We start from the raw sequence: 47,338 nt of genomic DNA on the forward strand, positions 1-47,338 counted from the left end.
TCTGTAAATAATCTTTGCAATAATAAATATTATTTAATAATATTTATTAAAATTAAAGACAGAATAGAAAAATTTATTAAATAATTTTTCTATTCCACATATATATAGATCTTAATTATTTATCGTTAAGTGCTGCTATTCCTGGAAGTTCTTTTCCCTCTAAGAATTCAAGTGAAGCACCACCACCAGTTGAAATATGAGTCATTTTATCTCCAAAACCTAATTGGTTAACAGCAGCAGCACTATCTCCACCACCTATAACTGTTGTAGCATCAGCTTCAGCCATAGCCTTAGCAACAGCTATTGTTCCTTTAGCGAAGTTTTCAAACTCAAATACTCCCATTGGTCCATTCCAAATAACTGTTTTAGCTTCTTTAACAGCTGCAGCATATTCTCCTGCTGTTTTAGGTCCAATATCAAGACCCATGTATCCTTCTGGAATATTTGCATCATCAGTAGTTACAGGTTTAGTATCAGCACTGAATTCTGCTCCAACTACGTTATCTATTGGAAGTAATAATTTTACGCCCTTAGCTTTAGCCTTTTCAAGCATTTCTTTTGCATATTCTACTTTATCTTCTTCAACAAGTGATTTACCAATAGTATATCCTTGGCCTTTTAAGAATGTATAAGCCATTCCTCCACCAATGATTAGTGTATCAACTTTTTCAAGAAGATTGTTTATAACATTGATTTTATCTGAAACTTTAGCTCCACCAAGAATAGCTACGAATGGTCTTACTGGATTTTCTACTGCTTCTCCTAAGAATTTTAATTCTTTTTGTATTAAGTATCCGCATGCAGCAGTTTCAACGAATTGAGTTACACCAACTGTTGAGCAGTGAGCTCTATGAGCTGTACCAAAAGCATCATTTACATATACATCAGCAAGTGAAGCTAATTCTTTTGAAAAGTTTTCTTCGTTCTTTCCTTCTTCTTTTCTGTATCTTGTATTTTGAAGAAGAACAACTTCTCCCTCTTTTAAGTTTTCAACAGCTTTTTTAGCATTTTCTCCTACAACAGTATCATCTGCAGCAAAAACAACTTCCTTTCCAAGTAATTCAGAAAGTCTCTTTGCAACTGGAGCAAGAGTAAGCTTTGGATCTGGTCCTTTAGCTTTTCCAAGATGTGAGCAAAGGATAACCTTTCCACCTTTTTCTGTTAAATATTTTATAGTTGGAAGTGCACCATTAAGTCTGTTTTCATCAGTTATAACGCCATCTTTTAAAGGTACATTAAAATCACATCTTACTAATACTCTTTTACCCTTAACATCGATGTCTTCAATTGTCTTTTTATTATATGACATATCATTTCACCTCATAAAAATTATTTTAAAAAATGTTTTATTATATCTATTAGAATCTATATTTACATATTTAGTTTTAAAAAGGCCCAGCCTCATAGCCTTAACTACAAAACCAGACCTATTTACTATGTTCACATTTTAAAATTTCAATTATTAACTTTTAAGACTATTTTGCAATTTTAGCGAAATATTCTAAAGTTCTAACTAATTGTGAAGTGTATGACATTTCATTATCATACCAAGAAACAGTTTTAACTAATTGTGATCCATTAACATCTACAATTTTAGTTAAAGTTGCATCAAATAATGAACCATAAGATATTCCAACAACGTCAGCTGAAACTATTTCATCTTCAGTGTATCCGAAAGATTCATTTGCAGCTTCTTTCATAGCAGCATTGATTTCTTCAACTGTAACATTTTTCTTAAGAACTGAAATTAATTCAGTTACTGAACCAGTTGGAACTGGAACTCTTTGAGCATTTCCATCTAATTTACCTTTTAATTCTGGGATAACTTGAGCGATAGCTTTAGCAGCACCAGTTGAGTTAGGGATTATGCTGACAGCAGCAGCTCTAGCTCTTCTGAAATCACCTTTTCTGTGTGGGCCATCTAATGTGTTTTGGTCATTAGTGTAAGCATGGATTGTAGTCATGAATCCTTTTTCAATTCCGAATTTATCGTTTAATACTTTAGCCATTGGAGCTAAGCAGTTAGTTGTGCATGATGCACCTGATATAACTGTTTCAGTTCCATCAAGATCTTCGTTATTAACATTGAATACTATTGTCTTTAAGTCATTTCCAGCAGGAGCTGAGATAACAACTTTCTTAGCACCAGCTCTTACGTGAGCTTCAGCTTTTTCTTTCTTTGTGAAGAAACCAGTACATTCAAGAACAACGTCTATTCCTAGTTCTCCCCATGGTAATTTTTCAGGATCTGCTTCAGCGAAAACTTTAACTTCTTTACCGTTAACAACGAAAGCTCCTTCTTTAACTTCAATTTCACCATTGAATCTACCTTGTGATGAATCATATTTGAATAAGTGTGCTAACATTTTTGCATCAGTTAAGTCGTTGATTGCAACAACCTCTAAACCAGGTACTTCAAGAATTCTTCTTAATGCCAATCTTCCTATTCTTCCAAAACCGTTAATAGCTATTTTTGTCATTTTACTACCTCCAAAATAAAATATTCTAAATTATATGTAAATATATAATATTAGCAATTTATATATTAACAAAACATATTATTTACTAAGCACTATAAATAAATACTTTAATAAACAATTGTTTTACTAATTATCATAATTATCATTAGCCATGTTTAATATCTCCATTGCTGTACCCTCATCTGTAATGAGAATATTTTTTTCATTATTAAGCTGTACAGATGCTATAGCATCTGCTTTTGACTTTCCACCAGCTACGGCTATAAGATTTTCAAGTTTCCTAATGTCTTCTATTTTTAATCCTATTGAGGGAGTTGAATAAACTACTTCTCCTCTTCTATTAAAATAATAACCAAAGGCTTCTCCAACTGACCCTTTTTCTAATATAATGCTAGTTTCCTCTTGGCTTAAGCCTCTCCTTGTACTCATTTCATCAGCTCGACCAATTCCATAAATAACCACATTTGCATCATGTAATATATCTATAACATTCTTAATACTTTTTTCATTAAGAATTGTACTGAATGCCACATCACTTAAATTTTCTGGAACATTTAAAAGTTTATATGTAGCTCCTAATTTATTTGCTAAACTAGCAGCAAGCGTATTGGCTTCTGTTTCAACTTTTCTCTCCATAGCTCCCCTTGCTGGAACTACTATGGTATTTTTAAAATAAGGAATGTAGGATAAATTATCAATAACTTCTTTTATAGTAGTACCACCAGTAACTGCTATGATGGTATTATCCTTAAGTATTCCCCTTACATATTGTGCAGCAGTCCTTCCAAGTTCATTCATAACTGTATGATCTTCTTCTACATCTCCTGGCACAATTACAACCTTTTTAATTTTTAAGGCTTGTTTTAGAGCCTCTTCTATTTCACTTAAACCTTTAATTTCGTGTATAAAATCCTTCAGCTTATCTATTATCTCTTCGCCTTCTGAGGTGACTGTCATCCCGGGCGTACTTATATTGATTAAGTTTTGCTTTTTTAAAAAATTAATTTCTGTTCTGACTACTCTTTCTCCAATTTCGAGATGATTTGCCAAAATCCTTCTTCCAACTGGCTGATTATAATAAATTGCTCTAAGTATATTATACCTTTTCTCAAGTAACTCCATAAGCTCTGGAACAATTTTTTGCTGTAATTTTAAAATATCCTGCAATTAAACCACCCCTCTGGCCTACTGATGTCCCAGTAACTCAATTCATGTCCCAGTTATTATTATAGAATAAATAAACTCATTTTTAAATAGTATTTTCAAAAAAAGTCTAAATTATTTTGTTAAAAATCTGAAAATCTAAAATCTTTTTCTTTTGCTGGATGATTTTATCCCCAATTCATCCCTATATTTCGCTACAGTTCTTCTAGAAATACCCATACTTTCACTCTTCAATATATTACAAATATCCTGATCTGAAATTGGCTTTGACTTATCTTCTTTATCAATTATATCTTTTATATAATTTTTAATCTTAACTGTAGATAAGTCCTCCTCTTTATTATTACTAACAGATGTAGTAAATAAATCTTTAATTTTTATAATTCCCCTATCTGTATTTATATATTTTTCCTTAATAGCTCTACTAATAGTGGATTCATGCATATTTATTCTTTCAGAGATATCTTTTAAGGTCATTGGTTTTAAATAGCTGTCTTTATTTAAAAAATAATCCCTTTGTATATTAACAATTTGTTCAATAACTTTATATATGGTATTTCTCCTCATGTCTATACTCTTTATAAGAAATGTGGCTCCATTTATTTTTTCTTTAACATATTTCTTTGCATCTTCATCCTGAGAATCGTTCAAAATATTCTTATATAAATTATTAATGGAAAGTTTAGGTATAAAATTATCATTCATTATAATATATAATTTATCTTCAATTTGCTTTATATAAGCATCAGGTATAATATACTCAGTTTCATCCCCCGTATAAAAACCTCTTGAAGGCTTTGGCTCAAAGGCTTTTACCCTATCTCCATAAGCTTGAGCCTCTTGAATTGTAATATTTAAATCCTTAGCAATTTTATTGTATCTATTTTCAGCTATGTCTTCTAAATATTCATCTATTATATCCTGAAGATTCTTATCCAATATACCTCTTTTTTCAGCCTGTATTTTTAAACATTCTTTTAAATTTCTAGCGCCAACACCCACAGGTTCTAAGGATTGTACTATATCTAGGCTTTCATAGACATATTTTTTATCTGCTTTTAAAATCTCAGATAGTTCATCTATATTTTCCGTTAAATAACCTGAACTATTTATACATTCAATAATATAAAAACATATGGATTTAATGTAATCATTTTCAAGCAAGTCTATAATTTGGTCTTTTAAAAAATCCTTTAAGGATTTTTGCTCAGATATAAAATTAAATGGTGATACTTCCTCATTATCTCTTGAAATTTCTCCGCTATTGTAATTATCAGATTCTAAATATTGAGACAATTTATTATAATCAATTTCATCACTTTTTTCCTGCACCACATCTGAAGGCTCTATATCCACTACAGGATTTTCCTGTACTTCTTTATTAACATAATCTAAAAGTTCATAATTTGACATTTGCAAAAGCTTTACAGATAACTGCATCTGCTGGGTCATTACAAGCTTTTGCTGCTGTGTTAAATTTAAATTAAAATCTAAATTCATACCATCACCTAAATCTGAATTAATTATTTAGGCATCTGAAAATACATAGTTATTTTTTCATGATGCCTTATATTAAAATAATTATACCATACTTCATCAATTGCAAAATAAATTCATTTAATATTTTTCAATAAAAAATATTCCACAGGCCTGAGCTCCACAGTGTGCTCCAACCACACATCCCACTTCACATTCTATAAAATTATTATTATTACTTTCCAGATTTGCTCTCAAACTACCTCTTACTTCTTCTTCATCAATATGTAGTAATATAACTGTATCTTTTTCACTAAAACCTAACCTATCAGTGTACTCTAAAACAGTTTTCACTGCCTTTTTAGTTCCTCTCACTTTATTCATTACAGCCATTTCTCCATCCCTTACTTCAAGTATAAGCTTTATACCCAAGATGTTTCCTATGGCGCCTGCAGTCCGAGATAATCTTCCTCCCTTTACTAGGTTATCCAAACTATTAAATATGAGAGCACTCTTAACATGTGGAATAGCCTCTTCAATTTTTCCTTTTATTTCATAAAGGCTAAGACCTTCTTCTCTTAATCTACATGCCTTAAGAACAAGAACTCCAAGTCCTGATGTAACATTTAAAGTATCAATTACTACTATATCTTCCTTTTTGTCAAGCATGTCTCTGGCTATACAGGATGACTGATATGTTCCACTCATTTTTGAGGACATGTTTAAAAGCAGTATTTTATATCCTTCATTAAGATATTTTTCAAAACATTCAAAGTATCTTTGAGGATTCACCTGAGAAGTAGTTGGAAATATTGCTTCATTTTTCATAATTTCCAGCAGTTTGGATGTGGTTATATCTACACCATCTAAATAAGATTTTTCACCTATATTTACTATAAGAGGGAGTACCTCTATATCATACTTTTTTATTACGTCCTCATTCAAGTCCGCGGTGCTTACAGTTATAATTTTAATTTTTTCCATTAAAATTTCTCCCTATTTTATTAGTAATTTTAATACAAACAGCCACTATTAATTGCCGATCTCTTTATTTTCATATGACTTATTTCATATTAGGAAATCCAATTTGTCTGATTCCCTCATAAGCTACTATAGCCACTGTGTTAGAAAGATTAAGAGATCTTAAACTTGTTTTTACCATAGGAACTCTTATACATCTTTGTGGATCACTATCTCTTATTTCATCTGGAAGGCCACAGGATTCCCTTCCAAACACTATAAAATCTCCCTGTTTAAATTCTACATCATCATAGTAATTTTTACCTTTTGTGGTAGAAAAATAAAAAGTTGAGTTTTCATATTTTCTTCTTAATTCCTCAAAAGAATCATATAAATTCATGTCTAGTTCATCCCAATAATCAAGACCTGCCCTTTTTAGATGTTTTTCATCCAGTCTAAAGCCAAGAGGTTTTATTAAATGCAATTTACTATTTGTAAGCACACAAGTTCTTGCTATATTACCAGTATTCTGAGGTATTTCTGGTTGAAACAGAACTATATTTAAATTTTCCTTTTCTAAAATCATTTTATGTCCCCCGCTCTATTAAATGTACTTTAATCAATAATGAAGGAAAGTGCGAAACAACTCTTAACTCTCCACTGTCTTTTCACTCCGCCCTTTCTCACTATTACGAATTTAAATATATAAAATTTATATTAAACTATAATAAATCATTAGTAAAGTAAAGATTACGTTTCTGTATTTATCTTATATATTTTCTTAAAGTATAAACTTTTCTATTACCTTTGCCACTCCATTATTATTATTTGTCTCTGTTATATAATTTGCAATATTTTTTACCTTGTCAGTGGCATTACCCATAGCAACACCTAATCCTGCAAATTCTATCATTGACAAATCATTTTCGTTATCTCCGATACAAATAACCTCTTCTCTAGCAATGTTATAGAAATCTGCCAATACTTTAACTGCTCTTCCCTTTGCTACGCCCTCAATCATTATTTCTATATTATCACTATTAGAACTTACCACTTCATAATATCCAGCTTCCAATATTTCATCTCTTGCTTTAGCTAAACCTTCATAATTGTCACTGATGCAAATGCATTTTAAAATATCATCTCCCTGTTCTTCAATAACCTTATCTATGTCCTCTGTAGTAATTAATTTTATTTTATTTTTATCAGGTAAATTTTTATTCATTGCCGCATAGGTATTACCTTCATAGAATCCATTTTGTGTAATTACAGCATCATACTTATTATAATATATATTAAAATCATATTTACTAAGTATACTTTGCAATTTTTTACATTTATCCACTCCTATAGAGAGTTCATAAATAACTTTATCGCTATCCTTTTCCCTTATATAGGCACCGTTAGATGCTATAACTGGAGCCTTTACTCCAATAAGTTCAGCGTAATATCTAGCCGAAGCAAATAGTCTTCCTGTACATACCGCTATTTTCACACCTTTTTCACTAGCCTTTTTTAGAGTTCTTAAATTTTCATCACTCACTTCTTTTTTATCATCTAAAAGAGTTCCATCCATATCAATACAAATTAATTTATAATTCATTATCTCATCTCCCCATAGTAAAGTCTAAAAATAGAAATTATTTTGAAAAAAATTCTACTTTTATATTATACATTAATACTATAATTAATTCACTTAGCCAGCACACAAACTATATAAAAATAAGATATAGTAATAATTATTATAAAATAATTATAATCACTTGAAAAACTAACTAACAAAGTTTATACTATCATCAAGGAATATTAATGATCCCACACGTTATTTAAAATACAATTTTTATAATTTTCTTTACATAATCAATTATTATACTTATAGCAGGAGGTACTAATCATGAAGGACAAGAACTTAAAAATTGTTGTATCTGGAGATATTTGCATAAATCTACTACAATGGAAAACTAATAGCTGCGTTGGGAATCTAAACTGGCAGGCTTATCCTTATGTACATAGTGATTTAAAGCCAGGAGAAGCACTGCTGTTATCAAAGCTTATAGCTTCAGCAACAAATTTACCTATAATCTCTCCTGAAATCGACTATTCAAATGGATTTTTACCAGCTGAAATACTCCACTCCACTTCAGAACTAGGTCTTTTTTCTGTAAGTGGCAATAAAGCTGATAGAAACAAAGTTTATAGAATAAAAAATTTTTTGGGCTATACAGGTCCTTGTTCTGGAATACCCAGACTACTTCCAATAGTTAATGATGATGAAAATGCTGATTTAGTTATACTAGATGATGAGGATAATGGCTTTAATTCCAGTGAAGAATTCTGGCCTTTGGCCTTAAAATCACCAAATAAAAAGCCTGTAGTCATATATAAAATGAACAACCCTATAGGTTCTAACAGTCTTTGGAAGCATCTAGAAGAATTTCATATTGAAAATACTATAGTAGTAATAAATGCGGATGATTTACGTTCAAAGGGTGTAAATATAAGTAGAAGTCTTTCTTGGGAAAGAACAGCTCTAGATTTTATTTGGCAGCTTAATAATAATCCAAGTCTTTCTTTCCTTGCGAAATGTCATCACCTTATTGTGCCTTTTGGCCTTGAAGGTGCTATACATTATAGAAATGATGGAATCTCTGAATCTCGCTTATATTTTCTTACAAATGAGTTTGAAGGAGACTTTATTAAGGATAGTCAAGGAAGTATGTATGGGCTTTTATCCTGCTTTGTAGCGGGCCTTGCTCATAATATCGTTTTTGGAATATTAAATGATGAAGATTTAAGTGAATCCATAAGTGAAGGCATACGAGAAGGTATTGTATATTCTCAAAAATACTTTATTCATGGTTTTGGAAAATATCCTGAGTCCGAAGTCTGTCCAAGTTCTGATATATTTGCAGAAAGTGAAAATGACTTCATCTATAAAGAGCAAATACAGGACGTGGTAATACGTAACTCCAACAATCCAAACTGCCGAGCTTGTTGGTATATTATTAAAGATAAAAGTTCTATTAATTTAGCTGAAATTGCCTATGATGTAGTTAAAAATGGTGAAGAAAGTGCCCTAAAATTTATACCTATAGCACGATTCGGTAATTTAAAAACCGTTGATAGAACAGAAATTGAAAGTTATAGAAGTATTAAAAATCTTATGTTGGAATATATATCCACTAAAAATACCGTTCGTCCACTTTCCATCGCTGTATTTGGTACTCCTGGATCTGGAAAATCTTTCGGTGTAACAGAAGTAGCTTCCAGCATTGCTCCTGGATTAATTAAAAAAATAAACTTTAATCTATCTCAGCTGCAGACATTAGAAGATTTAATTAACGCCTTTCATAAAGTTAGAGATCTTTCTTTAGAAGGTAAATTGCCCCTTGTATTTTTTGATGAATTTGACTCTAGTTTTGGTACAAAGCTTGGGTGGTTAAAGTACTTCCTAGCCCCTATGCAGGATGGTGTATTTAGAGAAGGTGATTCTATTCATCCTATTGGAAAGGCTATCTTTGTGTTTGCCGGTGGAACAAGCAGTACCTTTGAACAGTTCTGTGGTGAAGAAATGGAAGATGAAAAAGAACAAAAATATTTTATGAGGGAATTTCAAAGCGCTAAAGGCCCAGACTTTATAAGTAGGTTAAGAGGCTATGTAAATATTCTGGGCCCTAATCAAACAGATGAAAATTGGGATCAGCTATTTATTGTCCGTAGAGCTATGCTATTGCGTTCATTAATAGAACGTAAAATGCCACATCTTATAAATGAAAAAGGAGAGGCCCAAATAGATAACGGTGTGCTTAGAGCTATGCTAAAAGTTGCAAGATATAAGCATGAATCACGTTCTATGGAGGCTATCATGGAAATGAGTATGCTTAATAATGCAAAAAAATGGGAGCAATCCTATTTACCTTCAAAAGAGCAGCTCAAACTCCACGTGGATGAGGAACAATTTTCAAGACATTTAATGCAAGATGCATTTTTCAGTGAAAAAATTGAAAAGCTAGCAATGGACATTTATGGAAAACATGAGATGCTAAAAACTAATAATGAAAATAAAACTTCTCCTAACTTATGGAATAATATTGATGATGATATAAGAAATTCCAGTATAGATCAAATAAAACACATACCTGATGCATTGCATCGAATTAATTATGATATAGTTTCTGTTAAAGAAAAAGTAAGTGCCATTAAGTTTACAGAAAAGGAATTAAATACTTTGGGTGCTTACGAGCATAAACGTTGGTGTCTTCAGAAAAAAGAAGCTGGTTGGGTCTATGGAAAAGAAAAAAGTTCCACTAGGAAGACGCATCCTTCTCTTGTAGCCTGGGAAATACTACCTGAAGATAGAAAAAGAAGAGTAATTGATACTGTTAAATTTTGGCCAGAAATATTGGCAGATGCAAATTTTAAAATAGAGAAATTAAAGTCTTTATGTTATTGTGAAGTTCATGGATTGTTAGATTAGGCATCTGAAAATAAATAATAAATCAAAGATAAATGAGCAGCTTTCAAAACGCTGCTCATTTTCTATTTAAAAATCTTTATCTAATATTAGGCATATTCAAATAAATAACTAGTCAGTATGCTAGCCTATTTTAAATCCTACTGCGTCAGCAGAACCCTCAGATAGCCCACTATCTTCGAAACCTGCTTCCTTGTTGGATTTAAAATATTCGTCGCATCTTTGACTTACTATTTATTTTCACATGCCTTAGTTAGCCTTCTTGTAAGCTATCTTTTTTAAGATAATAATTGTATTTTTTATTATTGCATAAATTGGCACTACTGCAAAAGCTGCAAAGGGCCCTGCAATAGAAACTGCTGCAATTACTAAAAATATATCCGTCAAGGGATGAATATTCATACTTTTTGACATTATAGCAGGAACAACTATTCTGCCCTTTAATGTCTGAACTATTATAAAAACAACTATAAGTTTTATCACCATAGATAATCCCATACTTAAGGCTATAATTACTGGAATTATCATAGATATTAAAAATCCAATAAAAGGTATAAAGGCAAGAACAAAGGTTATACTTGAAAGCAGCATTGCATTTGGCATTTTTATTATTATATAACCTATAAATATCATTATTGACAGCGATAGAGCAACCTTCGCCTGACCTGTAACATAATGACTTAGTACATCATCACAATTGTCACATATTCTGTCTGAAGTATCCCTATACTTTTCAGGTATAAAAGTTAATAGCTTTTCCTTAAATTTATGGCCATCTTTAAGCATATAAAAAACTATAACAATTATAAGTAGAACCATAGAAAAGGCATTCATAAAATAGCTTATAATTCGTTTGAAATTATATCCTATTCCCTGAATGTAACGCTTAACCATTAGTGTTGCCAAACTATATATTTCCTTTACATTTATAAAATTATTAACCCAATTTATAATTCCATCAATATTCTTCCTATCATTTATTATCTGCCAGAGTTCACTGCTAATTTGCCGGAACTGCTCATAGGCATAATTGCTGAAATAATAAAATACTCCACTTAAAACAAATGCAAAAATAATCAAAGTAAGAATACTTGATCTTCCATAGCCCAGTCCCTTTTTAATAAAAATATTATTTAAAGGTCTTATAATATAATATATAAGTATTGAAACAAATAATGGAATTAAAAAAGCTTTATCTACAACACATATAAATTTTCTTATAGAACCCATCTTCCCTAAAAAATTGAAGGCTAATAGTGTGAGGTTTATAATTATTAAATAATAAATTATATTTTTTTTCACGTTATCACTTCCTAAAGCTTTAGTAACTACTAAACTTATTTTTAACATAAAAAAAAAAATAATCCCTGCTTTATTAAATTAATATCTAAAAGAAACAACAGGTAGAAATGCTGATACACTGATTAATTATTTCTTTAGAGATCTCTTAAAGCAAAGATTATTTTTATCCAAGTTTTTTAGTTATACTATAAATATCATCAATAGCTTTTAATAATGTATCCACTTCATCTTGATCAAATACTTCCATTCTCTTTTTTAGTGCTTCAGTTATTTCAGCCTTTGAATCATTTAAGAAATTATAACCCCTTTCCGAAAGTCTAACATTAATTATCCTTCTGTCCTTTTCATTAGTCATTCTTTCAACTAATTCATTATCAATAAGTTTGTCTACCATAGGCGTTAATTGCTGCTTTGATATACACATTTTATTAGATAATTCTGACATAGTCAGTATTCCATCATTCTTCATAATAAATAAAGCATTATACTGTAATATGCTAAGACTAGGCTTTATTTCAAGCTCTAAAGGCCTTATAAGTCTTTTTTCTAATGTTGGGAGCAATAAAAGAAGCTTATCAACTACCTCTACTAGGTTATTTTCCACTGGCTATCACCTCACTATTACAATTATACTTCATATTTATATATAAATAAATCATATATATATTAGAAAATTATGGTATTGTAACAATTTAATTTATAGTTTATATATTAAAATTAAGTGAATAATTATATTAATCACGTTAGAATATACAATTGATAAAGTTTTAAATCATACAGGATTTCAAAATAAAATATATATTTGATTTTAAAATCCTATACAATTTTTCATCTAAAAAATACTGTTTGTACCCAGAGGTACAATAATCCAATAGTTAATATTACAGTTGCTGGTATAACTATTATAGAGAGTTTCAAATAGTCCATCCATGATATCTTTATCTTATTTTTCTTTAATATAAACATCCACATCAAGGATGCTAATGTTCCAATAGGAAGAATAAGAGACCCTACATCGCTGCCAATAATATTCACTAAATAAATCATTTGTAAATCCTTTAAACTTAGATTCATACTAGTTAAAGTAATTGTGACAACCATTAATGCTGGGTGATTATTAAACAAATTAGCTAGCAGCGAAGTAAGTCCACTCATCATAAAACTTGCTGCAAACAAGTTCTGTTTTATAATTGGCTCACAAAATCTGGCAAGAAAATCTGTTAATCCAATATTGTGAAGACCATATATAATAACATACATAGAGAATGCAAACACTAATATATCCCATGGAGTTTTTTTCAATACATCTCTCGGATTTATTCCTAAATAAATCCATCTCCACAATAACAAAATTGTTGAAGCCATTATAGCAACAAATTGGATTGGTATTCCAAAGTAAGATGCAGCAAATATTAAACATCGAATAGAAAACACAAATCCCAAAATTTTCAATATAAAACTTGTCCTTTTTCTCTCTGTATCAAAAGAAAGCCTCCCCAATTTTGCACCTTTCGCTTTAGTTTCCTTAACATTAGGTTGTCCGATTCCAGTATGCTCAGTATATTGAATAGGGCTTTTTAACACTTCATCCTCTAATCCAGCTATTTCTGTTGGGATTTTACTTGGTAATTTCTTCTTTAACAGAAAGAACATTAAAACTGACATAAAAATCAATCCAACTGTACAGGGTACAAACATCATAGCAGTGTGCATATATAAAGTCATATGAACAATGTTTAACGCAATCAAATTCGTGATATTGCTTACTCCTATTGGAGCACTTGAGGCAGTAGCAATTAATGCTCCACTTAATAGATAAGGTATTTGATCACGAGTTTTTAATTGCATTTTTCTCAGCAATAATATTAAAATAGGGGTAGTAATTAATATGCTTCCATCATTATTAAAAAGTAATGTCATTAAAAAGCAGAATATTTGGATATTCCAATATAGTCTATAACCAGACCCTTTTGATAAATGTGCTAACTTAATTGCAATAAATCTAAAAAACCCAATACTCTCCAAAACCACGGACATTACTATAGTTGCAATAATAGTAAGAGAAGCTCCGCCTATCTTATCATTAATATCCATAATATTTCCATAGGATACGCCGCCTACCAATATGACTGCAATGGCACCAATGGCAGCTGGATAGGCTTCTTTCATATCTTTTGGTCTTATAAAAATCACTATCATAGTCAGTAAAAATATACAAATCATAGTTACACTTATATATTGTTGTACTATAAACATCATCGATATACTGTTGAATGCTGCTATAGAATTTAACACAAATACCAACCTCCTATTAAAATTATCCACTATAGACTACATTCTTCTAATTTATATTATGCTGCAAGATTTATTTAGCTACTTCCATATGACTTAATTTGATAATATATTTATAGACAAAAAAGACCATCTTTAATGCATATCAATACATTTTAAGACGGTCTTATATTAATTTATCCGATGACTACCCACTCTAATACTCCCATTGCACTCTGTAAAATCGATTCACAGAAAATCGAAGATTTTTTCTACTTTTCTTCAAGTGGGAGTAAAGAGTGGCTACGTCCCTGGATAACGACTTCTAAGCATCAGTAGGAATAAAAACTCCACCTGATGCCAAGAATTCTGTTTATATATAATTTTTAATTCAACTATTTTTTTAATTATTCGATTTTTCGACTGCATATTTTTAAACTATTTACACAATAAGCTCTTAAAAATCTTTATATGCAATTGCTCATCCAAAATTATTCTTGCAAGTAAATCTTTAATACACTTGTTATGAAGTTTTTCAATATGCATTCTATATTGCTCTATTGCTCTGCATTCACCTTTTATGGCAAGTTTTATTCTATCTTTAGTACAATGTCCATAGGGTACACAATCACTACACCAGATTTCACAGCTGCCGCTGCGAAATTTAGGTTTAACCCCTAACTGACAGATAACATTTGCCAGCATACTAAGATGAGACATTTCTACCATAGCTATACATAAAAAAGCATCTGATACATATTTACTTCCGGCTAGTTCATGAGCATATATATATTGTGATATTGTAGTATATTCACTTGTACAGCATGATGCGTAATCATCTAAAAGTAATGCGGCATCATGTTTGTCTTTTTTACATATTTTTACGGAAGGATAAGGTAAATTCACTCTACAACATAAGCTATTACTGAAATCCACTAAGCACACCTCCTATCCTAATACTATAGTATTTAAGATAGATATTACATGTACTAAGTAATTTATACTAAATTTTTTTCAAGCCACTTCACTATATATTCTATAGGATGTTCATCATTTGAGGGGCAAGTGTATTTTACTATATCTAGTACCCTTCTATTGCCATTTGCAACACAAAATCCATACTCAGCCTGATAAAGTAATTCTATATCATTCATATTGTCCCCTACTGCAGCAGTCTTTCTCAAATCAATATTTAAAACTCTACACAGCTCCACTAAGCCATATCCCTTAGATGTGTTTTTAGGAATTATTTCTAAATAATTTTCTCCACTTCTTATTAAATTTACACTGCCAAAGGTATTTATAAAGCTTTCTTCAAGAATATCAAGTTGTTCTTCTTCTCCAAGTATTAATACTTTAGTCCAATTTTTTTCCCATATATCCTCTATATCATAGTATACCTCATATCCTTTTTTAGAAAATCTCTCTGTAAATCTACAAGGATTATAGATATATACATTTTCTTCACAATAGATTTCAAGTCCAAGCGAAGTGTCACTAAGCTTAACTTTTTTTATTACATCCTTTACTGATTCTTCTAAGCACAACTCATATATAGTTTGTTTCCTTCTGTAATCATGAAGTTTTGCTCCATTGTACAATATTATTGGAGCATTAACTGGCAGTTGATTTAGATATCTTCCCGCTGATTCCATAGTTCTACCTGTAGCAATTGTAAATATACCACCCCTATCTACAAATTTATTTATAGCATTAATATTTTCCTTTGATATTTCTGCTTTGCTGTTTATAAGCGTTCCGTCCATATCCGAAATCAATAAATATCCTTTGAATTTTGTATCCATAAATTCTCCATTTCCATTTAGTAATATCAATAAATAGCTAAATTAATTATTGTTTTGAGTATTCATTTTAAAATGTGCTTAATATATAATAACTGTTATACTAAAATTATATAGTAAATTAAAGTTATGGTGAATAAAAAACACTATCAAAATATATTGAAATCCAATAATTTGATAGTGCTAGTTTTTAAATATATCTATAATTATTTATATAAATTTACAATTATTACTAAAATAACATTAAAAGCCGCTAAAAAGACTCTTTAACTACTATTTTTTCTAAAGGTTTCCTAGCAACATCGTGCCTATTTGGGGACGCAGGTTCTCCTGCAGCATAACCGATACCTATTATATTTACCGCTTCTACATTATCTGGTATATTAAATTCTTCTCTTATTATTTTAGGATCGAAATAACATACCCATATCGTTCCAAGGCCCAATTCAGTAGCTTGAAGTACCATGTGGGTTGAAATTATTGAAACATCGGTTTCTGCAATATCCTTGTTATCAAAAGGTCTTTTCCAGCTTATATTATGATCTTCACAGACAATAATAGCTACTGGTGCTCCATAGACATTTGCACCCTTTTTAAGCTTTGCAAGTCCTTCTTCCTTTGTTATTACAATAAGTTTTTGAGGCTGTGTATTAGCTCCTGTTGGAGCAACTCTGCCTGCTTCAAGTATTTTTTCAAGCTTTTCTTCCTCAACCTTCTTATTTTCGTATTTACGTACCGAATAACGAGTTTTAGCTAATTGTAAAAAATCCATTTTAATCATCTCCTTAATATATATTTAATGCACTTTTTATACTATAATCATACCATTCGTGAACTCGTTTCAGCAAGCTGAAACATCGGTAAATCAGGTGGGGAGTCTACCACACCTGATTGGAAAATCCCACCTTCGCTTCGCTTAGAGGTGAAGGTCTGAACCTTTCAGTCAGGAAAAGATAAAGTAATTGTATTTATTGAAAAGCACGTTTATACTGTACAGGTAAATCAATATCTATACCTTTGGTCTTAGCAGCATTTAACACCCAATAAGGATTCCTAAGTAATTCTCTACCAAGAGCAACTAGATCCGCTCTTTCATTCGATAATATCTCTTCTACCATATTTATATCTGTTATAAGTCCAACAGCTATAGTAGGTATTTCACAATTCTCTTTAATAAGTTCTGCTAATTTTATCTGATATCCAGGGTATGCCTTTATATCAGCTGGAACTAAGCCACCAGAGCTTACATGTACTATATCAATATATGGCTTTACTATATTGATAATTTTAACCATTTCTTCGCCAGTAATTCCACCTATTTTATAGTCTTCAGCTGAAACTCTTAGTGATATTGTCTTTTCCTTAGGCCATACTTCACTTACAGCTTCTAGTATTTCTTTAAGGAATCTGGTTCTATTCTCAGTACTTCCTCCATATTCATCTGTTCTTACATTAGAAAGAGGTGATAAAAATTCATCTATTAAATATCCATGGGCTCCATGTATTTCTATGGCATCAAAGCCTGCTTTATCAGCCCTTATAGCTGCTGCTTTAAAAGCTAACACAATTTCTTTTATATCACCTTTCGTAAGTTCTCTTGGTATTTTACTCTTTTCATCAAAAGCTACAGCACTAGGTGCCAGAACCTCTCCTGAACTACCCACATATTTTCTTCCACCATGATTTAATTGAATAGCAATAGCTGAACCATATTTTTTAACTGAATTTACTATGTCACTTAATTTATCTATATGTTCATCACTCCAAATTCCTAAATCATTATCACTTATTCTGCCATTTGTTGTTACTGCCGTGGATTCAACTATTATTAAACCTGCTCCGCCTATTGCTCTTGTAGTATAGTGATTATAATGAAAATCATTGGCTTTTCCAGATTCATCAGCTGAATACATATCCATAGGTGGCAGAACAATTCTATTCTTAAGACGTAAATTTTTCAATACATATTCCTCAAAAGTTTTCAAAATACTATTCCCCCTTTATAATGCACCTGAAAATAAATAGGCTAACATACCAACTATTCATTTCTTTACAATGCTTAACTCCATTATTGCTTAATTATATTATATTTCTTATAATATAATTTGAAAAGTAGTAATATTTTTTTCACATTATTTCAAAAAAGTAAGTAATATTATTATTCAATACTCCAGGAGGTTTTTTATTATGTCTGAAATTAAGCTTGAGCATGGTAATTGTTCAGATGAGTGTCCTATAGAACTAGCTATAAATATTATAGGAAGTAAGTGGACTTCATTAATCATTAGAGATTTACTGATAGATAAAACAGTACGTTTTGGTGACTTTTTACGTTCTCTAAAAGGTATTAGTCCTAAAACCTTGTCCTTGAGACTAAGAGAATTAGAAAAGAACAATATAGTTACAAGAATAGTTTATCCCGAAGTGCCTCCTCATGTTGAATACAGTTTAACAGATAAAGGGCAAGCTTTGGAATCAATATTTCTAGAACTTAAAAAATGGGGACTGGCAATTAAAAGTTCTGATAAATAATAAATCAAATTTTGAGTGCTAATATAATATATTTTGAAATTTTTAAAATGTTCATTGTTAATCTAAATTATTTACTGAAAAATTATTATAGCTCTAGGAATTTTCGTAACATATTGCCTAAAATTTAATAATATATAGTGAAGAAGCTAATCTTTCTAATTATGTATATGTGGATAATAATTAAGTATAGTAAAGATTTTCAAATATTATATGGAGGTTGGAGGTAGGCATATGGAAACAAATTTAAACCCACAAGAGGTAATTGCCAATAATGTAGCACCAAAAATTGAGCCTGAATTAATTGGAACAACAACGCGTCAAGAACTAATTGAAAGAGAAATTATCTTTGATGCTCCTAAGAAAGACGCAGTGTTAAAAGTAATTAATATCCTAAACGAAATTGAAATAAAAGATATAAAAGTAGCTAGTGGAACTATTTTGGTAAGTGGTTACTTAAATAGTTGTATTATGTATACTACTATGAAACGACCACAAGGGGAAAAGAATAACCAAGAAAAAAGTAATGAAAATTCAAATAGCTCTGAAAAAAATGGCTATGTAAGTGTGCAAAACAATAAGAGTAGTGAAAATAATAAAAACAAGAGCAAGAATAAGGAACAAGCTAAACCAAGCTGCGGCGTTGTTGATAATAGCATTGCTTTAGACGGTGTTGTTCGTCATACAACTGTTTGGATACCATTTAAGTCATTTATACCTGCCCTAGAAGCTCAAGAAGGAGATATTTGCACAGTTACATCTTCAGCTGTTTTAAATAACTTGAAATCACTCTCTATAAATCCAATTCATGAAGATGAAGATGAGTATGATGAGGAATCAACTGTCTCTATACTGCGTGGTGAAGAAGAACAGAAATTTATAAAAGGAATTGTTAATAAAACCTTAATTGAACTAACTGTTGATATAAAAAGGTATCCTAAAAATTAATACAGAGGATGTTTCATTGACAAAATATGAGACATCCTCTTTTAAAAAGGTATCATAAAAATTAATACAGAGGATGTTTCGTTTGCAAAATATGAGACATCCTCTTTTAAAATTAAATAAATAAAAGCTGTACTATTTTATCATAAATAAATCTATCTATTTTAATAATAGCTTAGATTTAATTTAGAATTTAGCAAAAATAGGTAATTTGTTCAGGATTTATATAATAGGTTTTTGCATCGGATTTTAAAACAATTAAATAGTCATAGTTAAAAATAACTTCTCCTGATATGGCTTGGGTGGAGGTAGTATAAATTGTTAAATACACTCCTTGAAAATTACAGTTTATAAATGCTGCTAGAGGAGATCTTAAAACATTTTTTTTATAGATGTCTTTATGCTTGTATTTCTCTAGCGTTTTGTCACAATTATAATCTTTTTTATAATCATTAATGGTTTTATCATGATTAAATTCCATATCTGTCTTAATATTATTAATGTCATGTTCCTCTGAAACAATTGCAGCATTACTAACAGGCTTCAATGATGTATCAAATTTATTTTCACTTTCTGATAGTATAACGTTATTCTCTTGTAACTCATCGTAAGTAGTGCCCTCATTTGGCGTTAGAGATGTATTTTCTTTAATGAAATTTACTGAACAAGAGTCAATGATTTCAGCATCCTGTGAAAGCTCCATATCATGTAACTGGATATTGGGAATACTTATTTCAAGTGGTATAGTTTCTTTATTCCGTGTTTTTTCTAATAATAAATTTCCACTCTCAGCTACTACATTAGATTCCATAGGCTTAGTGTTTGACTTATAATTATCCTGATTCTCAGTAAACATATCCTCATACTCTGCCATCCAGTATATAATCTTATTACAATTCATATGGTAAATCATATTATTGTGTGCTTTTAAAATAATAAATTTTTCTTCTGAGGTTTTTTCACAATATTCACATAATTCGCAATGAAGTTTTTTACGCTTAGAACCACAGTCATAAATAACAGTAATATATTTTCCTATATATTTATCATAATCATTAAAACAATAATCAGACATTATATAAATCCTCCTAAATAAAATATTAATATATCATACTTACAGCAATTGTATAAGGAAAAGAGGTACCATAAAGGTAGCCTCTAAATTGTTTATATTTATTTAAACTTATAATCATAAACTATTATGGCTATAAGATAAAATTTTAGTATATACTTTCTATAGCATTAGAATTAACAATTACTATACCCTTTTCAGTTTTAAGCTTTAATACATCGGCATCTTCACTAGTTTTTATGATAGTTCCTTGTATTTTATTACCACTTAGTGTAACAATAGTTACGCTATAACCAAGGTCACCTTCATTTAATTTGCTAATATTCATCAACTCTTCCTCCCCTTACGAATATTGTTATTAGTTTAATGAAAAAAATGTTGCATCTACGAAAAATTCCTTTATAGTTGAGTTTATATTAAGGTTAATATATGCTTTCAATTGCACTAGTACTAACCATTGTTATTCCATTCTCAGTTTTAAGTTTTATGAAATCAGAGTCTTCACCAGCTTTTAAAACTTCGCCTTGTATTTTGTTACCACTCTTTGTTACGATTGTCATGCTTGTTCCCAGATAATTTTCTTCTATTATTTTAATGTTCATACTAATATCCTCCTTACAATCTTTAAAAGTCCTTAGTACGCTTACTTATTCTCAACATATATTTAATTGAAAAGATTAGCTTTTTCACTATATATTATTAGATTTTAGGCAATAATGTTACGAAAATTCCTAGGGCTATAATAATTTTTCATTAAACAATTTAGTTGAACATTTTATTTATAAAATTAGTATAATGTATTAAACCTATACTAATGTCATTCATCACATTGTAAAAATTCAAACACCTTGAGAGTTATGTAGATCATTAATTATAGAAGAAGGGGGGAGAAATCGATGGTAGAACATTTAGAGGAAAGTTCGGACAAAAAAATAGATGGCATAGGAAAATATGTTTCGGTAATGATTGAATATGGCCATAGACATTCATACATTAATGGAATATTTTTAGGAGAGACCAGCGAACATTTCATAGTGAAAGATAGTAAAAATAAAGTTGTTTATATTCGTAAAAATAAAATAATATGTCATATATTTGAAGAAAATTAGATTTTTATTCAAATATTATCTAGTATAAATTTTATAGCTTTCTTCATGAACATATGAAATTTTCTAAATTAACTATAAACAGAGTTCTTTGTTTCAGGTGGAGTTTTTTTCTCCAACTGAAACTTAGAAATCGTTATCCAGGGACGTAGCAGCCGTTATCTCCCACTTTGATAGAAGATGGGAGTATTACGGATGGTAGTCATCGGATAAGAACTTAATTGTGCAATTTGCTCAAATAATTTTACCTATAAAGCTAGTACACTTTTCTTATCTCTGAATATTATGTAGTAGGGATATAAATCAAGCTTTACTAATATCCCTATAAAAAAAAAGGAGAGAAAAAGCATGGCAGATAAACATTGTATCCCTGACCCTAACCCAGAACCAACACCAGAAAGTGACGCTAAAGTTATAAATGCGAAAACTCTTGCACCTAGTGTTAATAAGCCTGTTGCTAAACCTGGTGAGTTTAAAGTTCCTGTAGTAATTGCTGAATTTGATGTTTTTATAAATTCAGAATCAACTATTCGTCTTGCTGAACCAGCTTTTGAAATAAAGAGAATAGAGAAAGAAGTATTTCTTAATGAAGCTAGATTTGTTCCAACAAAATTTGATTATTATAAAGGAAAAGTTGTTGCAGGAACAGTTTTTCTTCAAGGTTATTTAAGAAAAAATATAGAATATGCTTCATTGACTTCTACCAGTGATTCCACTATATCTGGAGTAATTAACGACACTACTGCCAGAGTTCCATTTTTAACTTCTACAGTAATAGATCATTTTGTAAATAAGCCTATTATTGAACCAAGTCCAGCAAATGAAACTACTAGATATTTTGATAAAAAAGCTCTGGGAAAGAATATAAGAGAAGCAGACAGAAGAACCACAGAAATTCTTAATGAACCAGTATTTGCAGAAATTGAAGAAACAGACGTTATAGATGCTGATATTAATCAAGATGGTACTCCTATAGATGGCTTTAATAATGAAGCTGAATTTCAGGAATTTGTTGATAAAGCTGTTATAAGAATTCGTATAAAATTACTTCAAAAACAACAAGTTAAACCACATCACAAATATTATGATGCTGAAGAAAATGATGAAAATGAAGCTGATGATTAAGTAAAAACTAGTACTAATGGAGCCAGTTAAAACAACTGGCTCTTTATAGTGTTACCAATGTTTACTTACATACATATTATAAATAGTAATCAAATTTTGGAGAGTGTATATAGTTGAGCAGTCATAGAAGACGTCACAAAACAGAAGATAAAAGCACAATCTATCCTGTTAAACTAATATTTGATGAAGATTGGAACTATTCCTCTACAGAAGATATTAAGAATAATTCTGATAAAAGCAGCAGTAATTCTCATAACAATAAATATGACACATCAACAAAGATTGGAATAAAAGAATCCACATATACAACTGAAAAAAAGCATAGTAAGCATGGGAAAGTAGTACCTGAAGTGCTTAATCCTAAAGTTTTAAAAGAATGTAAGAATCACTTTAATAGTTCAGAAATAGATTCCTATATTATTCCTATGAAAGTACCTGTAATTGTAGCCGGAGTGAAAGTATTTATAGATATTGAAAATAAAGTAAAATTAGGTTCTCAGGCTACTGCTATAAAACGCATTAATAGAAGAGTGTTTCTCAGGCAATGTACTCTAATTACAAAAGCAAAAAAACTATTTCTAAATGGTATTATTAGAAAAAGTATTGAATATTCAGAACCTAATTTTAAAAATAATAGTACTCTTAGCGGAAAAATTAAAAATATAACCGTTTATGTTCCCTTTAGCTGTGTAACTGATGTTGATTATATTGTTGATCCTGAAATTGAAGAAAAGAATTCAACAGCTTTGATAACTTTATCCAAATCTAATGTTAAAGAAGAAACTCTTTCTGAAACATATAACGAAATAACTCCAATATACTGTGAAATTATAAATGCAGACTTTAAGGAATTAAATATTAAAGAAGATCTTAAATCTTATATACGCGAATCGCCGGATATATATTTTTTTAAATCTATAACACAAAAAATGGTCATGAATCTTACTATAAGATTAATTCAAAATCAGAGGATCTTTGTTAATAAGCCTACTTAAATGAACAATTTATATGCATTGCTATTAAAATTGTTCATTTAATAGATAACCTTATACATTGTTTACATTTATATTTTAATATAAATGTGTTAAGATTAGGCATATAAGAGAAATATAGAGTTTATTTATTTCTCTTATATGCCTAATACTAATTTCTAAAAAGTGAGGTCTTATAGATGATATCAAAAGTTATGATGGACTATGTTGCAAATAGTTCTATTATTAGAGCAATGTTTGAAGAAGGTAAAAGATTATCTGCAATTTATGGTGAAGAAAATGTATTTGATTTTAGCATAGGTAATCCCAATGTAGAACCACCTGAAAGTATAAAAAAAGCTGTAGTAGAAATTTTATCTGAAGAATCTCCCAATTTAGTTCATGGATATATGTCTAATTCTGGGTATGTAGATGTAAGAACTGCTATTGCAAATAATATAAGTAAAAAACATAATATAAAACTAACAGAAGATAATATTATAATGACCTGTGGCGCTGCCGGAGGACTTAATATTCTATTAAAAACTCTTTTAGATCCAGAAGATGAAGTAATAACCTTTTCTCCATTTTTTGGGGAATACAAAAACTACGTTCACAATTTTAACGGAAAATTAGTAATTGTTCCTAGTAATCTTGAAACTTTTCAGCCAGATTTAGAGGCTTTTGAAGCAAGTATTACTAACAAAACCAAAGCAGTAATAATAAATTCTCCAAATAACCCTACTGGTGTGGTTTATTCAGAAGCTACTATTGAAAAGCTTGCTGAAATTCTTTATAAAAAACAGACACAATTTAGCAGCAGCATATACTTAATTTCAGATGAGCCCTACAGAGAAATAATATATGATAATGTAAAAGTCCCGTATATATTAAATTACTATAAAAATTCCTTTATTGGATATTCCTTCAGTAAATCTCTTTCTCTTCCCGGTGAAAGAATAGGCTATATTGTTTGTCATAGTGAAATGGATGATTTTCATAATGTGATTCAAGCATTAAATGTAGCTAATAGAATACTTGGATTTGTAAATGCGCCTTCACTATTTCAAAGAGTTATTGGCAAATGTCTTGATTCAGAAGTAGATGTCAATATATATAAGAAAAATAGGGACTTATTATACAACCACCTAACTAAGATAGGTTTTTCTTGTATTAAACCTGAAGGAGCCTTTTATTTATTTCCTAAATCTTTAATTCCAGATGATAAAGAATTTGCAAAAGAGGCCAAGAAATTTAACTTATTAATAGTTCCCGGTTCTACCTTTGGATGTCCAGGACATTTTAGACTTTCATATTGCATTTCCTATGATAAAATTGAAAGATCTTTACCACAGTTTGATAAGCTTGCAAAGATCTATTTGAAATAATTATCCCCAAAAATTAGTAAACAAAGTTATTGTATTCTGCTCAATAATTTTTGTTGATTTTCATATTGCAGTTTAATTCTTTTTAAAGAATTAAATAAAAAGACTTCGCTTCTACTCTGGAAACGAAGTCTTTTATTTTCAGACATCTTAACTATGCTGCATTATCAGTTCTTTTCTTTCTCTTATCAATAACAAACAACATTGCTCCCAATATTATACATAAACTTCCCATACCAACAAGTGCTCCAAAATCCACTACTTGTCCTGTCTTAGGAAGAGTTGTACTTGTACTTGAAGCTGCTGCCGGTGTTACTGCAGCTGTTGATACTGGTGCTGGCTGTTGTTGTACTGTCTGCCCTGAGGTTGGTTGTTGCTGCGTTGGCTGCTGTTGTTCTGGCGCTTCTGCTGGTATTAGTGAAGCAGCATCAGTAACAAAGTAGTCACTGCAGTGATCTGTAGTATAAGTAATATATCCATCTGAATCAACTTTTATATTACTTTGTACAATATCATAGCTATCCTTATCAGCATAATATCTACAAATGCTGACAACCTTATTCGCCCAGTTCTTACCTATAAATATTTTAACTGCAGCCTTTCCAGGCAGTTGCCCTTCGTAATTAAAAGAGAATGAAACAATTGAAGCATCTTTTCCCGTTACAGCCTTTACTTTAGCTATTTCTTTTGAGGTTAAAGCCGTTGGTACTGTCTTCAAAGACAAATCAATGTCGCTAGTAACATTTGAAGTTATATCTTTACCATTAAAGGCCCAAGTTACATTATTCCCTATAAAACTTATTGTCTTATCCTTACCTCTAATTGCATTAAATACATCTTTGCTTACTACAGGTGAAGTTTTAATATCTATAGTAGGAATTTCAGTGTTATTGGTAATTGCATCATTTACAGCACTTATTACTGCTGCCCCATCTTTATTATCTATTGTAGTTGGTGTTTGATCTACATCCTGACTTACAGCAGTAGTATAAACCTTCCAATTGTTTGAAGAGTCTGGTGATATTGTCTTATGATCTTTAATATAACTCATCATTAAACTTCTAACCTGACCATCATCACCAAGAGCCTTAGCAGAATCATAAGTTACAATACTTGGATCTGTACTACTTAAACCTGCTGCCCTCATGAATCCGCCGCCGCCATTGTATCTGTAATTATTAATTGCCACTGTAAATACATCCGTATCTTTTACTAGCACTCCATTTATCTTTAAGTCCTTTATCCTGTTTCCTGATGTAACCACTCCAGTAGTAGGATCTACTGTGCATGCTGGCTGAGTTAAATCTACATCGTAAGTTGCTCCGTACAATTGATCTAGATTATAATCAGGAATATTCAAAGTTGGATCTTTTACTATTGGATCACTGGAATTAGCTGCCTGCTTGTAGTATCTAACAGAATATTCCATCCAGTTCTTTAGCTGTTTACCGTTCATCTTTACTCCAAACAAGAAATTTTCATATACATATACGGACATGATATCTTTTATAGTTATATCTCCCTTTGGAATATATGCTGCTGAACTCAATGGTGCTGCAATTGACAATTGCGTACCTGCTGCTTCCTTCTGAACCTTATTGATAAGCCCCATTATTGGAGTAGCCTGTGTAGTTTGTCCATCTCCTTTAAATTCTCCTGTTGATGTTCCAAGCTTAGTTTGAATGTAGCTTAAGGTCTGATTCTGATATGGCTGAATTAATTGTACTATTGCTGGATCTTCAGCTATAGTATTATCCATTTTAACATTTTTTGTTGTAAGTCCAGTAAATTTTCCGTCTTTATCTATATTTAAATCTATTTGTGATACATAAGTTCCCCATTTACTTGGTTCTACAACTGGTACAACCTTTCCATCGGGATTTTTTAAACTTGTGTCATTTAATGTGGCATGAGTATGTCCTGCAACTATAGCATCTATTCCAGATACCTGAGTTGCTATTGCTTTTACTTCATTTTCCGGAATAACATCTGCTGCACCTTCTTCTCCGCTGTGGGCTGATACTATTACCACATCTGCTCCTGCCTGTCTAACCTTTGGTACCCAAAGCTTAGCTTCATCTACTAAGTCGTTAAAATGTAAACCTGCATAATGAGCTGGATCTTCCCAATTTGGTATAGTTTTAGTTGTAAGTCCAAGTATACCAACCTTTATTGTCTTTCCATTTACATTGAAGCTTTTAATATAATATGGCTGTACATAATTTGTATTATCACTCTTATAAGTATTAGCTGATAGTGGTTTAATGTTCTCATTTACTGCATCTGATATTATTCTGTTTAAGGTATTTAATCCATAGTTAAATTCATGGTTTCCAAGAGTCCATGTATCATACTTCATTGCTCCCATTACTTTCATCAATGGATATTCAGCTGTTGTGTCAAGCATATCATAATAATATGAAAGTGGAGTTCCCTGGATAGTATCACCATTATCTATTAACATAACATTTGGATTTGATGCTCTTACACTATTAACATAAGTAGACACCTTTGCTAACCCCTGTGGTGTTGATGGTGCCTTACCTGCTGCATAATCGTAATTAAGTACATTTCCATGAATATCTGAAGTTGCTAACACTGATATAGTAGAGCCGCCTTCATTGCCACTATTTCCACCAGTACTAACCTTAGTAATGTCTGATGCTTGACCAACTGTAAGCTCATATTTTGATCCATATTGAGATACAGCAGCCACTACATTAATTTTGTCCCCTACATTAATTCCACTTAATTCTGGAGATTTATATATACTTATGCTTCCAGTGCTATCCTGAATCATTGAATCAGAACTAGTATCGTAACTTTGAAGTGATGCATTATTTATTTGGATTAATTGTCCCTCTAGAGATTCATTAACATCACTTATATTAACCACCTTTGGAGTTACAGTGTTTCCAGTACTTATAGTACTAACATCTGAGGCACTCTTTGGAGTTATCTCCAAAAGATTATTGTAAACTGATATCGGACCTGTGACTTGAATTTTGTCTCCTTTTTTAACATCGGCCTTCGTACTGGAATTATAAACACAGATTCCAGCTGTACTATCTTGAATAAATACATTATTTCCATTGACAGTTGTTACTGTTCCTGTAACTGTTACATTTCCAGATGTTAATTTTCTAGCATCTGCTATATTCATAGAGGTAGCTGAGCCTGATTGAGTCTGCGGCGTAATTCTATTATTCATAACAAATTTAATAGTCTTATTTAATCTAATGTCATCAAGAAAAGCATCTCTAGCAAGCTTATGTGTATTAAATAATGTAGCACTTACCACTGGATCTGTAAATCCTAAAAATCCGTCTCCACCAGTCAGTACAAAATCGGGACCAGCTACCTTTAGAACTTCAGTATCACTAATAGCTTTTCCATCTTCTCTAGTTATACTAGTTACTTTATTTCCATAAGTTTTTGAAGAATCATAAGTAAATTTAATTCCTGAAATTTGAATTCCCTTTCCACCTATTGTATTAACTGGATTTTTAGGATCTGGATAAGTCCCAACTGCCTGCTCTAAAACAGTTTTCAATTGAGCCTTGTTCATAGTTACAGTATTGATTTCATTATCAAATGGCATAAATGTAAATATTTGTCCAACTGTGATATTGCCTTTGCTGAAATCTACTCTTAAACCGCCATTATTAGCTACACCCACATCTGCCTTTGCATAATTTTTAACCACATCTGATGCCCAGTTTCCAAGTTGGGATTCACCATAAGGCTGCTGATCCTGGCTTCTAGTTAAATCAGTGGATATATTTCCTATAACTTCATCAAATATTGGACCAACTTCTGCCTTTGCATCACTTACGATTTTTTGTACCTGAGGATCAACTATTGGATTAGTTGATGTATATCCATTAGCGTTATTTAAAGCTACATAGCTGGAAGTAACACTTGGAAAGCTAACTTTCATGTCCGGTGATACTGTCATTTTTAAATCTGCATATCCTTTTCCACTGCTGCTGGCATTTATTACTGGTATGCCATTTACTATTTTCTGTTCTACTGTATGGGTGTGTCCACCAAAAACTGCACTTACATTTGTAAGCTTATTAACAATTGTGTCAAGGGTGCCTTCACCCTCATGAACTACAGCAATTATAACATCTGCTTGATTATTATCTTTAAGATTCTTTGCCACGGAATTAATTTCAGTTGCAGCATCTGTGAAATTTTTATCTGCGACATAGCCTGGCATTACAATGTTTGGCGTATCATTTGTAATTGCTCCAACAAAAGCAATTCTTACACCATCTTTAGTAATAATCTTGTAAGGATCAAATACTCTACTACCATTTGAGCCATCTGGATTTTTATTGTACAAATTTGCACAAATAAAATTGAATGATGCCCCCTTCATTGTAGTGTTGATAATTGTGTTAAGTCCCCAGTCAAATTCATGATTCCCAACCTCTGAAAATTCCATGCCTATATTACTCATTGCCTGTTGAACAGGAACTCCCTTTAAAGTGTTTGAAATTGGCGTACCTTGAAATAAGTCTCCACCACCAAAAATAACAGTATTTGGATTAGCTGCCTTTACCGCTTTAACCCTATTTGCCAATACCGCTGCTACAGGCTTGGAACTTGTGTCTTCAAGTGCCCCATGAAAATCTGTAATTTCGACTAAATCAAAAGTCTTATCTGCGGATGCTGCATAAGCCTTTACTGCAAATCCATTTGATAAGGTTGAAATTAATAATAAAACTGTAAGAAAAAAAGATATCCACTGCTTGAATTTTAAAGATTTAAACAATACATTAACCCCCTTGTATATTAATATTTTATAAACAGAGTTCTTTGTTTCAGATGGAGTTTTTTTCTCCAGCTGAAACTTAGAAATCGTTATCCAGGGACGTAGCAGCCGTTATCTCCCACTTTGATAGAAAAGCAGAGAACCAAAATCTTCGATTTTGTGTGAATCGCTTTCACTGTGTGCGTTGGGAGTATTACGGATGGTAGTCATCGGATAAAAATGTCAATTGTTAAGCTTATGAAAAAAATATCCATACTAATGCTAATTTTTCGTAAGCAGTTAACAATTTTTCAAGAAAATTTTAACACTTTTATAATATTTAATGTTTATGTACAAGTTAATAGGGTGTTAAATTTGCAAAAAAAACCATTTTCGGTATGAATATCTCCTAATGTTCATTTAAGTATATATAGAACTAGTTCCGTTGTATTCCTTCTTAATTATGTGCTAATATGAATAATATATTTAGCATTTTTGACTTACTACACTATTTCTTTTCACATACCTTAGAAAACTCAAAAGGAGGACTTAGTTTTGCAAGATAAAATACTCATAGTAGACGACGAAGAAAACATATTAAACGTATTAGCTTATGCATTAAAGCAAGAGGGGTACTTGGTAGATACAGCTTACAATGGTAAAGAAGCATTACTTAAAGTTGATAGTTTTAATCCTAATATATTAATTTTAGATTTAATGCTACCTGAAATAAATGGATATGATGTATGTAAAAAGTTAGAAGGAAAAAATATTGGTATTATTATGCTTACAGCTAAAAGCGATATTGTAGACAAGCTTCTTGGATTGGAACTAGGTGCCGATGACTATCTGACAAAACCCTTTGATATACGTGAAGTCATTGCAAGAGTTAAATCACTTTTAAGAAGATTAAATAAAAACACAGATGAAAAAGAAAATATAATTAATATTAAAAATCTCACAATAAACTTAAATGAAAGAACTGTTATTATAGACAGCTGTAATCTCGAATTAACTTCTAAGGAATTTGATTTACTTTACCTGCTGCTTTCAAATCCCAATATGGTCTATTCCCGTGATCAACTTTTGGATTTAGTCTGGAAAACTGAATACTTTGGAGGTACAAGAACTGTAGACACACATATACAGAGAATACGAAAAAAATTGGGTACTGATTATCAAAATTTAATACAGACAGTTCACGGTACAGGCTATAGAGGAGTGAACAGATTTAATGAAAATAGGAATTAAATTTAAGCTTGTATCTTTCATATCTCTACTTTTACTAATTGTTATAACGCTCTCAAGCTTTCTAGTATTAAATGGTATAAGAATCTATCAAAATAAAGAAGCTGAAAATATATTATTAAATCAAAAGAATATGTTTGAACAGTATTTAGATGAAAATTTTACTATAGATAACAGTGAAAATGGCAGCAAATTTGAACTAGTGAGAGCTACTCTCTTCAATAAGCCTTGGCTCAGGACTATACCTGCCAGTATATATGATACAAAGGGAAATCTTCTTTCTGGTTTTAAACCAGATGGTAAATTAAATGAAAATAATGAAAAAGATATGATGATTAAATATGCCATAGAAGGCAAAATGTCTTATAAGCAGGATAAGGATGTGCTATATTTTTACTCTCCTATTAAATATAAAAATAATACAGCAGCAATTCTAGAGCTCCAATATTCCACTAAGGAAAGCAGCGATTTTTACAACAATATTAAGTTAATGTTCTATGGTACAGGTTCTCTTTCTTTAATTATTGGAATAATATTAGGCTTCTTCTATCTATCTAATTTCACTAAGGATATATACATCATGAAAAATTCAGTCAAAAATATTCAAAATGGAAATTTCAATAGCATAGAACCACTTCATAGAAGAGATGAACTGGGAGAATTGAGTAAAGGTCTAATCTATATGAGCAATACTATTGAAAAAAATATTAAAGAATTAGAAGTTGAAAAAGATACTTTAAGTAAGGCAGTAAAAAAGCTTGAAAAAATGGACAAAGAGCAGAAAGAGTTCATAGGCAACGTAACTCATGAATTTAAAACTCCTATAACTGCAATAAAAGCTTATGCAGATGTAATGGGTATGTATAGTAGTGATCTATCTTTAATTAGCAATGGTACTGAAAGTATATCAAAGGAATGTGACCGTCTCACTAGCATGGTTGATAAAATTTTAAAATTATCCTCTTTAGAAAGATATGATTTTGAAATAGCGAAAAAAGAAATAAATATAAAAGATTTAATAGAACAAATTTGCCTTAGAATGTCAGGTAAAATAAAGAAAAATAAATTGACCTTAGACTACAAAGTAGATGACATAAACATTACAGCAGATCCTGATAACCTCAGACATATAATTATAAATTTAATAGACAACGCCATAAAATATAATAAATCTGGCGGTAGTATAAAGCTTTCCTGCCAGAAAAATGAAGATACACTTCAAATAAATGTTACCGATACCGGTATAGGCATGTCGAAAAAACATTTAGATAAAATATTTGAACCCTTTTATAGAGTAGAAACTCATAGAAGCAGTAAAACAGGAGGAACTGGCCTAGGTTTGGCATTAGTTGAAAACCTAGTTAAAAAGCAAAAGGGCACTATAAAAGTAAGTTCAACTCTAAGTAAAGGCACCAGCTTTCTCATTAGTTTACCATTGTAAATTTTAAATACTATAAACAGATTTTAACTATATTATTTCAATAAATTAATATGTAAAACAATAAGTTTACAAAATTGTGACATATATTTATAATTTTGTGAAAAAAACTTGCTATTCTTAAATAGTCATCTTTTAACAAATAGAACTGTTTATTAAAAGACGATTGATAAAAAGGGAGGCAAAGTAATGAGCAAGAAAAAAATCATTTCATTTATTGTATTAGCCGGAATTATAATAACCTCTGGCACTATAGTTCTTAAAAACACTGACGTATTACAACATATTAAATCTGCTAAAGCTGAAAATAATATAAAACTTATGAATTACAAGCCAGCTAAAAATGTAAATGCATCAGGTTATCAAGTAGATAAATATGATAAGACAAATATTGCTGGATTAATTAACGATAATGAGGTATTAACTTTAACTACTAAGGATGTACTTAAGAAAACTGTTATTCCTACTAATGAAAGCTATTATTGCAGTATTTATAATTTAAATACAAAAAGTAAAAAAGACTTTAAAGATGTTAACATATCAAATTTTTACGGTCTATCGCCTGACAAAAAATATGCCCTTTATATGGGACCAGTCTACGTTTCAAAAGAAACTCCCGAAGAAACAAAAAAGGCTCAACAAAGAGGCAGCTTATATCACGGATTAAAAGTTCTTAACTTATTCACAGGACAAGTTACTACTTTGATTCCAGATCACTCCAATGGTGAATTCAAATGGATAAGTAATGATAAAGTTTGGGCAAGCTTTTTTACTGGCTGGCAAATAATCGGTGTAGATGGAAAAGTATATGCATCAGGTGATTATGATGTAACTGGAAACGTGGGTGCATGGACAGTAGGTTATGATATAAAGGATTTAGGAAATACTGTTGAAGGTAAAATATACTACACTAAAGAGGAAAATAAACCTACAAGTATTAGTTTAAAATCCATGGACATAAAGACTAAAGAAATTAAATCTCTGTTTCATAGTGATAATTCATTAAATGCAGTAAAACAAGGTAATACAATTGTTATGGATAAGTCTGTGGATCACGGTGAAATATCCCCTGGAGTATACAATAGAACTTTTAGAGAAATTATACTCGATTCAAATGGTAATGTATTAAGAAATATTGATTTTCCTTATTACTCTGGACCAAACAATTTTATATTATCACCAGATGGAAGTAAAGCTGCCTATATAGAATATGATAATGCTAAAAACAATACTACCAATACTGATAACAATGGTAAAAAAGCTGCTATTGATATTAATAATGTCCTTAGTACTCTTAAAATTATTGATATAAAGACTGGCGCTACAAAAGAAATAATAAAATGCCCATATATATCCAATATAATATGGAACAATACAGGTGATTCCTTATCTTTCACTTCTGGAAGACCTTATATTACAAAAAAGTCAACAGATGACAAGGGTATGATAATAGGTACTGCTACTAGAAATGAAAATATAAGTTCTTATGTTATTACCTTTGATAAATAGTTCTATTTCATTAACAGAAAAATTATAAATAAAAACGTATGGGGTGATAAGTAATATGGAAATAAAAAATCATTTTGGTGTTGATATAGTGATAGCTTCATTAATAATTGGATCTATCTGTATGATTATACTTTATTTAATTGTCTAGATTAATTTTTGCCTTACTTAATAATAATAGCTCGTAAATAAAATATAGATAAAAAATATTATATACTTCCAAAATTTCAAATCAGTTGAAATCAATATACTTTTATGACTTTATACTTTAAATTATGCAGATTTATGCATATTATACGATACTAATAAATAGTATATATTGATTTACAAAAATAACTTTGGAGGTACAATAATGAGCTATACCGTTCAAGATGGGCAGCCACAAGGACAGCCTTATTTTTTTACAAATAAAATACGTGAAGCGCTGATAGGTGAAATAATCGCCATAAACGGGTATGCTAGTCATATTGCCAACTCAAATATGGAAGACATAAATGCTGTTTGGAAAAGCATAATGCAGGATGAAAAAAGACACTATGGCATGTTACTTAATTTACTTCGCAAATATGATCCGGTGCAATACCAGAAATACACTGTACAAAAAAATCAAGTTTTCATTGCTAAATCAGCTATTCAAACATACAAACCTGACTATGATAAGCAGATCATTTTAAATAATATAAGACAAGATATAAAAGGCGAATTTGAAGCCGTAATTCTATATGAGCAACATTTAGTAGAATTCCATCAGCAGGACATAAGACATGTATTCTATTTAATAGCTAGTGAAGAAAAGGGGCACGCTGAACATTTAACTCAAGTATTATTAAAATATGACACGGATAAATATGGTTCTCTTATGTAAACCCAATAATGTGAAATAATCTGTGCACACCCATAATAAAAATAATTATATAACCTTTATTGAGCTTGCACAGATTATTTTATAGGACAAAATACAAAATATACTATTTATAATTTTTATAATTCATTTTCCATAAAATGAAAATATTCTCTAAAGTTACAGCTATAATTGTTACTCTGAATATGATTTACCAGAATTCAAAATCCCCTTTTCATCAAAAGCTTTCTTTATTCTTCTCATGTACTCTACATTAATTTCATTCGTTACATCAATAAAATATGGCTTCTTATTAAGCCCTATACCATGCTCTCCAGAGGGTAGTCCATTAAGTTCTTTTCCCTTTCTGTAAAGAGCTTGCAGCAACAGTTTGGATTTTTCATTCCACTGACTTTCCTCCATACCATTTCTTATTACACATAAGTGCACATTTCCATCACCGGCATGTCCAAAGCTACTTATTTTAATGCCAAATTCTTTTTCTGCCACTTTAGTATAATTAATAAAATCTGCTGATCTATCTATTGGTACCACAATATCTATAGGTTCCTGCTCAGACACAGCTTCTACTGCTGTTACAAGAGCTCCTCTTATTTTCCAGGTTCTTTCTATGTCTTCTTTCTTATCCAATAAAATAAAATCCAGTGCATTATTTTGTAAAGCTGCTTCCCTTACCTTATTGTAGCTACCCTCTATTTCAAATTCTTCATCTCCATCAAAGGTTAATAATAAATAAGCCTCTCCTTTATCATATGGAAATTTCAAATTTAAAAATCTTTCTGCATTTTCAATAACATCCTTTTCCATAAACTCAATTGCCGTAGGATTTGCATTCTTTTTTATTATTTTAATAACGGTATCTATACCTTCCTCTAAGGAATTAAAAGGAATAATAGCACTTATACTCCTTTTAGGCTTTGGTATAAGCTTCAAAATAGCTTTAGTTATAATTCCAAGGGTACCTTCCGAACCTATAATTAAGTCCTTTATGTCAAGACCAGAACTATTTTTTATAATCTTTCCACCAAGATTTAATATACTTCCATCAGCTAAAACCACCTCTAAGCCCATAACATAATCTCTGGTGACTCCATACTTTACTGCTCTCATTCCACCAGCATTAGTGCTTATGTTTCCACCTATAGAAGCATTTTTTTCACCTGGATCTGGAGGATAAAAAAGTCCTTTTTCTTCAACAAATTTTTGAAGATCATTGAGTAAAATTCCTGGTTCCACAGTTATGGTAAGAGTATTCTCATCTAATTCCAATATATTCTTCATTAAAGACACATCTAATATAATGCCTCCTTTAGTTGGAATAGTTGCTCCTACTAGTCCTGTGCCAGCACCTCTAGGGGTTACTGCTATGCTGTTTTCATAAGCAAATTTCATTATACTGCTTACTTCATCAGTATTTATAGGAAAAACCAGTGCATCTGCCTCACCTTTATTTCTGTTCAAAGCATCACTTAAATATTTGTCCTCTATGTCTTTGCCAAGCTTTATCCTATTTTTGTCTTCTATAATATGAAACAAATCACTATAATTCATAAATATACCTTCTTTTTATAAACTTTAATTTTATAGATAATTCATATAAAATCGCTTGTCACTATTATTAATTTTATTATATATATTTTATAAACAAATATAATAAAATAATGTTCGTATTAAAAATTATTTAGATTATGAATGTTAAAAACTATCTCTTTGAAGATATCCTCGCCAATCCGTCTCCTATAAACTGTATAGCCTGAACCACAACTACCAGTATAATTACTGTAACTATCATTACTCCAGTTTCGTATCTGTAGTAACCATATCTAATAGCCAAATCTCCTATACCGCCTCCACCTACAATTCCTGCCATAGCAGAAAAGCTGATTAAGCTTACTAGTGTTACTGTTATACCTCTTATAAGACTTGGCATTGCTTCTACTATAAGCACATCCGTTAATATTAGTCTGAGCTTTGCTCCTGAAGCAACAGCTGCCTCTAAGACGCCCTTGTCTACTTCATTAAAGGCTCCCTCTGCAAGTCTAGCGAAAAAGGCAATTGAAGCAATTGAAAGTGGTACTGCTGCAGCCTGTGGTCCTATACTTGTACCAACCATGATTTTAGTTATTGGTATTAAGAGAACTAACAAAATTACAAAAGGCAATGAACGAATTATATTTACAATAATGCCTGCAATAGAATTGACAATTTTATTCTTAAAAAATAATGAATTAGAAGTTAGATATAATATTAAACCTATGAGTCCACCTACAATAATAGATAAAATCATGGCAATTACTATCATGTTAAGAGAATCTTTAATTGCCTGACCTAATTCACTTTGTAATATACTAATGGTATTATTCAACTGGATTCACCTCTTCCTGCAAGTGATAATTTTCTTCAATCTCAGATACATTTTCTTTTATATATATTTTTGCTTTAGCTATCTCTTCTTTGTCCCCTGTAATATTTACAAGTAAAATACCAAGAGGTTTATTGTTTATATAATCAATCTTTCCATGAATTATACTTATATAAACTTTGAAATTTTTTGACACCTCTGATATTAAAGGTTCTACACTTTTATCTCCTTTAAAATGCAGCTTTACCAATTCTCCTACCTGAATTAATTTTTCTACTCCTGCTGGAAGTTGAATATTCAAGTTTTTACTTATTAAAGACTTTGTTATGCTATCTTTAGGATCTGCAAATATAGTATAAACATCATTTACTTCAACTACTTTTCCTGCACTCATTACTGCCATTCTATGAAAAAGTCTTTTTGCCACTTCCATTTCATGAGTAATAAATACAATAGTTATTCCATATTTTTCGTTTATTCTTCTAAGTAAGTTCAAAATTTCTTCAGTATTTTCTAGATCTAAAGCTGAAGTTGCCTCATCGCACAATAATATTTGAGGATTATTTGCTAAAGCCCTTGCAATACCAACACGCTGCTTTTGACCACCACTTAAATTTGCTGGATAAACTTTAGACTTCTCCTCTAAAGAAACTAATTTAAGTAATTCTTTTACCTTTTCTTCTCGCTTATTTTTAGGATAATTATTAGCTTTTAATACAAACTCTACATTTTCATAAACGGTCTTACCACTTATTAAATTAAAATGCTGAAATATCATTCCAATTCTCAATCTAATTCTTCTAAGAGTTTCGCCATTTAAATTTGTAATATCCTCACCATCAATTATCACTTTACCACTGCTAGGTTTTTGTAATAAATTTATGGTTCTTACTAAAGTACTCTTTCCTGCCCCGCTTAAACCAACTATACCAAAGATTTCTCCCTTGTTTATTGTTAGATTAACATCTTTAACTGCTTCAACTTTAGTATTTTTTTCATTGAAAACTACACTTACATCTTTTAGTTCTATCAAAAACCTTCACCCCCAAAAAACTTTTGCATATAATAATTACCAGCTTTTCATATGTATTTTAGCGAAAAACTCATATTTACTATTTTAATATAAATTTAATGGGAGTAATAAACCCCCATTAAATTCCAATCAAATAAAATTCATTTATATATTATTTTGTACCGTATTTGCTTACATACCACTCTGGTTTATCAAATGACTTAAATTCTCCATTTTTATCCTCAATAGCATTTTTAAACTCTGCAGATTCTACGGCTGATTTTAGATCTTTTCCTAAATCCTTGTTTAAATCTTCTGTTCTCACTGCTATTACATTCTTATAATTTTCTCCTAATTTTTCCACTACTAAAGCCTTTGAAAAATCCATTCCTGCAGCTATAGCATAGTTTCCTGTAATAAGTGCAATATCTACACTATCTAAGCTTCTTGGTTCCTGAGCTGCCTCTATTGGAACAAATTTTAAATTCTTTTTATTTTCTGTTACATCATTTTGAGTTGCTTTAGTTTGATCTATATTATCCTTAATATTAATTAAGCCTTGATTTTTAAGCAATGTTAAAGCTCTTGCTAAATTTGAAGGGTCATTTGGTATTGCCACCTTAGCTCCATTTGGTAAACTATCTATTGATTTTATTTTATTTGAGAATATACCCATACCAGCTGTTGGAACACTTATAACTGCTGATAGATCTAAATTGTTGTCCTTAGAAAACTTTTGTAAGTATGCTGTATGTTGGAATAAATTAGCATCTATTTCTTTATTAGCTAAAGCTTTATTAGGCTGAACATAATCACTAAATTCTTTAACACTCACTTTATATCCCTTTTTTTCAAGGGCTGGTGTTATAGCTTTCTTAACCATATCTCCATAAGGTCCTGGACAAACTCCTATAGTAATATTTTTTGTTTCCTTTGTACTTGATCCAGAATTATTATTTGCTGATCCACAGGCTACTGTTCCTACAGTTAAAACTGCTGTTAATCCTACTAATAAAAGCTTCTTCAATTTGTTCATTATTTTCTCCCCTTACTGTTTACATAATCACAAAAATTTTCTTAGTATTTTTATGTGATTTGTTTAATTCAGATTATATTACTTAGTATTCTTATATGATTATTATATAATTATTTTTTTCTTTGTCAATATTTTTTATTATATTAATAAATTTTATAGAAATTTAATATAATTAGCACGAAAAAACACTAAATTTGTAAATTATCTGATTCTTATTTGATTAAGTTATTATTCCATTATTATCGTTAAATTATAATTAAACAAAACAAAAAAGGCTTTACCCAATAATAGGCAAATCCCATTTAAAACTAACTTCATAAATTTATGAAGTTATAAGAGCAGAAAACAATCTATAACCATACTTCATAGATCTTATATATTGCAGCTGCGTTCCGACCTGCTGCAATGAAAAATTTAAATTATTTTAGAATATTGTTTAATTCTTCAGTCTCAGATTTATGACCTAGAAATAAAAAGATCATATACAAGGACACAATAGCAAGAAAAATTATTTTAAAATTGTTCATTATCCTTTTCCCCCTTTCCTAGATTTATATATTATTTTAATAAAGATTTTAATCTTAATATTATCTTTTTTTATGTTTCTCAATCTATTTTTTATATATTTATTAATCTATAATAATAATTTATCACAATTTCATCTATAAATCAATATAAATATGACATTTTAATAATTTTTATATTATTTTGTTATTAAAATGTCACATTAAATCTTTATTTTATATACATCTTTTTCATTTTCCTCCAGAGAGTTGTACGATCAATTTCAAGAAGCTCTGCTGCCTTTTTCTTATTAAACTTGGTCTTTATCAGAGCTTGTTCAATAATTTCTTTCTCAGAATTTTTTAATATTTTGTCTAATCTCTATAGCATAATAACTAAAACTTAACTTGATACCAAGAACTTTGTTTATCCGATGACTACCCTCTCTAATATTCCCACCTTCTTCAAGGTGGGAATAAAGAGTGGCTACGTCCCTGGATAACGATTTCTAAGCATGAGATGGAATAAAAAAACTCCACCTGATGTCAAGAACTCTGTTTATCAAATACTATTTCACTGCTATAATTAAATTGAATATATCATGAGAGGAAGCGAAAATATGAAAATTGTAATTGCACCTGACTCATATAAAGGAAGTCTTACAGCTCTTGAAGTAGCAAATAATATGGAAAAGGGAGTAAAAAGAGTTTTCAAAGATTCAGTTGTTGAAAAAATACCTATGGCAGATGGCGGCGAAGGAACTGTTCAATCCCTAATAGACAGTACCGCTGGTAAAATTATAAATATAAAAGTAACAGGTCCTGCTTTAAAGGAAGTGAATGCCTTCTACGGTATTCTTGGAGATGGTAAAACCGCCATAATAGAAATGGCCGCTGCTTCTGGCCTCCCACTCATTTCTGATGATGAGAAAAATCCTTTAAAGACTACTACATATGGTACAGGACAACTTGTAAAGGATGCACTGGATAGAGGCTGCAGGAATATAATCATAGGCCTTGGCGGAAGTGCTACCAATGATGGTGGGCTTGGAGTAGCTAAAGCATTGGGAGTAAAATTTCTTGATATAAATGGCAATGACATCGGTGAAGGTGGAGGAAATCTTGATAAACTAGCTTCTATAGACATATCCAATATGGATCCAAGAATAAAAGAAAGTAATATAACAGCAGCCTGTGATGTAAATAATCCTCTTTGCGGACCAGAAGGTGCTTCCAATGTATTTGGTCCTCAAAAAGGTGCTGATAAAGAAATGATAGAAACTTTAGATAGAAATTTAGCTAATTATGCTGATATTATAAAAAAGGATTTATCTATGGATATCATAAACACCCCCGGTGCTGGTGCTGCTGGCGGCCTTGGAGCTGGACTTCTGGCCTTTTTAAATGCAAAAATAAAAAGAGGTATAGACATAGTAATAGACATAACCAGACTGGAAGAAAAAATTCAAGATGCTGATATAGTCATTACTGGTGAAGGCATGATAGATTTTCAAACTGCCTTTGGTAAAACTCCATTTGGGGTTGCAAAGATTGGAAAAAAATATAACCTTCCAGTTATAGCTATTGCCGGTGGAATAGGTAAAAACGCAGAATCCCTTTATGAAAAAGGGTTTGACAGTATTTTTTCCATAGTAGACAGCCCTATGTCTCTTGATAAAGCTATGGAGAACAGTGGAATACTTATTGAGAAAACTGTAGAAAGAGTTTTAAGAGTTTTAAAAATAAATTTATCTGATGACTAGCCGCTGTAACACTCCCACCACACTCTGCTTTTCTTTAAGTGGGAGATAACAGCGGCACGTCCCTAGATAATTCATCTAAACTGAGTGAAAAAAACAAACTCACACTCAGTAAGATTCATTGATAGTGAACTGTTCACGCATTTGATTTATACAAATCTATGTACCTTTCCCATTAAGAAGTTATTAAAACTAGAAATACTTAAAAAACCCAGCATATTTTTAGAATATGCTGGGTTATAACTACTACTTATTTAGCTGACTTGCAAAAGCTGCTGCAATTTCAGTTTTTGCTCTATCATGACTTTCAACCACTTGTAAAATCTTTGCAGCTTTCAAGTCTTCATTAGATAACTTACTAATCTCATCTATAGCCTTCTCGGATACAGAATTCTCATTAATTATTTTCTCAATAAAAGCTTGTATTAAATCTATATTTAGAATATCTTTACTTTCAATGGACATAAGCTTAACCTCCCCATAATAGGTATTACTAGCAATCAATTTTATTGTGTCTTCATTTAACCACTTAGCTCGTCCCTTTTTCACAAGCTGCTTAGCTCTTTTCAAATAAGTTGATGAAATTGAATCTCCATTATCATCTATAACACAAATGTTTTTTATCATGGGTATCATCCCCCTGCTATAGTGTTATGATTCTTCGTTTTTTGTAATGGGTGCCTTCCCCTGAATCATTAATCTAATTGTATCATGTAAAGGTATTCTTGAATAGATATTTATACAAATTATGTATATAAATTTTTATTATACATAATTTGCACTTAAAATTGTACATTTAATCAATAATGTTTCAGTAAAGCATATGAAAATAAATAGTAAGTCAAAGATGCTATCATACTGACTAGTTTAAATAAATTTAAATGAAATAAATCCTTTATAATGAATATAATCTATTGCAGCATATATATTAATTTGACTAAATAAGATGGATATCCTCCGCAGAAAAAACTAATTTGACCAATTTGTTTTCCCTTATATCATTATGAACTATGTGTTCTTTAGAAATTCTTACATTCATAATTTGATCTTTACATTGGACGGCCACATAATAGCTACCTATATCAGGAAATATATTTTTCACAGTTCCATCAATAACTACCATAGAGCTTTCAGCTGTTAGAAAGTCACTATTATAAATCTTTATGCATTCTCCTGGTATACAACACTTATTGACAGACTTCACTATACTATGAGCATAATAAAATTTTACTCCATTAGACAAACTAATAAAATTTTTATTATAATCTATATTACAGGGAATAATATTATCAATACCTACTAATTTAGCAGTTTTCTCATTTACGGGTCTTCTCATTAGGATTTCTGGCACATTATCTTGAACAAATTTACCATCAAACATAACTACTGCTCTTTTTGCAAAATGAAGAACATCCGAAAAATTATGACTTACTAAAATAACGGCAATTCCTTTTTCTTCTGCTATTTCTTTTATATTTTTAATCATTTCACTTCTCATTTGAGCATCTAATGAAGCAGATGGTTCATCTAAGAGTAAAAGTTCTGGTTCAGTTACCATTGCACGTGCAATACAAACACGCTGCGCCTCCCCCCCAGAAAGGCTGTAAGCAGGTCTATTTATAAGGTGATCACATTGAAAATCTTTTAAAGCTCTATTGACTCTTTCATTTATTTCATTCTTAGGAGTTCCTCTAAACTGTAAAGCTTTTGCTACATTATTAAATACATTATCTTTTAACAGCAGCATTTCCTGAAAAACATAAGAGCATTTTCTTCGAAGTTTAGTATTATTGCTATCTACAACATTTTCTCCAAATAACTTCATTTCTCCACTGAAAGAAATTAACAAGTTAATTACCTGAAAAAGAGTGCTTTTCCCAGCACCATTTGGTCCCACAACTGCAACGATTTCCCTAGCATTCATTGAAAAATTTTCAATATTAAGCACATTCTCTTTATTCTTTCTATGTACTATAACATTTTTCATACTTAATATATTTTCTTCCATCACCAATAACCCCTTTCATTATGCTGAAGAAAAGTTAATAAGGATACTATTACATAGGTAATAAGCAATAAAATTAGTGCAATGACAATGGCAATATCATAATTTCCCTTATCAACTTCTAATACAATTGCTGTAGTTAATATCCTAGTTTTACCTTTTATGTTACCGCCAACCATCATAGATGCTCCTACCTCTGAAATAACACGCCCAAATCCAGCTATAACTGCCGCCATTAATCCCAATTTTGCTTCTTTAATTAAAATTAAGCTTACCTGCAAAGGTTCTGCTCCAAGGGATAATAACTGCAAACGTAATTTGGAATTAATATTTAGAATTGCAGCAAAACTCAATCCTGTTATTATTGGAGAGGCAACCAAAGTTTGTGCAATAATCATGGCTGGCACTGTATACATAATTTGCATATCTCCTAAAGGGCCATAACGCCATAACATTAAACTCACTATTAATCCAACTACTACTGGAGGTAATCCCATTCCAAAATTAACTAAGCTACTTAATATATTTTTTCCTTTGAATTCTTTTAATGCCATCCAGGTGCCAAGTGGTACTCCAATAATCACGCTTATGAGTGTAGCTATTCCAGAAACCTTCAATGTAACTATAACAATATTTAAAATATCTCTATCCCCACTTATGAGCAGTTGAAAAGCCTGAATAATTCCTCTAATAATCATATCCATAATTCTATCTAAATTCCATAGTCTTTATCAGACTTACCAGCATCAGGATAAAAAAGCGCTTCTCCAAACTTATCTTTTCCATAATTAGCTATTAATTTTTGACCTTTTTCTGATAACAGAAACTCACTAAAAGCCTTAGCACCTTCACTATTTGCCTTAGAAAATTTTGCTGGATTAATCTCTGATACTGAGTACAAATTCAATAATTTTTTATCTCCTTCAACCAATATTGGTAGTGATAATATTTTTTTATCATTTATATATGTTGCTCTGTCAGCTAGAGTATATGCCTGTTTCTCGTTAGATATTTTTAAAGTTTGTCCCATACCAGCACCAGCTTGAATATACCATGCTCCTTCTGGCTTAATATTAGCATCACTCCATAAACTTTTTTCCAATTTATTAGTACCAGAATCGTCGGATCTTGATACAAATTCAGATTGAGTTTTTGCAATAGTTGCAAAGGCTCCTACAGCATCTTTAGTTCCCTTTATTTTTGCTTTATCACTTTGTGGCCCTACAATAACAAAATCGTTATGCATTATCAATTTACGGTTTACAATAACACCTTCATCTATTACCTTCTTTTCTGCAGCAGGTGAATTTACTAAAAGTGCATCTACTTGACCCTTCTCTGCTAATGCTAATGCTTGCCCAGTTCCAACTGAAACTGTTTTAGTTTTATAACCACTTTCTTCTTCAAATGCTGGTATTATAACATCTAATAGCCCACTGTCCTCTATACTGGTTGTCATACCTAATATTACTTCTTTTTTCTGTGCAGATTTTGAATCACTTGTGCTTTTATTAGTAGAAGTATTACTACATCCTACAAATAGAACTCCTAAATATACTATTAATAAGATACTAAAAACTTTTTTCATATTGGATTACCCCCTAAAACGTTTTGTTATTTTTTATATTGTTTTATCACTAAAATAGCAATATTAGCTTTTTCTTTTGTTTATTTTTATGCTATTTTGTTCTGTTTTACATGATTATATTGAAATTTGTGAAAATTGTCAATATATTTTTCAAAATTATCAATACATACTTAAAATTTTTGATAAATTAAAAATTTCTTTCACTAATTACATTATGTAAAACTATTCATAGATAGATATTTATAGAAATATATCTATGAATTTTTATCATATACCTATATAATTATAAAGTACCAATACTTGATAAACAGAAAGAATTTCTACCTTCAGACTATGATTTGTTTCTCTGAATTTTAGAAATAACTATCTAAATAAGTAACACTGTCATTGAAGCAAGTTCTTAATTCAGGTGGGGATTCTTTTACCTCATCTGAATTTTAGAACTGCAAATGCATGGATTACTTGGCGTTGAACTCCCACTTGAAGAAAAGCAGAGAACCAAAATCTTTTTTTGATTTTGTGTGAATCGCTTTCGCTGTGTGCAAGTAGAGAACCCAAATTTTAATTTGGTGTGAATCACTTTCACAGAGTGCGTGTGAGACTTACGCCAAGTTAGTCAGGTTAAAATCTTATAGGATAGTAAAGTACTTAATACCTAAATAAAATTTGCATTTTTATGAAAATCAGGAGGAAAACTAATGGAAAACTTTCAAAATGTATCAATTGTAAAAAAGGCTAATATCTATTTCGATGGAAATGTAACAAGCAGGACCATAATCTTCGCTGACGGCGAAAAGAAAACTTTAGGAATCATGATGCCTGGAGAATATGAATTTGGAACTGGCGCAAAAGAACTAATGGAGATTACAGCGGGTAATCTTGATGTACTTCTGCCTAATAATACCCAATGGATAACTTTCACTGCAGGACAATCCTTTGAAGTACCAGCTAATTCAAGTTTTAAATTAGTAGTAAAAGAAGTTACTGATTACTGCTGTTCTTATGGGGAATAATACATATAAGTGACATACTCCCACCATCTAGACTAAGCCTAGAGGTGGGGTCTTCTTGGGATTTACCAACTAACGTCAGTATAATTACCAAGCTAATCCCGTTTGCCCAACGGTTTTTCATTTATCCGAAGTCCATACTCTTTCTGATAACTGTGATTTATCATTTATACTTCCGCAAAATTAAGCTTAGACGTGTCCGCCACAGCCAAAAGATCTTTCTATTAAGTTAATCCATCTAAATCTATTCCTTAAATTCTTTCCATAAATAATAAATTTACTTATGCAATCATAATAATTATAATAAGTTTATAAGTATTAATGATAACTGAACATAGTAATGCACTCATTATTTAAAAAATCAGCATGTAAAATATTCACTCAGGAGGTTATTTTATGAAAAGAATATGTGTCTATTGTGGCTCAAGCCTTGGTGAACGTCCAGAGTACAAAGAAAGCTCTAAATTACTTGGAGAAACCTTAGCAAAAAATAGAATTGAATTAGTATATGGTGGTTCAAAAATAGGACTTATGGGAGAAGTATCAAATGAAGTTTTAAAAAATAATGGCAAAGCTATTGGTGTTATGCCCAAAGGACTCTTCACAGTAGAGACAGCCAGTGAAAATTTAACTAAGCTTATCCAGGTTGAAACCATGCATGAAAGAAAGCAGACTATGGCTGATCTTTCTGACGGCTTTATCGCTCTTCCAGGTGGTCTTGGCACTTTTGAAGAATTATTTGAAATGCTCAGCTGGGCCAGAATCGGTATTCATCAAAAACCTATCGGTCTATTAAATATATGTCATTTCTTTGATCCTCTTGTAAATATGCTGCAAAATACCTGCACTGAAGGTTTTATGAAGGAATCAAATATGAGTCTATTTTCCATTTCGGAGAGCCCTTCAGAGCTGATTAAAAAAATGAACATGTACGTTCCTCCTACAATGGAAGCTAGATGGCGTAAACTAGGTTAATTATATTAATGCATATTTAAAATAAGCCTGGTATCTCTGACTTACTATTTATTTCCATATACCCAACCTGAAAAATATAAAATAGCATTGATAACTCAATCTAAAATCCCTATGAAATTAAAGTCACGTTGATTCATAGGGATTTTTACATTTCACCTGACTAACTTGGCGTAAGTCTCCCACGCACTCTGTGAAAGCGATTCACACAA

General features: G+C 30.8%; 41 protein-coding genes. 14 read left to right on the plus strand and 27 right to left on the minus strand.

Features of this window, described 5'->3' with window-relative positions:
* Positions 1–115: 115 nt before the first annotated feature.
* From ABF633_RS12650 to ABF633_RS12680, 7 genes are all read right to left on the minus strand, one after another.
* Complete coding sequence (locus tag ABF633_RS12650; RefSeq protein ID WP_415524187.1) at positions 116–1,309, minus strand: phosphoglycerate kinase; 1,194 nt, start codon at positions 1,307–1,309, stop codon at positions 116–118.
* 166 nt (positions 1,310–1,475) lie between these two features.
* Positions 1,476–2,480 (minus strand): type I glyceraldehyde-3-phosphate dehydrogenase, encoded by a 1,005-nt coding sequence (gene gap / locus ABF633_RS12655; protein WP_415524189.1) that lies wholly within the window; start codon positions 2,478–2,480, stop codon positions 1,476–1,478.
* Positions 2,481–2,606: 126 nt separating this feature from the next.
* Positions 2,607–3,647: a sugar-binding transcriptional regulator gene (locus ABF633_RS12660; protein WP_415524190.1), complete on the minus strand. Its 1,041-nt coding sequence runs from the start codon at positions 3,645–3,647 to the stop codon at positions 2,607–2,609.
* A 135-nt stretch (positions 3,648–3,782) separates the two neighbouring features.
* The gene (rpoN, locus tag ABF633_RS12665; RefSeq protein ID WP_415524191.1) at positions 3,783–5,144 is read right to left on the minus strand and encodes an RNA polymerase factor sigma-54; all 1,362 of its coding nucleotides are present in this window, start codon (positions 5,142–5,144) and stop codon (positions 3,783–3,785) included.
* A gap of 117 nt (positions 5,145–5,261) precedes the next feature.
* The gene (locus ABF633_RS12670) at positions 5,262–6,104 is read right to left on the minus strand and encodes a DegV family protein (RefSeq protein ID WP_415524192.1); all 843 of its coding nucleotides are present in this window, start codon (positions 6,102–6,104) and stop codon (positions 5,262–5,264) included.
* A 79-nt stretch (positions 6,105–6,183) separates the two neighbouring features.
* Positions 6,184–6,666, minus strand: a complete 483-nt coding sequence (locus ABF633_RS12675; protein ID WP_415524193.1) for a tRNA (cytidine(34)-2'-O)-methyltransferase — start codon at positions 6,664–6,666, stop codon at positions 6,184–6,186.
* Positions 6,667–6,861: 195 nt separating this feature from the next.
* Positions 6,862–7,683 (minus strand): Cof-type HAD-IIB family hydrolase, encoded by an 822-nt coding sequence (locus ABF633_RS12680; RefSeq protein WP_415524195.1) that lies wholly within the window; start codon positions 7,681–7,683, stop codon positions 6,862–6,864.
* Positions 7,684–7,974: 291 nt separating this feature from the next.
* Here ABF633_RS12680 and ABF633_RS12685 point away from each other — a divergent pair, with 291 nt between their 5' ends.
* Positions 7,975–10,557 carry a RyR domain-containing protein gene (locus tag ABF633_RS12685; RefSeq protein ID WP_415524197.1) on the plus strand — a complete coding sequence of 861 codons (2,583 nt, stop codon included), beginning with the start codon at positions 7,975–7,977 and terminating at the stop codon, positions 10,555–10,557.
* A 246-nt stretch (positions 10,558–10,803) separates the two neighbouring features.
* Here the strand turns inward: ABF633_RS12685 and ABF633_RS12690 are convergent, their stop codons facing one another.
* The 7 genes from ABF633_RS12690 to namA all read right to left on the minus strand — a co-directional run bounded on the left by ABF633_RS12690 (position 10,804) and on the right by namA (position 17,914).
* Entirely contained in the window at positions 10,804–11,904 is a 1,101-nt protein-coding gene (locus tag ABF633_RS12690; protein WP_415524198.1) for an AI-2E family transporter, read from the minus strand.
* Between the two features lie 115 nt (positions 11,905–12,019).
* A complete protein-coding gene (locus tag ABF633_RS12695; RefSeq protein WP_415524200.1) occupies positions 12,020–12,460 on the minus strand; it encodes a MarR family winged helix-turn-helix transcriptional regulator in 441 nt (146 codons plus the stop codon).
* Positions 12,461–12,684: 224 nt separating this feature from the next.
* Complete coding sequence (locus ABF633_RS12700; protein ID WP_415524202.1) at positions 12,685–14,151, minus strand: arsenic transporter; 1,467 nt, start codon at positions 14,149–14,151, stop codon at positions 12,685–12,687.
* Between the two features lie 414 nt (positions 14,152–14,565).
* Positions 14,566–15,063 carry a ferritin-like domain-containing protein gene (locus ABF633_RS12705; RefSeq protein ID WP_415524204.1) on the minus strand — a complete coding sequence of 166 codons (498 nt, stop codon included), beginning with the start codon at positions 15,061–15,063 and terminating at the stop codon, positions 14,566–14,568.
* Positions 15,064–15,125: 62 nt separating this feature from the next.
* Positions 15,126–15,932, minus strand: a complete 807-nt coding sequence (locus ABF633_RS12710) for an HAD family hydrolase (protein WP_415524206.1) — start codon at positions 15,930–15,932, stop codon at positions 15,126–15,128.
* 250 nt (positions 15,933–16,182) lie between these two features.
* On the minus strand, positions 16,183–16,701 hold the full coding sequence (locus tag ABF633_RS12715) for a nitroreductase family protein (RefSeq protein WP_415524208.1): 519 nt from the start codon (positions 16,699–16,701) through the stop codon (positions 16,183–16,185).
* Positions 16,702–16,897: 196 nt separating this feature from the next.
* Positions 16,898–17,914 carry an NADPH dehydrogenase NamA gene (gene namA, locus ABF633_RS12720; RefSeq protein WP_415524209.1) on the minus strand — a complete coding sequence of 339 codons (1,017 nt, stop codon included), beginning with the start codon at positions 17,912–17,914 and terminating at the stop codon, positions 16,898–16,900.
* 202 nt (positions 17,915–18,116) lie between these two features.
* On the opposite strand from namA, the gene ABF633_RS12725 reads away from it, so the two are divergent.
* Together ABF633_RS12725 and ABF633_RS12730 are read left to right on the plus strand one after the other, a co-directional pair.
* A complete protein-coding gene (locus ABF633_RS12725) occupies positions 18,117–18,461 on the plus strand; it encodes a winged helix-turn-helix transcriptional regulator (RefSeq protein WP_415524210.1) in 345 nt (114 codons plus the stop codon).
* A 231-nt stretch (positions 18,462–18,692) separates the two neighbouring features.
* Positions 18,693–19,406, plus strand: coding sequence for a hypothetical protein (locus ABF633_RS12730; protein WP_415524212.1), 714 nt, complete (start codon positions 18,693–18,695; stop codon positions 19,404–19,406).
* 190 nt (positions 19,407–19,596) lie between these two features.
* Here ABF633_RS12730 and ABF633_RS12735 read toward each other — a convergent pair whose 3' ends face one another.
* The 3 genes from ABF633_RS12735 to ABF633_RS12745 form a co-directional block, all read right to left on the minus strand.
* Positions 19,597–20,478: a hypothetical protein gene (locus ABF633_RS12735; protein WP_415524214.1), complete on the minus strand. Its 882-nt coding sequence runs from the start codon at positions 20,476–20,478 to the stop codon at positions 19,597–19,599.
* Positions 20,479–20,623: 145 nt separating this feature from the next.
* Positions 20,624–20,803 carry a hypothetical protein gene (locus ABF633_RS12740; protein ID WP_415524215.1) on the minus strand — a complete coding sequence of 60 codons (180 nt, stop codon included), beginning with the start codon at positions 20,801–20,803 and terminating at the stop codon, positions 20,624–20,626.
* A gap of 94 nt (positions 20,804–20,897) precedes the next feature.
* Positions 20,898–21,077: a hypothetical protein gene (locus ABF633_RS12745; RefSeq protein ID WP_415524216.1), complete on the minus strand. Its 180-nt coding sequence runs from the start codon at positions 21,075–21,077 to the stop codon at positions 20,898–20,900.
* A gap of 294 nt (positions 21,078–21,371) precedes the next feature.
* Here ABF633_RS12745 and ABF633_RS12750 point away from each other — a divergent pair, with 294 nt between their 5' ends.
* The 4 genes from ABF633_RS12750 (at position 21,372) to ABF633_RS12765 (ending at position 25,065) form a co-directional block, all read left to right on the plus strand.
* Complete coding sequence (locus tag ABF633_RS12750) at positions 21,372–21,584, plus strand: hypothetical protein (protein ID WP_415524217.1); 213 nt, start codon at positions 21,372–21,374, stop codon at positions 21,582–21,584.
* A 345-nt stretch (positions 21,585–21,929) separates the two neighbouring features.
* Positions 21,930–22,706, plus strand: a complete 777-nt coding sequence (locus tag ABF633_RS12755) for a CsxC family protein (protein ID WP_415524218.1) — start codon at positions 21,930–21,932, stop codon at positions 22,704–22,706.
* Between the two features lie 113 nt (positions 22,707–22,819).
* Positions 22,820–23,701: a CsxC family protein gene (locus tag ABF633_RS12760; protein ID WP_415524219.1), complete on the plus strand. Its 882-nt coding sequence runs from the start codon at positions 22,820–22,822 to the stop codon at positions 23,699–23,701.
* 176 nt (positions 23,702–23,877) lie between these two features.
* On the plus strand, positions 23,878–25,065 hold the full coding sequence (locus ABF633_RS12765) for a pyridoxal phosphate-dependent aminotransferase (RefSeq protein ID WP_415524220.1): 1,188 nt from the start codon (positions 23,878–23,880) through the stop codon (positions 25,063–25,065).
* A 151-nt stretch (positions 25,066–25,216) separates the two neighbouring features.
* On the opposite strand, the gene ABF633_RS12770 is transcribed toward ABF633_RS12765, so the two are convergent.
* Positions 25,217–29,845 carry a 5'-nucleotidase C-terminal domain-containing protein gene (locus tag ABF633_RS12770; protein ID WP_415524222.1) on the minus strand — a complete coding sequence of 1,543 codons (4,629 nt, stop codon included), beginning with the start codon at positions 29,843–29,845 and terminating at the stop codon, positions 25,217–25,219.
* A gap of 534 nt (positions 29,846–30,379) precedes the next feature.
* On the opposite strand from ABF633_RS12770, the gene ABF633_RS12775 reads away from it, so the two are divergent.
* The 4 genes from ABF633_RS12775 (at position 30,380) to ABF633_RS12790 (ending at position 34,881) form a co-directional block, all read left to right on the plus strand.
* The gene (locus ABF633_RS12775) at positions 30,380–31,075 is read left to right on the plus strand and encodes a response regulator transcription factor (protein WP_415524224.1); all 696 of its coding nucleotides are present in this window, start codon (positions 30,380–30,382) and stop codon (positions 31,073–31,075) included.
* Positions 31,059–32,513 (plus strand): sensor histidine kinase, encoded by a 1,455-nt coding sequence (locus tag ABF633_RS12780; protein WP_415524226.1) that lies wholly within the window; start codon positions 31,059–31,061, stop codon positions 32,511–32,513. Before ABF633_RS12775 ends, ABF633_RS12780 begins: the two co-directional genes overlap by 17 nt.
* Positions 32,514–32,699: 186 nt before the next feature.
* Positions 32,700–34,019 (plus strand): hypothetical protein, encoded by a 1,320-nt coding sequence (locus tag ABF633_RS12785; protein ID WP_415524227.1) that lies wholly within the window; start codon positions 32,700–32,702, stop codon positions 34,017–34,019.
* 349 nt (positions 34,020–34,368) lie between these two features.
* Positions 34,369–34,881 carry a ferritin family protein gene (locus ABF633_RS12790; protein ID WP_415524228.1) on the plus strand — a complete coding sequence of 171 codons (513 nt, stop codon included), beginning with the start codon at positions 34,369–34,371 and terminating at the stop codon, positions 34,879–34,881.
* A 171-nt stretch (positions 34,882–35,052) separates the two neighbouring features.
* Here ABF633_RS12790 and ABF633_RS12795 read toward each other — a convergent pair whose 3' ends face one another.
* The 5 genes from ABF633_RS12795 to ABF633_RS12815 form a co-directional block, all read right to left on the minus strand.
* Complete coding sequence (locus ABF633_RS12795; RefSeq protein WP_415524230.1) at positions 35,053–36,429, minus strand: FAD-binding oxidoreductase; 1,377 nt, start codon at positions 36,427–36,429, stop codon at positions 35,053–35,055.
* A 151-nt stretch (positions 36,430–36,580) separates the two neighbouring features.
* Complete coding sequence (locus tag ABF633_RS12800) at positions 36,581–37,243, minus strand: methionine ABC transporter permease (protein ID WP_415524232.1); 663 nt, start codon at positions 37,241–37,243, stop codon at positions 36,581–36,583.
* Positions 37,236–38,273 carry a methionine ABC transporter ATP-binding protein gene (locus ABF633_RS12805; RefSeq protein WP_415524233.1) on the minus strand — a complete coding sequence of 346 codons (1,038 nt, stop codon included), beginning with the start codon at positions 38,271–38,273 and terminating at the stop codon, positions 37,236–37,238. The genes ABF633_RS12800 and ABF633_RS12805 overlap by 8 nt, the downstream gene beginning before the upstream one ends.
* Before the next feature lie 151 nt (positions 38,274–38,424).
* Complete coding sequence (locus tag ABF633_RS12810) at positions 38,425–39,288, minus strand: MetQ/NlpA family ABC transporter substrate-binding protein (RefSeq protein ID WP_415524235.1); 864 nt, start codon at positions 39,286–39,288, stop codon at positions 38,425–38,427.
* A 735-nt stretch (positions 39,289–40,023) separates the two neighbouring features.
* Entirely contained in the window at positions 40,024–40,161 is a 138-nt protein-coding gene (locus ABF633_RS12815) for a helix-turn-helix domain-containing protein (protein ID WP_415524244.1), read from the minus strand.
* Positions 40,162–40,411: 250 nt separating this feature from the next.
* Here ABF633_RS12815 and ABF633_RS12820 point away from each other — a divergent pair, with 250 nt between their 5' ends.
* Positions 40,412–41,554: a glycerate kinase gene (locus ABF633_RS12820; RefSeq protein WP_415524236.1), complete on the plus strand. Its 1,143-nt coding sequence runs from the start codon at positions 40,412–40,414 to the stop codon at positions 41,552–41,554.
* 243 nt (positions 41,555–41,797) lie between these two features.
* On the opposite strand, the gene ABF633_RS12825 is transcribed toward ABF633_RS12820, so the two are convergent.
* The 4 genes from ABF633_RS12825 to ABF633_RS12840 all read right to left on the minus strand — a co-directional run bounded on the left by ABF633_RS12825 (position 41,798) and on the right by ABF633_RS12840 (position 45,144).
* Positions 41,798–42,178 (minus strand): hypothetical protein, encoded by a 381-nt coding sequence (locus ABF633_RS12825; protein ID WP_415524237.1) that lies wholly within the window; start codon positions 42,176–42,178, stop codon positions 41,798–41,800.
* A gap of 310 nt (positions 42,179–42,488) precedes the next feature.
* Positions 42,489–43,559, minus strand: coding sequence for an energy-coupling factor ABC transporter ATP-binding protein (locus tag ABF633_RS12830; protein ID WP_415524238.1), 1,071 nt, complete (start codon positions 43,557–43,559; stop codon positions 42,489–42,491).
* Positions 43,559–44,260 (minus strand): ABC transporter permease, encoded by a 702-nt coding sequence (locus tag ABF633_RS12835; protein ID WP_415524240.1) that lies wholly within the window; start codon positions 44,258–44,260, stop codon positions 43,559–43,561. Before ABF633_RS12835 ends, ABF633_RS12830 begins: the two co-directional genes overlap by 1 nt.
* Before the next feature lie 8 nt (positions 44,261–44,268).
* Positions 44,269–45,144, minus strand: a complete 876-nt coding sequence (locus tag ABF633_RS12840) for a substrate-binding domain-containing protein (RefSeq protein WP_415524241.1) — start codon at positions 45,142–45,144, stop codon at positions 44,269–44,271.
* A 698-nt stretch (positions 45,145–45,842) separates the two neighbouring features.
* Here ABF633_RS12840 and ABF633_RS12845 point away from each other — a divergent pair.
* Positions 45,843–46,157 (plus strand): pyrimidine/purine nucleoside phosphorylase, encoded by a 315-nt coding sequence (locus tag ABF633_RS12845; protein ID WP_415524242.1) that lies wholly within the window; start codon positions 45,843–45,845, stop codon positions 46,155–46,157.
* A gap of 393 nt (positions 46,158–46,550) precedes the next feature.
* Entirely contained in the window at positions 46,551–47,129 is a 579-nt protein-coding gene (locus ABF633_RS12850; RefSeq protein ID WP_415524243.1) for a TIGR00730 family Rossman fold protein, read from the plus strand.
* The last annotated feature ends 209 nt before the right edge of the window (positions 47,130–47,338 follow it).

It is taken from the genome of Clostridium sp. (assembly GCF_047718555.1).
Lineage (GTDB): Bacteria > Bacillota > Clostridia > Clostridiales > Clostridiaceae > Clostridium_I.

Bases quoted from the DNA above. Each gene is read 5' to 3' on its own strand.
- ABF633_RS12680 (WP_415524195.1), bottom strand. From the start codon at position 7,683: ATGAATTATAAATTAATTTGTATTGATATGGATGGAACTCTTTTAGAT.
- gap (WP_415524189.1), bottom strand. From the start codon at position 2,480: ATGACAAAAATAGCTATTAACGGTTTTGGAAGAATAGGAAGATTGGCA.
- ABF633_RS12840 (WP_415524241.1), bottom strand. From the start codon at position 45,144: ATGAAAAAAGTTTTTAGTATCTTATTAATAGTATATTTAGGAGTTCTA.
- ABF633_RS12830 (WP_415524238.1), bottom strand. From the start codon at position 43,559: ATGGAAGAAAATATATTAAGTATGAAAAATGTTATAGTACATAGAAAG.
- ABF633_RS12725 (WP_415524210.1), top strand. From the start codon at position 18,117: ATGTCTGAAATTAAGCTTGAGCATGGTAATTGTTCAGATGAGTGTCCT.
- ABF633_RS12820 (WP_415524236.1), top strand. From the start codon at position 40,412: ATGAAAATTGTAATTGCACCTGACTCATATAAAGGAAGTCTTACAGCT.
- ABF633_RS12735 (WP_415524214.1), bottom strand. From the start codon at position 20,478: ATGTCTGATTATTGTTTTAATGATTATGATAAATATATAGGAAAATAT.
- rpoN (WP_415524191.1), bottom strand. From the start codon at position 5,144: ATGAATTTAGATTTTAATTTAAATTTAACACAGCAGCAAAAGCTTGTA.
- ABF633_RS12810 (WP_415524235.1), bottom strand. From the start codon at position 39,288: ATGAACAAATTGAAGAAGCTTTTATTAGTAGGATTAACAGCAGTTTTA.
- ABF633_RS12765 (WP_415524220.1), top strand. From the start codon at position 23,878: ATGATATCAAAAGTTATGATGGACTATGTTGCAAATAGTTCTATTATT.
- ABF633_RS12785 (WP_415524227.1), top strand. From the start codon at position 32,700: ATGAGCAAGAAAAAAATCATTTCATTTATTGTATTAGCCGGAATTATA.
- ABF633_RS12825 (WP_415524237.1), bottom strand. From the start codon at position 42,178: ATGATAAAAAACATTTGTGTTATAGATGATAATGGAGATTCAATTTCA.
- ABF633_RS12730 (WP_415524212.1), top strand. From the start codon at position 18,693: ATGGAAACAAATTTAAACCCACAAGAGGTAATTGCCAATAATGTAGCA.
- ABF633_RS12755 (WP_415524218.1), top strand. From the start codon at position 21,930: ATGGCAGATAAACATTGTATCCCTGACCCTAACCCAGAACCAACACCA.
- ABF633_RS12780 (WP_415524226.1), top strand. From the start codon at position 31,059: ATGAAAATAGGAATTAAATTTAAGCTTGTATCTTTCATATCTCTACTT.
- ABF633_RS12850 (WP_415524243.1), top strand. From the start codon at position 46,551: ATGAAAAGAATATGTGTCTATTGTGGCTCAAGCCTTGGTGAACGTCCA.
- ABF633_RS12650 (WP_415524187.1), bottom strand. From the start codon at position 1,309: ATGTCATATAATAAAAAGACAATTGAAGACATCGATGTTAAGGGTAAA.
- ABF633_RS12745 (WP_415524216.1), bottom strand. From the start codon at position 21,077: ATGAACATTAAAATAATAGAAGAAAATTATCTGGGAACAAGCATGACA.
- ABF633_RS12685 (WP_415524197.1), top strand. From the start codon at position 7,975: ATGAAGGACAAGAACTTAAAAATTGTTGTATCTGGAGATATTTGCATA.
- ABF633_RS12740 (WP_415524215.1), bottom strand. From the start codon at position 20,803: ATGAATATTAGCAAATTAAATGAAGGTGACCTTGGTTATAGCGTAACT.
- ABF633_RS12790 (WP_415524228.1), top strand. From the start codon at position 34,369: ATGAGCTATACCGTTCAAGATGGGCAGCCACAAGGACAGCCTTATTTT.
- ABF633_RS12690 (WP_415524198.1), bottom strand. From the start codon at position 11,904: ATGTTAAAAATAAGTTTAGTAGTTACTAAAGCTTTAGGAAGTGATAAC.
- ABF633_RS12675 (WP_415524193.1), bottom strand. From the start codon at position 6,666: ATGATTTTAGAAAAGGAAAATTTAAATATAGTTCTGTTTCAACCAGAA.
- ABF633_RS12845 (WP_415524242.1), top strand. From the start codon at position 45,843: ATGGAAAACTTTCAAAATGTATCAATTGTAAAAAAGGCTAATATCTAT.
- ABF633_RS12715 (WP_415524208.1), bottom strand. From the start codon at position 16,701: ATGGATTTTTTACAATTAGCTAAAACTCGTTATTCGGTACGTAAATAC.
- ABF633_RS12670 (WP_415524192.1), bottom strand. From the start codon at position 6,104: ATGGAAAAAATTAAAATTATAACTGTAAGCACCGCGGACTTGAATGAG.
- ABF633_RS12750 (WP_415524217.1), top strand. From the start codon at position 21,372: ATGGTAGAACATTTAGAGGAAAGTTCGGACAAAAAAATAGATGGCATA.
- ABF633_RS12795 (WP_415524230.1), bottom strand. From the start codon at position 36,429: ATGAATTATAGTGATTTGTTTCATATTATAGAAGACAAAAATAGGATA.
- ABF633_RS12710 (WP_415524206.1), bottom strand. From the start codon at position 15,932: ATGGATACAAAATTCAAAGGATATTTATTGATTTCGGATATGGACGGA.
- ABF633_RS12835 (WP_415524240.1), bottom strand. From the start codon at position 44,260: ATGGATATGATTATTAGAGGAATTATTCAGGCTTTTCAACTGCTCATA.